56 protein-coding genes and 1 riboswitch (2 of these 57 cut by a window edge) are annotated in these 56,080 nt (G+C 59.4%); of the genes, 19 read left to right on the top strand and 37 right to left on the bottom strand.

Annotated elements, in window-relative coordinates; translation table 11 throughout:
• The 4 genes from LDN12_RS01960 to LDN12_RS01945 form a co-directional block, all read left to right on the top strand.
• A protein-coding gene (locus tag LDN12_RS01960; protein WP_223921016.1) for an AAA family ATPase crosses the window boundary here: on the top strand, window positions 1–738 show its 3' portion. It extends 357 nt beyond the left edge of the window; the window shows 738 of its 1,095 coding nt (coding positions 358–1,095); the start codon falls outside the window, past its left edge; it ends in the stop codon at window positions 736–738.
• Between the two features lie 98 nt (window positions 739–836).
• Window positions 837–1,157, top strand: coding sequence for a flagellar FlbD family protein (locus LDN12_RS01955; protein WP_223921015.1), 321 nt, complete (start codon window positions 837–839; stop codon window positions 1,155–1,157).
• A gap of 3 nt (window positions 1,158–1,160) precedes the next feature.
• On the top strand, window positions 1,161–1,907 hold the full coding sequence (locus LDN12_RS01950; protein ID WP_223921014.1) for a flagellar motor protein: 747 nt from the start codon (window positions 1,161–1,163) through the stop codon (window positions 1,905–1,907).
• A gap of 6 nt (window positions 1,908–1,913) precedes the next feature.
• Window positions 1,914–2,699, top strand: coding sequence for an OmpA family protein (locus LDN12_RS01945; protein WP_223921013.1), 786 nt, complete (start codon window positions 1,914–1,916; stop codon window positions 2,697–2,699).
• A 438-nt stretch (window positions 2,700–3,137) separates the two neighbouring features.
• Here LDN12_RS01945 and ttcA read toward each other — a convergent pair whose 3' ends face one another.
• Both ttcA and LDN12_RS01935 read right to left on the bottom strand, forming a co-directional pair.
• Window positions 3,138–3,968, bottom strand: coding sequence for a tRNA 2-thiocytidine(32) synthetase TtcA (gene ttcA, locus LDN12_RS01940; RefSeq protein WP_223921012.1), 831 nt, complete (start codon window positions 3,966–3,968; stop codon window positions 3,138–3,140).
• Between the two features lie 4 nt (window positions 3,969–3,972).
• Window positions 3,973–5,088 carry a homoserine O-acetyltransferase gene (locus LDN12_RS01935; RefSeq protein ID WP_223921011.1) on the bottom strand — a complete coding sequence of 372 codons (1,116 nt, stop codon included), beginning with the start codon at window positions 5,086–5,088 and terminating at the stop codon, window positions 3,973–3,975.
• A 57-nt stretch (window positions 5,089–5,145) separates the two neighbouring features.
• Window positions 5,146–5,244: riboswitch (SAM riboswitch) on the bottom strand.
• A 251-nt stretch (window positions 5,245–5,495) separates the two neighbouring features.
• Between LDN12_RS01935 and LDN12_RS01930 the strand changes: the two genes are divergently transcribed.
• Window positions 5,496–6,488 carry a hypothetical protein gene (locus tag LDN12_RS01930; RefSeq protein WP_223921010.1) on the top strand — a complete coding sequence of 331 codons (993 nt, stop codon included), beginning with the start codon at window positions 5,496–5,498 and terminating at the stop codon, window positions 6,486–6,488.
• Window positions 6,489–6,588: 100 nt separating this feature from the next.
• Here the strand turns inward: LDN12_RS01930 and LDN12_RS01925 are convergent, their stop codons facing one another.
• The 8 genes from LDN12_RS01925 to tpx form a co-directional block, all read right to left on the bottom strand.
• Window positions 6,589–6,918, bottom strand: coding sequence for a DUF3147 family protein (locus LDN12_RS01925; RefSeq protein ID WP_223921009.1), 330 nt, complete (start codon window positions 6,916–6,918; stop codon window positions 6,589–6,591).
• A 160-nt stretch (window positions 6,919–7,078) separates the two neighbouring features.
• Window positions 7,079–7,795: a precorrin-2 C(20)-methyltransferase gene (cobI, locus tag LDN12_RS01920; protein WP_223921008.1), complete on the bottom strand. Its 717-nt coding sequence runs from the start codon at window positions 7,793–7,795 to the stop codon at window positions 7,079–7,081.
• Entirely contained in the window at window positions 7,795–9,012 is a 1,218-nt protein-coding gene (gene cbiE / locus LDN12_RS01915) for a precorrin-6y C5,15-methyltransferase (decarboxylating) subunit CbiE (protein WP_223921007.1), read from the bottom strand. The genes cobI and cbiE overlap by 1 nt, the downstream gene beginning before the upstream one ends.
• 90 nt (window positions 9,013–9,102) lie before the next feature.
• Window positions 9,103–9,600: a DUF3124 domain-containing protein gene (locus LDN12_RS01910; RefSeq protein WP_223921006.1), complete on the bottom strand. Its 498-nt coding sequence runs from the start codon at window positions 9,598–9,600 to the stop codon at window positions 9,103–9,105.
• Window positions 9,601–9,851: 251 nt separating this feature from the next.
• Window positions 9,852–10,379 (bottom strand): peptide deformylase, encoded by a 528-nt coding sequence (def, locus tag LDN12_RS01905; protein WP_223921005.1) that lies wholly within the window; start codon window positions 10,377–10,379, stop codon window positions 9,852–9,854.
• 33 nt (window positions 10,380–10,412) lie between these two features.
• Window positions 10,413–10,931: a shikimate kinase gene (locus LDN12_RS01900; RefSeq protein ID WP_223921004.1), complete on the bottom strand. Its 519-nt coding sequence runs from the start codon at window positions 10,929–10,931 to the stop codon at window positions 10,413–10,415.
• Window positions 10,918–11,238 (bottom strand): MTH1187 family thiamine-binding protein, encoded by a 321-nt coding sequence (locus LDN12_RS01895; RefSeq protein ID WP_223921003.1) that lies wholly within the window; start codon window positions 11,236–11,238, stop codon window positions 10,918–10,920. Before LDN12_RS01895 ends, LDN12_RS01900 begins: the two co-directional genes overlap by 14 nt.
• 89 nt (window positions 11,239–11,327) lie before the next feature.
• Window positions 11,328–11,951, bottom strand: coding sequence for a thiol peroxidase (gene tpx / locus LDN12_RS01890; RefSeq protein WP_223921002.1), 624 nt, complete (start codon window positions 11,949–11,951; stop codon window positions 11,328–11,330).
• Between the two features lie 141 nt (window positions 11,952–12,092).
• Here tpx and LDN12_RS01885 point away from each other — a divergent pair, with 141 nt between their 5' ends.
• Window positions 12,093–14,369 (top strand): ATP-binding protein, encoded by a 2,277-nt coding sequence (locus LDN12_RS01885; RefSeq protein ID WP_223921001.1) that lies wholly within the window; start codon window positions 12,093–12,095, stop codon window positions 14,367–14,369.
• 48 nt (window positions 14,370–14,417) lie between these two features.
• Here LDN12_RS01885 and LDN12_RS01880 read toward each other — a convergent pair whose 3' ends face one another.
• Window positions 14,418–15,362 carry a rhomboid family intramembrane serine protease gene (locus tag LDN12_RS01880; RefSeq protein ID WP_374045024.1) on the bottom strand — a complete coding sequence of 315 codons (945 nt, stop codon included), beginning with the start codon at window positions 15,360–15,362 and terminating at the stop codon, window positions 14,418–14,420.
• A gap of 202 nt (window positions 15,363–15,564) precedes the next feature.
• On the opposite strand from LDN12_RS01880, the gene LDN12_RS01875 reads away from it, so the two are divergent.
• Both LDN12_RS01875 and katG read left to right on the top strand, forming a co-directional pair.
• Window positions 15,565–15,999 (top strand): Fur family transcriptional regulator, encoded by a 435-nt coding sequence (locus LDN12_RS01875; protein ID WP_223921000.1) that lies wholly within the window; start codon window positions 15,565–15,567, stop codon window positions 15,997–15,999.
• A 182-nt stretch (window positions 16,000–16,181) separates the two neighbouring features.
• Complete coding sequence (katG, locus tag LDN12_RS01870) at window positions 16,182–18,389, top strand: catalase/peroxidase HPI (RefSeq protein ID WP_223920999.1); 2,208 nt, start codon at window positions 16,182–16,184, stop codon at window positions 18,387–18,389.
• Between the two features lie 121 nt (window positions 18,390–18,510).
• On the opposite strand, the gene nifK is transcribed toward katG, so the two are convergent.
• From nifK to LDN12_RS01840, 6 genes are all read right to left on the bottom strand, one after another.
• The gene (nifK, locus tag LDN12_RS01865; RefSeq protein ID WP_223920998.1) at window positions 18,511–19,980 is read right to left on the bottom strand and encodes a nitrogenase molybdenum-iron protein subunit beta; all 1,470 of its coding nucleotides are present in this window, start codon (window positions 19,978–19,980) and stop codon (window positions 18,511–18,513) included.
• An 83-nt stretch (window positions 19,981–20,063) separates the two neighbouring features.
• The gene (gene nifD, locus LDN12_RS01860; RefSeq protein ID WP_223920997.1) at window positions 20,064–21,509 is read right to left on the bottom strand and encodes a nitrogenase molybdenum-iron protein alpha chain; all 1,446 of its coding nucleotides are present in this window, start codon (window positions 21,507–21,509) and stop codon (window positions 20,064–20,066) included.
• Window positions 21,510–21,567: 58 nt separating this feature from the next.
• The gene (gene nifH, locus LDN12_RS01855) at window positions 21,568–22,434 is read right to left on the bottom strand and encodes a nitrogenase iron protein (protein ID WP_223920996.1); all 867 of its coding nucleotides are present in this window, start codon (window positions 22,432–22,434) and stop codon (window positions 21,568–21,570) included.
• A gap of 356 nt (window positions 22,435–22,790) precedes the next feature.
• Entirely contained in the window at window positions 22,791–23,921 is a 1,131-nt protein-coding gene (gene nifV / locus LDN12_RS01850; protein ID WP_223920995.1) for a homocitrate synthase, read from the bottom strand.
• A 29-nt stretch (window positions 23,922–23,950) separates the two neighbouring features.
• Complete coding sequence (locus LDN12_RS01845) at window positions 23,951–24,760, bottom strand: GNAT family N-acetyltransferase (RefSeq protein ID WP_223920994.1); 810 nt, start codon at window positions 24,758–24,760, stop codon at window positions 23,951–23,953.
• Between the two features lie 24 nt (window positions 24,761–24,784).
• Window positions 24,785–25,651, bottom strand: a complete 867-nt coding sequence (locus LDN12_RS01840; protein WP_223920993.1) for a radical SAM protein — start codon at window positions 25,649–25,651, stop codon at window positions 24,785–24,787.
• A 339-nt stretch (window positions 25,652–25,990) separates the two neighbouring features.
• On the opposite strand from LDN12_RS01840, the gene draG reads away from it, so the two are divergent.
• A complete protein-coding gene (gene draG / locus LDN12_RS01835; protein ID WP_223920992.1) occupies window positions 25,991–26,896 on the top strand; it encodes an ADP-ribosyl-[dinitrogen reductase] hydrolase in 906 nt (301 codons plus the stop codon).
• Window positions 26,897–26,943: 47 nt separating this feature from the next.
• Here draG and LDN12_RS01830 read toward each other — a convergent pair whose 3' ends face one another.
• The 4 genes from LDN12_RS01830 to LDN12_RS01815 form a co-directional block, all read right to left on the bottom strand.
• Window positions 26,944–27,507, bottom strand: coding sequence for an ANTAR domain-containing response regulator (locus LDN12_RS01830; protein WP_223920991.1), 564 nt, complete (start codon window positions 27,505–27,507; stop codon window positions 26,944–26,946).
• A gap of 137 nt (window positions 27,508–27,644) precedes the next feature.
• Entirely contained in the window at window positions 27,645–29,618 is a 1,974-nt protein-coding gene (locus LDN12_RS01825; protein ID WP_223920990.1) for a (Fe-S)-binding protein, read from the bottom strand.
• A gap of 183 nt (window positions 29,619–29,801) precedes the next feature.
• Entirely contained in the window at window positions 29,802–31,133 is a 1,332-nt protein-coding gene (locus tag LDN12_RS01820; protein WP_223920989.1) for an electron transfer flavoprotein subunit alpha, read from the bottom strand.
• Between the two features lie 38 nt (window positions 31,134–31,171).
• Window positions 31,172–31,987, bottom strand: a complete 816-nt coding sequence (locus LDN12_RS01815; protein WP_223920988.1) for an electron transfer flavoprotein subunit beta/FixA family protein — start codon at window positions 31,985–31,987, stop codon at window positions 31,172–31,174.
• Between the two features lie 423 nt (window positions 31,988–32,410).
• Between LDN12_RS01815 and LDN12_RS01810 the strand changes: the two genes are divergently transcribed.
• Window positions 32,411–34,645 carry an ATP-dependent helicase gene (locus LDN12_RS01810; RefSeq protein ID WP_223920987.1) on the top strand — a complete coding sequence of 745 codons (2,235 nt, stop codon included), beginning with the start codon at window positions 32,411–32,413 and terminating at the stop codon, window positions 34,643–34,645.
• Window positions 34,646–34,655: 10 nt separating this feature from the next.
• Here the strand turns inward: LDN12_RS01810 and LDN12_RS01805 are convergent, their stop codons facing one another.
• On the bottom strand, window positions 34,656–35,123 hold the full coding sequence (locus LDN12_RS01805) for a nuclear transport factor 2 family protein (protein ID WP_223920986.1): 468 nt from the start codon (window positions 35,121–35,123) through the stop codon (window positions 34,656–34,658).
• 278 nt (window positions 35,124–35,401) lie between these two features.
• Here LDN12_RS01805 and LDN12_RS01800 point away from each other — a divergent pair, with 278 nt between their 5' ends.
• Genes LDN12_RS01800 through LDN12_RS01785 form a run of 4 tightly spaced genes read left to right on the top strand, consistent with a single transcriptional unit; the run spans window position 35,402 to window position 39,403 of the window.
• Complete coding sequence (locus tag LDN12_RS01800; protein WP_223920985.1) at window positions 35,402–35,866, top strand: (2Fe-2S)-binding protein; 465 nt, start codon at window positions 35,402–35,404, stop codon at window positions 35,864–35,866.
• Window positions 35,863–38,034, top strand: coding sequence for a xanthine dehydrogenase family protein molybdopterin-binding subunit (locus tag LDN12_RS01795; protein ID WP_223920984.1), 2,172 nt, complete (start codon window positions 35,863–35,865; stop codon window positions 38,032–38,034). Before LDN12_RS01800 ends, LDN12_RS01795 begins: the two co-directional genes overlap by 4 nt.
• Window positions 38,031–38,798: an XdhC family protein gene (locus LDN12_RS01790; protein ID WP_223920983.1), complete on the top strand. Its 768-nt coding sequence runs from the start codon at window positions 38,031–38,033 to the stop codon at window positions 38,796–38,798. Before LDN12_RS01795 ends, LDN12_RS01790 begins: the two co-directional genes overlap by 4 nt.
• Window positions 38,795–39,403: an NTP transferase domain-containing protein gene (locus LDN12_RS01785; protein ID WP_223920982.1), complete on the top strand. Its 609-nt coding sequence runs from the start codon at window positions 38,795–38,797 to the stop codon at window positions 39,401–39,403. The genes LDN12_RS01790 and LDN12_RS01785 overlap by 4 nt, the downstream gene beginning before the upstream one ends.
• Window positions 39,404–39,504: 101 nt before the next feature.
• Here the strand turns inward: LDN12_RS01785 and bfr are convergent, their stop codons facing one another.
• Window positions 39,505–39,972 (bottom strand): bacterioferritin, encoded by a 468-nt coding sequence (gene bfr, locus LDN12_RS01780; RefSeq protein ID WP_223920981.1) that lies wholly within the window; start codon window positions 39,970–39,972, stop codon window positions 39,505–39,507.
• 180 nt (window positions 39,973–40,152) lie between these two features.
• On the opposite strand from bfr, the gene LDN12_RS01775 reads away from it, so the two are divergent.
• Both LDN12_RS01775 and LDN12_RS01770 read left to right on the top strand, forming a co-directional pair.
• On the top strand, window positions 40,153–41,781 hold the full coding sequence (locus LDN12_RS01775; RefSeq protein WP_223920980.1) for an ABC-F family ATP-binding cassette domain-containing protein: 1,629 nt from the start codon (window positions 40,153–40,155) through the stop codon (window positions 41,779–41,781).
• Between the two features lie 131 nt (window positions 41,782–41,912).
• A complete protein-coding gene (locus LDN12_RS01770; RefSeq protein WP_149307493.1) occupies window positions 41,913–42,113 on the top strand; it encodes a cold-shock protein in 201 nt (66 codons plus the stop codon).
• Window positions 42,114–42,203: 90 nt separating this feature from the next.
• On the opposite strand, the gene LDN12_RS01765 is transcribed toward LDN12_RS01770, so the two are convergent.
• Window positions 42,204–42,563: a helix-turn-helix domain-containing protein gene (locus LDN12_RS01765; protein ID WP_223920979.1), complete on the bottom strand. Its 360-nt coding sequence runs from the start codon at window positions 42,561–42,563 to the stop codon at window positions 42,204–42,206.
• Between the two features lie 47 nt (window positions 42,564–42,610).
• On the bottom strand, window positions 42,611–42,739 hold the full coding sequence (locus tag LDN12_RS01760; protein WP_308464301.1) for a hypothetical protein: 129 nt from the start codon (window positions 42,737–42,739) through the stop codon (window positions 42,611–42,613).
• 341 nt (window positions 42,740–43,080) lie between these two features.
• Between LDN12_RS01760 and LDN12_RS01755 the strand changes: the two genes are divergently transcribed.
• The 3 genes from LDN12_RS01755 (at window position 43,081) to LDN12_RS01745 (ending at window position 45,120) form a co-directional block, all read left to right on the top strand.
• Complete coding sequence (locus tag LDN12_RS01755) at window positions 43,081–43,875, top strand: IclR family transcriptional regulator (protein ID WP_223920977.1); 795 nt, start codon at window positions 43,081–43,083, stop codon at window positions 43,873–43,875.
• 246 nt (window positions 43,876–44,121) lie between these two features.
• Entirely contained in the window at window positions 44,122–44,595 is a 474-nt protein-coding gene (gene greB / locus LDN12_RS01750) for a transcription elongation factor GreB (RefSeq protein WP_223920976.1), read from the top strand.
• A gap of 96 nt (window positions 44,596–44,691) precedes the next feature.
• On the top strand, window positions 44,692–45,120 hold the full coding sequence (locus LDN12_RS01745; protein ID WP_223920975.1) for a hypothetical protein: 429 nt from the start codon (window positions 44,692–44,694) through the stop codon (window positions 45,118–45,120).
• 27 nt (window positions 45,121–45,147) lie between these two features.
• Here the strand turns inward: LDN12_RS01745 and LDN12_RS01740 are convergent, their stop codons facing one another.
• The 12 genes from LDN12_RS01740 to pruA all read right to left on the bottom strand — a co-directional run.
• Entirely contained in the window at window positions 45,148–46,434 is a 1,287-nt protein-coding gene (locus LDN12_RS01740; RefSeq protein ID WP_223920974.1) for an HDOD domain-containing protein, read from the bottom strand.
• Between the two features lie 36 nt (window positions 46,435–46,470).
• The gene (locus LDN12_RS01735) at window positions 46,471–46,641 is read right to left on the bottom strand and encodes a hypothetical protein (RefSeq protein ID WP_223920973.1); all 171 of its coding nucleotides are present in this window, start codon (window positions 46,639–46,641) and stop codon (window positions 46,471–46,473) included.
• Between the two features lie 2 nt (window positions 46,642–46,643).
• Window positions 46,644–47,708: an NADH:flavin oxidoreductase/NADH oxidase gene (locus LDN12_RS01730; RefSeq protein WP_223920972.1), complete on the bottom strand. Its 1,065-nt coding sequence runs from the start codon at window positions 47,706–47,708 to the stop codon at window positions 46,644–46,646.
• Between the two features lie 116 nt (window positions 47,709–47,824).
• Window positions 47,825–48,262 carry a hypothetical protein gene (locus LDN12_RS01725; RefSeq protein ID WP_223920971.1) on the bottom strand — a complete coding sequence of 146 codons (438 nt, stop codon included), beginning with the start codon at window positions 48,260–48,262 and terminating at the stop codon, window positions 47,825–47,827.
• A gap of 13 nt (window positions 48,263–48,275) precedes the next feature.
• A complete protein-coding gene (locus LDN12_RS01720) occupies window positions 48,276–48,599 on the bottom strand; it encodes a peptide chain release factor-like protein (RefSeq protein WP_223920970.1) in 324 nt (107 codons plus the stop codon).
• A 36-nt stretch (window positions 48,600–48,635) separates the two neighbouring features.
• Window positions 48,636–49,055, bottom strand: a complete 420-nt coding sequence (locus LDN12_RS01715) for a DUF4124 domain-containing protein (RefSeq protein WP_223920969.1) — start codon at window positions 49,053–49,055, stop codon at window positions 48,636–48,638.
• A 105-nt stretch (window positions 49,056–49,160) separates the two neighbouring features.
• Window positions 49,161–49,631, bottom strand: coding sequence for a hypothetical protein (locus tag LDN12_RS01710; protein WP_223920968.1), 471 nt, complete (start codon window positions 49,629–49,631; stop codon window positions 49,161–49,163).
• A gap of 88 nt (window positions 49,632–49,719) precedes the next feature.
• The gene (locus LDN12_RS01705; protein ID WP_223920967.1) at window positions 49,720–50,925 is read right to left on the bottom strand and encodes a class I SAM-dependent rRNA methyltransferase; all 1,206 of its coding nucleotides are present in this window, start codon (window positions 50,923–50,925) and stop codon (window positions 49,720–49,722) included.
• Window positions 50,926–51,143: 218 nt separating this feature from the next.
• Entirely contained in the window at window positions 51,144–51,467 is a 324-nt protein-coding gene (locus LDN12_RS01700) for an AzlD domain-containing protein (protein WP_223920966.1), read from the bottom strand.
• Window positions 51,464–52,165 carry an AzlC family ABC transporter permease gene (locus LDN12_RS01695; protein WP_223920965.1) on the bottom strand — a complete coding sequence of 234 codons (702 nt, stop codon included), beginning with the start codon at window positions 52,163–52,165 and terminating at the stop codon, window positions 51,464–51,466. The genes LDN12_RS01700 and LDN12_RS01695 overlap by 4 nt, the downstream gene beginning before the upstream one ends.
• A 295-nt stretch (window positions 52,166–52,460) precedes the next feature.
• Window positions 52,461–53,345: a DMT family transporter gene (locus LDN12_RS01690; protein ID WP_223920964.1), complete on the bottom strand. Its 885-nt coding sequence runs from the start codon at window positions 53,343–53,345 to the stop codon at window positions 52,461–52,463.
• Between the two features lie 200 nt (window positions 53,346–53,545).
• Window positions 53,546–56,080 carry the 3' portion of an L-glutamate gamma-semialdehyde dehydrogenase gene (gene pruA, locus LDN12_RS01685; protein ID WP_223920963.1) on the bottom strand. The gene runs 480 nt beyond the window's last position, so 2,535 of the gene's 3,015 nt are visible here — the last part of the coding sequence; the start codon falls outside the window, past its right edge — the gene reads right to left on this strand; it ends in the stop codon at window positions 53,546–53,548.

Genomic DNA, 56,080 nt, shown 5'->3' with positions numbered 1-56,080 from the left:
GGCCACGGCGGCGTCGGCTCGGTGGTCGGCGCAAACAACGCCCAGGTTGCCACCATAGCGGGCGCACCGGTGCTCATGGTTACCAACGGCGGCATCGGCAATGTGATTGACGCCGTAGAACTGAACCTTGCGCTGTATGAGCGGGAAAAGGCCGACGTCCGCGTCATCATGGTCAACAAGCTGGTGCCGGAAAAACGCGAACGCTCCCTTGCCTACCTCAAGAAGGCCTTTAGCGGAACCGACCTCCTGGTGACAAGCGCCTTTGACTATAATCCGATCCTGGCCCATCCGACCCTGCAACATGTGGCTGTAATGCTCGGACAGTCGCTCAAAGGGAACCCCGACGACAGAAGCCGTATTTGCCATACCATCCAGTTGGGGGCGGCATCTTCACAGCGGGTCATCGATCACCTTGAAGACTCCACGCTGCTCATTGTGACCAGTTCGCGGGATGAGTTGATCGTCACCGCTTCTTCATTGCATCACATACCGGATTTCAGAAAACGTTTGGCCGGCCTGGTCATCAGCGGCCATGCCCCCATGTCGCTCATCACCCGGCAAATCCTTGACGACAGCAAGATCCCCTATATCCGCATCGAGGAGACCTCTTCGGAGGTTTTCCACCGTCTCAGGGAACACGTCTCAAAGATCGGACCGGAGGACCGGGAAAAAATCGAACTGATCAACTCAATCTCAGAACGCTATATCGACTTCCCGGCCATCGATGCCTTTTTGTAGCGGGCAATAATGTGCTCACCCTAACTTTAGGCAAAAAGTTCTTGACCTGACAGCGTTTTTGATATTTATAGACAAACATTCATATCTCCGGTGGTATTATGATTTTCCTGACCCGTATGGACAGACAGGCGATGTATTTGAACCCTGATCACATCGTCAGTATAGAGGAAACACCCGATACGGTCATTACGCTCTTCAACGGCCATCATTTTATCGTAAAGGAATCCGCCGCCGATATCATCAGCAGGGTTGTGGCCTTCCGCGCCAGGATCATACGGCGCTCTGGAAATGCCATAGGACGCAAGTACCTCACAAAGGCCAAAAAAAGCCTTTTTCGCAGTGCAACCCTGAACAGAAACCTTACCATCGACAATCGTGAAGAGCACGAACGCAGTCCATTTCACAGCCAGGAATTCTAGGATATGGATATCGCAACACTCATAGGCTTGTTAATGGGATTCGGGGCCATTTTCGGCGGTGCTGCGCTGGAAGGCCTGCACATGAAGGCGCTGATCCAGCCGACAGCCGCCCTGATCGTTCTGGGCGGCACCTTTGGCGCCGCGTTCGTGAGCTTCCCGCTTCCCGCCATTATCAAGGCCTTCAAGGATGTCAAAAACGCTTTCCTGCCGCCGAAGATCGATCACGATGCGGTGGTCAAGGACATCATCAACTATGCCACCAAGGCGCGACGCAACGGGCTCATCTCTCTGGAGCAGGAGGCCCAGTCCGCCAGAGACCCCTTTATCAAGAAAGGGATATCGCTGGTGGTCGACGGCATTGACCCGCAAAAACTGCGGGAAACCCTGGAAGCCGACATCATGGCCTACGAGGACAACACCAAACACAGCGTCGAGTTTTTCGAGGCGGCCGGCGGTTACGCCCCGACCATCGGTATCATCGGCGCCGTTCTCGGCCTGATCCACGTCATGAGCAACCTCTCGGATACTTCCAAGCTGGGGGCCGGCATCGCCGTGGCCTTCGTCGCCACCATTTACGGCCTGATGACCGCCAATATCATCTGTCTTCCCATAGCCAGCAAGCTGAAGATCCGCATGAAGGAAGAGGTGTTGCGGCGGGTCATGATCCTGGAGGGGTTGATCGCCATTCAGAACGGCGAGAACCCGCACTTCATCGAACAGAAACTGAAAGCCTTCGTAGGCGCCCATTAACCAGCCATGGCACTGAAAAAAGAACCGGAAAAACATGCCAATCACGAACGCTGGCTGGTATCCTACGCCGACTTCATCACCCTTCTGTTTGCCGTCTTCACGACCCTGTATGCCATGTCCCAGACCGACAAGAAGAAGGTCGAGGAGGTCATGCAGTCGCTTCAACAGTCCTTCGGCATGGTGACCGCCGGCGCGCCTTCGCCGAAGATCAACGTTATCCAGTCCAAGCCGATCAGCATCATACCGACCATCAAGCCGGAGATGTCCGTTGCCCCATCCGGGAGGGCCCGCAGCGGGCAGGCACGCACCCGTGCCGACGACAAGGATTTCCGCCAGATAAAGTCTTCCATTGAGGCCTACCTTGTGAAACAAGGCGCCCAAAACAAGGTCAATCTCACCATTACCCGGAGGGGACTGATCGTCAGCCTCAAGGAGGCCGGTTTCTTCGATTCCGGGCAGGCCCAGATCAAGCAGAGCGCCCACGAACTGCTCAACACCATTGCCGAGGTCATGACCCAGTATAACAATCCCCTGCGGATCGAAGGGCATACGGACAATGTTCCCATCAGCACCGCCCAGTACCCCTCCAACTGGGAACTGTCGACCGCCCGGGCCACCAATGTCCTCAAGTACCTCCTCAAATACTACGATGCGGAGCCCGAAAAGATATCCGCCACCGGGTACGGAGAGTTCCGCCCCGTCACGGACAACTCGACCCCCGAAAACCGCGCCAAGAACCGCCGCGTGGATATTGTCCTGCTCTCCGGAGAGGGCGAGCGGGGCGAGCCTTAGGCGGTTGTTGAAAAACAGCCATCTCGCCGCCGTCCTCGAAAGCCCTTTCGTGCGGCGTAGCGCTGCTACGCCTCCTCAGGGCCTTTAGCAGAACCGTTCCGGTTCTGTCCCTGCGGGATGAACTCCGCTCCGCTTCGTCACCGATAATCGCTGGGCGATTATACTGCGGGTGCTACGATCTGACTATTTTTGAACAACCTGAGTCCCGTCATTCACGCCGGCCGGCAACTCCTTATCCACCCACGTCACAACCACACCCTAAAGCACCCCACCGAAAATCGATCATCGTCTTCATGATGCGACACTTTCTGTCATAAGGCAATGCTATCGTTTCCTCAAATGAAACGGAGGTGTCTTATGGAACCGATGGTATTGCTGGGATTGATTGCGGTCGCGTATGGCGGGTATGTGGCGTGGCTTGACCTGCGGCAGGATGTTTCAGCCCTGCTCCCCGTCCGGCCCGCCAGGAAGGAGAGGCACGCAAAGGTCGGGGAGCGCCGCCTGCAGGCGCCGATCAAGAAGGTGGCGGGGGTGTACGTTTGAAATCGCCTTCAACAGGCTGTTCTTGACGTGGGGAATATCCTTTTCCAACTCCTTCAGAAGCTGTTTCATCCGCTTGCGCTGCAGGTCGGCCGTGCCGCAGACCGGGCAGCAGCAACAGACCACCGGCAGATCGGCTTCCCGGGAAAAGCGGATGATCTCCTCCTCGGCCAGGTACACAAGCGGCCTGATCACCACCGTCTCGCCGTTGTCCGCCAGCATGGAGGCCGCCATGGCCTTGAGCGAGCCGACAAAAAACTGGTTCAGCAGCAGGGTTTCGATGAAATCGTCCTGATGGTGCCCCAAGGCCAGTTTGTTGCACCCCAATTCCTGGGCTGCCGTATAGAGGGCGCCGCGCTTGAAGCGCGCACAGATCGAACAGAATGATGAACCGGCCCTGCGTTTTTCCTGAATGAGGGCATAGTGCTCGGTGGGCACCATGCGGTAGGTGAAGCCGTTCTCCCGCAGAAATCGCTCGATGACGTCCGTGCGGTAGCCGGGATACCCTGAATCGATGTTGACCGCCACGATCTCGAACGAAACGGGCGCGCGCCGGCGCAACTCCTCCAACAACAGCAGCAGGGTATAGGAATCTTTACCCCCCGACACCGCCACGGCAACACGATCCCCTTCCTCAATCAGGCCGAAGTCGGCAACAGCCCGGCCGATGCCATGCCGCAGCTTCCTGAGAAGCCCCTTATCTTTGAATTCGTCGAGCAAAAGCGTCATAAGCTCAACAGGCCCCGTCCCGCTCCACGCGCGCGAAGAAGTCCCGCACCAGGGGGGCGAAGGTCTCGTGTTCCAGCAGAAAAGCATCATGGCCGTAAGCGGACGTGATCAGGTGGTATTCGACCGGTTTACCCTGGCTGCGCAGGCAATCGACCATCTCTTCGGTCTGATAGGCCGGATAGAGCCAGTCCGAGGTGAAGGCGAAAAACTGCAGCGGCGCGGCCACCCCGGCAAAGGCCTCGGCCATTGATTCGTACCCCAGGGCAATGTCGTAGAGGTCCAGGGCCTTGGCCAGGTACAGGAAGGAATTGGCATCGAAGCGGTCCACAAAGTTGTAGCCGTTGTAATTCAGGTAGCGCTCCACCTCGAACTGGCCGAAAAAATCGAACTGGCCGTCCTTGGCCGAAAAGCGCCGACCGAACTTCGTGTTCATGGATTCGTCCGACAGGAACGTGATGTGGCCGATGCCGCGGGCCAAGGCCAGACCGTCCTTGGGGTTGTGCTTATACTCGCCTTTGCGCCACGTGGGGTCGTTGAAGATGGCCCAACGGGCCACGGCGTTGAGGGAAATGGCCTGCGGAGAGGGACGCGGCGTAGTCGCCAGCACGATGGCCGAAGCGATGTTCCCGGGATACTGCGTGGCCCACTCCAGGGCCTGCATCCCTCCCATGCTCCCACCCATGACGCACAACAGCTTCTCGATGCCAAGGGCATCGATCAAAAGCTTCTGGGCGCGCACCATGTCGCGCACGGTCACGACCGGAAAAGCAAGGTTATAACGTTTGCCGGTTTTGGGGTTGATTGACGTGGGGCCGGTGGAACCATGGCACGAGCCGATCACATTGGAACAGATCACGAAATAGCGGTCGGTATCCAGCAAACGTCCCGGTCCGACGATGGCGTCCCACCATCCCGGCCTGGCGTCCTCTTCGCGGTGTTTGCCCGCCAGGTGGGCGTCGCCGGTCCAGGCATGCTCCACCAGAATAGCGTTCGACCGGGATTCGCTGAGGACTCCGTAGGTTTCGTAGGCGAGCGTGATGGGGGCGAGGATGCGCCCGCTGTCCAACCTGATGCCGGATTGGAAGGCTATGGATTGTTCCGTGACAATGCCGACGGACATGAAAAAACCCCTTCACACGGTATGAGAAGGGGCTGAAACGCAACGGTTACAGCACACCCCTCATCTTTGCCTTTCGGCAGGAATTAGCACCTGACGCCTCATTGGCCGGTTGCTGTGGTTTCACAGGGCCTTTCCCTCCACCACTCTCGATAAGCAGGTCTATTGAATGAGAATAAGGGAAGAACGCGAGCATTGTCAACCAAATATGCTGCTTTTTGCGACCTTGCTCCCCAGCAGGCGGTGCCCGGGAAAATACCTGCACGGGCGTATTGCATTGGCGGAGCGAGGACCGGAAAGCGCATTCCTGCGGGCCGTTGCGGCACCAAATTATCTGGAAATGGGGTTGGGCATCTGGTATAAAACATACGGGAACCATGAAGGATCACGCACGCATGAGGAGGATAGGGATGAAACGACTGTTCTTGTTGCCGCTTTTGGCGCTGTTGTTCGGCTGCGCCCAGAACCATTTCAATGTTCCCACGGAGCATTTTGCCGCAAAGGTCAAGGTGCTCGGCGTTGCGCCTATCATCATCGATGTGAACTCCGACATCAGGTATCCCGAGAAAGACCAGCTCGTGAACCTGATTGCCGATATGAACCGCAAGTATGAACAGCAACTCGTCCGCAAACTCAAAGCGACCGGCGACTACTACACCGTGGCGCTTCTGGACGGCGATCCGCAGCGCATCTTCAGCGACCTCTTCTTCCGCAGCGAAAAGCGCGATGACGCCACGATACGGTACAATAAATATTTCTGGAAAACCGATGAGCTGCGGAATTATCTCAGGAAAAACAACCTGGACGCCGTCATGCTGTTGGTGGTCAGCGGCCTCACCCAGAACGAAAAGGTGTATTCCAATTCATTGCTGTCGTCCCAAACCAGTGACTATAACTACCTCATCCTCACCGCCCAGATCCTGGATGGCGACGGCACCATCCTCTGGGAATATCCCAACTTCCGCGGCCGCATTCTGTCATACTCGCCCCTGATCAACCTCCAGTACCCCGATTTCAGCGAGGCGGAGGCCAACTTATCCGGCAAGGCCGACCTGAAGTTCAAAACCCTCGACGGCATCAGGCGGACGTTGGATCAGAGGCAAAAAGATATTTTGCTGCGGGAGACACAGGAATCGCAGGTCTACGGAAAACAGTTCGACGATATCGTCTCGCTTCTGAAATATGACGCCGACGCGGAGAAAAAGGATGCCGTTCCGGCCGGCAAGCCGGCAACGAGCCCGGAGCAGCCGAAGCCGGTCGAACAACCCGTCCCGGCCCCCGCGATACAGCAACCGGCCGCTGCCCCTGCTGCCCCTGCTGCCCCTGCTGCCCCGACCGCGCCAGCCGCGCCCGTAGCCCCGGCCACCGACGAGATCGTCCCCGCCAAGGGGAGCACGCTCTAACGGTTTGTCCGGGAAATCACCTGGATTCCCCGGTAAAAACACTGCACCAAACAACAACGCCTTTCCGATTAGTGCAGGAAAGGCGTTGTTGTTTGGATTCTCAGCGCAAAAGCCACTGATGCAGGAGCGCCCCTCCCAGCCACAGGGCGCCCCCTGTTCCCAACGCCGCCGGCAGCCCCATCCCCTTCCGCAGGCAGAGGTATGCCGCCGCAAAGAAGACCATGGTGGGCACCAGGCCCCACAACACCCCTCTGGTATAGCCGGTGATAAGCGCCCCGTCTCCGGGCCGGTCCGTGGCCAGCCAGGCCAGGACGATCAGGCTGATGAGCGGCATGGTGGCGATCAGCCCCCCCAGCGACGGAATGCGTCTGCCCAGCAGGACGCAGGCGATAATGATCAGGTTGGCGACGGCGAGCTTCAGCAGGAACATCTTAGGAGGCTAGTAATAATAAGTTGAACAAAATTGCACTCGGATTTTGGTCGGATTTGGCGGTAGCGATTGGACAAAACCGCAGGCGTAGCAGGGCTACGCCGAGGATTTTGTGATTGAGCTGCGGCCAAAGATGGCCGGAAGATGAGATGCAAGACGTTCATGTTATTGTTGCTAGTCTCCTTACGATCATCAGTGACAGATAATCGGGGACATGGGCGGCGATCTCGGCAAAATCGGTCAGCACCTTCTGGCGGTCGCTCCCGACCCGTTCCACGAAGACCGTACCTTGTTCGCGGCCCGTCTGCCGAATCAGCTCCAGAATATCGGCGTAGACCGGCTTGACCTTGAGCAGCACCACCGTCTCAAATCTTACCAGAGCCTCGGCGATCTTCTCCACGCCGGCGGTGGCGGGGATGACCGCCATCTTTTCGTCGGCCTCCGCCAGCGGAATGCCGGCCTGGGCCGCAGCGGCGTTGACGCTGGAGATACCGGGGACGATCTCCAGGGGGATATGGGGGCAGATCTCCCGCAGGATGCGCTGCAGATAAATAAAGGTGGAATAGAACAGCGGGTCGCCGATGGTCACGAAGGCCACGTCCTTGCCGGCTTCAGCCCGGACGGCGATCAGGGCGGCCGCCTCCTGCCAGGCGGGTATCAGACGAGCCTTATCCGAAGTCATGGGAAACTGGTGAACAATGACCTCCTGGCGGGCTTCATCCAGGAACTCGCGGATGGTCGCCAAGGCCACGCTGGCTTCGGAGGGGTTGGACACCGGCGCCAGGATCACGTCCGCTTGCCGCAGGATACGCTCGGCCTTACGGGTCAGCAACTCGGGGTCGCCGGGACCCACCCCCACGGCGTAGATCGTTGCCACTATTCGTTCCCCTTGCGGGCAGTGATCACGTAGACCGGGTTCTGGGCCTCGAACATCTTGTACTCGGTCAGGTTACGGGTTTTGGCGATATTGACGCAGGCCGCTTCGATCGTAAAACCGTGATCCTCAAGGAATTCAACCGACTTGGTCAGGGTATCCAGGGTCACGGCGTTCAGTACCACCACCCCCTCCGGCTTGAGGCGGCCGTCCACCGTGGCGATGATCTCCTCCAGGTGCCCGCCGGACCCGCCGATGAAAACCCGGTCCGGGTCAGGCAGTGCGTCCAGCGCCTCCGGCGCCTCCCCTTCCACCAGCTTCACGTTGCGGGCCAGGAATTTTTTCAGGTTTTCCCGGATAAAAGTCAGGCATTGGGTATTCTGCTCCACGGCAAAGATGCGGCCATTGGGCATCAGGTTGGACGCCTCGATGGAGACGGAACCGCTTCCGGCCCCCACGTCCCACAGCACCAGGTCATCCTGCAACTGGAGCTTGGCCAGGGTGACGGCCCGCACCTCCTGCTTGGTAATCAACTTCTTCGAGGTCTGGAACTCCTCATCGTCGATGCCGATCAGGGGGTAGTGGGTCAGATTCGGCTCGTAGGTCCGGATCAGGATCAGGATATTGAGGTCGGAGGGCTTCAACTCCAGAAGACCGCGCACCGAGGTTTTGGTGAACTTCTCGCCCGCCAGCCCCAGATCCTCGCACAACCATGCTTCGTACCCCTCCGCACCCCGTTCGATCAGTTCTGCGGCAATGGTTGCCGGGGTGTTGACCTTGTCGGTCAGGACGCACGCCTTCTCGGCGGCCACGATCTTGTCCACTGCCGGATGCAGGCCACGGCCATGCACGGACACGAAGATGGCGTCATCCCACGGCTCCTTGATGCGGGCAAAGGCATACTGCATGCTGGTGACATTGGGAAAGATCTCGATCCGTTCCTTGGGCAGATTGCGCAGAAGGAAGCGGGATACGCCGAAGAAGGTGGGGTCGCCCGAGGCCAGCAGGGCCACGCGTTTTTCGGTCTTTTTGAGGAAATCCAGCAGTTCGGAAAGATCGCCCAGGGGCATCTTTTCGCCGGCATAGTTGGGAAAGCAGTCCAGGTGCCGCTGGTGGCCGATCATCACCCCGGACTTGCCGATGATCTCCAGCGCCTTGGCGCCAAACCCCTCCCACCCCGTGATGCCTGCCCCCACCAGATAGATCTTCTGTTCTGCCATTGCCTGCGTCCCCCTATGGGATTCAAACCTGCTTATGGGCAGGGACTATAGCATCCCGGCCGGCAAAAATCACCTGTTTACTGCCCGTCGTCACCGCGTGTTTTCCTTGATCACCCGCCCCGGGCTGACAAAGGAAATCCCCTGCCCCGATTTGGCGCCGATCATGACGCACTCCACAATTGGCTCGTTGATGACCTTGACGGCGTCCCAGCGGACGACGAAACTCGCCCCGAATCCGCCCGCCGTGTCCTGCTCGCCCAGGTATACGGACGTCGATCCCAGCGGTGGCAATGTCAACGGCTTGTCGAGGTGCGAGCGAAGCCGTTTGCCGTCGGTGCCGTAGTAGTCTATGGCGGTGACCCTCATCCGGTTGTGCAGATCCACATTCCGGATGCTCAGCATGGTCGCCAGGCTGAAAGGCAGCGCTTTCGGCCCGCTGAAAACATTGGAATAGGCCGGCACATATACGGTCTGCCCCCTGGAAAGCCGGTATTCAAGGGCATCAGGGGCGGCCGAGGCCGGGGCGTGGCCGCAGATGGCCAGGATAAGCATTATCGCCGCCAGTGCGATACGCGGGTGGTGCTTCATGTCATCCCTCCTGTTCTGTCTTGCATTAAATGGCCGGGGCTGCCCCCGTGAACACTCCACCCTGAATCCGTGGCGCCTTCACGGTGGAGCGAGCGACATGCCGGAGTCCAACACCGCCCAAACAGCATCATGCCAACTGTGCCGTCGGTCCTCCGCCTCGGTGGAGATACGGCCTGCAACGCCGGGGCTGAGGCATGCCAAGCGAGAGGAGCCGTGAAGGCGCCACGGATTCAGGCCCATGTCATGAATTTTCAGGCCGAGACGAGCCGCAGATACTCGCGTTCACTGATCAAGTCGCGGCTGCTTGCCACCCGGTCCAGAAAGACCATGCCGCTGATGTGATCGTATTCATGCTGGAAAACCCGGGCAATAAAACCGGACAATTCATCATCGCACACTTGGCCCGTGCGGGACAGATAGCGCACACCGATACGCAGGCTGCGCGGCACCATACCCCGGATGCCCGGCACGCTCAGACACCCTTCCCACCCCTTCTCGATCTCATCCGACTGCCAGAGGATCTCCGGGTTAAGCATGGGGGTCGGCTCCATTGCCGGGGCTTGGGGATACCGGGGATTAGGGCGTGAAGCCACTACGAACAGGCGCAACGGCTCATACACCTGGGGCGCGGCGATACCGACACCGTTGGCCTCGGCCATGGTCGCCAGCATGTCGTCGATCAGCGCCTGCAGGGCCCTATCGGCCGGATCGCCGACAAGCTCGGTCTCCTGGCGGAGAACCGGTTGTCCCAATTGGGCTATCTGACGAAGAATGGTCATGGAAACCCCCTCTCCTTCTCACTATCGCGGCAGTTACAGCCTGCCGAGAATCTCTGTGCAGACCATCTCGTGGGTACGTCCCCTGCAGTCAACCGTCACATCCGCATATGCCACATACAACCTGTGCCGCTCTTCAAAGAGTTCGGCAAAACTCTGGCCGGGGTGTTTGGCAACCCCTCTCCTCCCCAGGTCCAAGGCTCTCGACTCAAGGGTGGCCAGGTCAACATCCAGAAAAACCACAACCCCGTTTTCGGCCAGATGCGCCATGGCGGCCCGGCTATAGACGGCGCTCCCCCCCGTCGCGATGACGTGATCCCGGCACTCAAGGTCGAGCAGGATGCGTTCTTCGATCTCCCGCAGGGCCATATATCCCTGGGAGTCGATGATGCTCTGAAGCGAGCGGCGCTCGCAGCTTTGGATGAGGACGTCGGTGTCGATGAAGTCCAACGAGGCCAGCTTGGCGAGGATGACGCCAATCGTGCTCTTTCCGGCCCCCGGCATCCCGATCAGCACAATATTGGAGGCGGCGCAGGGTCGCTCAGGCGCCCTCAATCCGCACCTCTCCCAGCTTGCTCTTCACGCTTTTCACCTTGTCCTCCATGGTCTGGATACGGTCCGTACGTGTTCCCACCTTTATGGTCGTGGTGATCCGGGGTGCACCCATCCCATGCACGACCTCATGGCACTGCCTGACCGCCGCGAACACGGCATCCCACTCGCCTTCGATATCCGTCCCGTTCGCATGTAATACAACCTTCAGGCCTGCCTGGGACAGCACCTTTTCACACGCAGCCACATAGGGCGACAACGATACGCCGACACCAATCGGCACGATGCACAAATCCACGATCACCTTCATACGGACGTCTCCCTCCCCCTTGTGGCAACGAGTGCCGCCAAAAGCATGTCCAATCTTCTCCCTCGTACGGGCTCGACCCCGCCCCTCTTCTACGTGCCGCTGAGAGCCGCCGCTTTCGCAAAGGCGGCCTCCATGTCGGGAAGATGCGAAAGTTCGGGGACCACCTGGATATAGCGGACTATGCCCGCCTTGTCCACGACAACCACCGACCGGGCAAGCAGCATATTGTCGCCGATGAGCAGCCCCGTGGCACGGCCGAAGGCGCCTTCCTTATAGTCGGAAAGAAAGGTGAGCCCCCCAAGCTTTGCCTCTTCGGCAAAACGTTTCTGGGCAAAAGGGGTATCACGACTGACAACGATACGGACCACATCCCGGGGAAGTCGCGCACCCTTTTCGCCAAGATAGTGTGTCTGGAGCTCGCAGACCTTGGTATCGATGGAAGGGACCACGCTCAAGATGAGAACCTTCCCTTCCATTTGCGATATATCGACTTTTTCCATCGTAAAAGCATCGATCAGGGCGGTTGCCGGCAGAGGGCGTCCCACTTGCAAGGGGGTGCCGACAAGTTGGTGCGTCTCTCCCCTGAGGCTGACCGTCGCGCCGGGCGCCGATGACCCAAGGTCTATGGGGACAGGCGCCCCCCCATGAAGGGCGCAGCCTCCTCCCAGAAGAAGAGCGGCCGCGATCAGGGTTCGTATCGTGCCATTTTTCATTATCCACCTCCTGCTGCAAACCTTCGCAGCATTCCTGGCTCTGAAAACCGCCGGCCTGCCGACAAAACAGACCGCAGCGTTTGTTTATTGCTTATTATAGCATTTGTTTTCAGATTACTATATTCTTGCAGAGCGCTTTTTATGCAAGCAGCCGCTTACAGCATCAGGACAGTGACGGAGTCGAATCTGTTTTCCATGTCGATACGAAAACATATCATAATCCTGATCATCCTCATGACGATCGTTCCCACGGGGATTATCGTCTATTCGAGCGTCCAGCAACGGGCTCATGATATCGAGGGGGCAACCGCGATTGCCGCCGGGATTGCCGACCAGATCGCCAATAACCAGAACATCCTTGTAGCAGGCGTAGAGCAGTTATTGATCACCCTGAGCCATGTGCCGTCGGTCCAGCAGCATGACGGGGCCGGAACGAGCAAGCTGCTCGCGGAGATCATCAAATTAAACCCCCAGTACGGCAATATCGGCCTCCAGGACAAATCCGGCCTGTTGTGGGCATCGGCCATCCCGATAAAGAGCCCGACGTCTTACGCTGATCGGCGGCACGTCAGAAACGCCATCGCATCGGGCAACTTCTCCTCCGGCGAATACGTGGTCGGCAAACTTCTCAAGACACCTACCATCAGCTTCAGCTACCCCATCAGGGATGACTCCGGGCACATCAGCGGCGCGGCATCGGTTGCCATTGTCCTCCAAAAATACAAAGACCTGCTCAAAAGCAACATTACCTTTCCCAACTCTTCAATCCTTCTGGTCGATCACCGGGGCATCATCCTCTATTCGGCGAACAGCCCCCGTCTTGTCGGCAAAAAGGACCGGGCCGATCTGTTCGAACGCATGCGTAACGGCCCCAATGAGGGGACGTTCGAAGCCACCGGCAACACCGCCATCGACCGCATATTTTCCTACCGCAAGCTGCGCTTGGAAGGCGAGCAAACACCTTACCTGTACATACGGGTCGGCATGAAAAAGGATGCGGTCCTGGGCCGGACGAGTACCAGACTCCGGTTTAATGTGGGGCTGCTGTTCTCGCTGATGGTCCTGATGATCAGTGTGGCCTGGTATATCAATAAAAAACGGGTCATAGAAAAGATCGAGTTGTTGCAGGCGGCATCCCGGCGCCTTGCCCAAGGCGACCTGTCGGTCAGGGTTGCCCGGAGTGTGGGAGGGGGGGAACTGGGAGAACTGGGGCTTGCCTTTGACGATATGGCGCAACGGCTGGCCAACGATGTCAGCGACCGCCTGCTGTCGGAGCAGGCATTGAAGGAGAGCGAGGCGCGCTTCCGGTCGATAATCGAATTTTCCCCCAACATGATCATGGTCCATGTTAACGGGAGGTACGTCTATCTTAACCCGACCGCTGTCGCCAAATTCGGCGCCCAGGACCCGAAGGAGTTGATCGGCAAACCGATCTCCGAAACGATTCATGCCGATTTCCGCGGGATTGTGCAGGAACGGGTCAGCATCATCACGGACAGGAACACGGCCTCCCTCAAGAAGGAGGAAAAACTGCTCCGGCTGGATGGGAGCATCTTCGATGTCGAGATTACGGGCATGCCCTTTTGCTACAACGGCGAAAAGGCCGTATTGGCCATTGCCGTCGACATCACCGAGCGCAAGCGGATGGAACATGAGCTGCAGCGGGCCAAGGAGGCAGCCGATGCAGCCAACAGGGCAAAGAGCGAATTCCTGGCCAACATGAGTCACGAAATCCGTACCCCCATGAACGGCATCATGGGCATGGCCAGCATCCTCGGACTGACTGAACTCAGCGGCGAGCAAAAGGAGTGCCTGGAGGCGATTATGGACTCCTCCGAACTCCTCTTGTCGTTGATCAACGATGTGCTCGACCTTTCCAAGATAGAGGCCGGCAAGATCGAGCTGGAATCGGCATCATTCAGCCTGAGGGACATTATCAGCAGCGCGATGCGTGCCCAGGCGGCCCACATCCATGCCAAAAAACTCACCATGCAAACCGCAATATCCCCTCAACTTCCCGATGCGTTGGTGGGAGACCAACTGCGCCTGAAACAAATCCTGATCAACCTGATAAACAATGCCGTCAAATTCACGGAGCACGGTTCGGTGACCGTTTCCGCCCACCAGTTCGAGCGCCATGGCGCTATCGTCTTTCTTTGGCTCAGCGTGGCGGATACCGGCATCGGCATCAAGCCGGAGGCCATGGAGCGGATATTTGCCCCCTTCAGTCAAGCAGATACGTCCACAACACGTAAATATGGCGGAACCGGCTTGGGACTCTCAATCTGTCGGCAGCTATCGGAACTCATGGGAGGCAGGATCTGGGCCGAAAGCAAGGAAGGGATGGGCAGCACATTCCACGTCGTAATCCCCTTTATGGTGGCCGATGCCCCGACCAATGGCCATGTGCCGCCATGACGGAAGGGAGAGGGCCTGGGCCCCTCTCCGCCCGATTGAAGACGCAGGTCATCCCCCGAACTCCAGCGCCGCCCACCAGGCTGCAATGACTACTGCGGCGCTGAGCATCGCCAATAGGGCGTTGAGCAGGCGGCCGGGACGGCCGTTCTTCCCCAACAGATATTCCGCCACCAGACCAAGGCCGATTCCGAACAAAAAACCAAACAGATGTGCCCCCAGGTCGGTGTTTTTGCCCTCCGTCCCAAGCAGGGCCAGGAGGGCCAGGGCCGACGCGAAGGGGAGCAGCCAGCGCCGCTGCAAGTGCTGTCGGTAACGCACCAGGCTGAGCGCCGCAAGGATGCCGACAGCTCCGAACACAGCGGTGGAGGCCCCCACCGAACTATGATCGGGAGATTGGGCGTATGCATTGGCCAGGTTCCCCAGGGCTCCGGCCCCCAACAGTAGGCACCAGGCCGGCCCTGAGCCGAGTTCACGACAGAGAAAGATGACGAAGATGCCCCCGATGGCCAGGTTGCTGACCAGATGCAGGCTGTCGACATGCAGGGTGAGAGCCGTTACGATCCGCCACCATTGGCCGTCCAGTATTTTCCCGGCTTGTGCATTGCCGAGCCCGGTCCAATCCGGTTGGGAAAAGGCGGACAGCGTACCATCGAGTTGCGTCAGGTTGTGGAAGGTTGCCAGGAGAATCAGAATCGAGAGGGTAGACAGGGTATTTTCCACCAGAGGGTGGACCGGCGGGGCCGCGGGGGGCCAATCACGGTTTTCCTCCTCGAAGAGCCGTAACTCTTCTCGAGCCCTGTCGAGGTGGCTGACCGGCACCAACAGGAACCAGCGTCCCGCATCTTGTTCAAGACGGCACGGCACCGAACGGGCATCCAGGACCAGCGCCCAGAGCTGGGTCCGGCCCCTGGAAGGAGGCTCCGAAATCAGCCCTGCGGAGACCTCTGCCCACTCTTCGACATGCGGCCCGTGTATTTCGCTCACGTGCTCCATGCATGTACTATAACCACCACTACCGCACTTTACCAGAGTGCAGGCGAAGATTCTGCTGTCGACGGCACGTCGCCTGCGGAGATAATGTCGTTGCCGGGCAGGCCTGACACGTACTGCCATGCATTGCTTGACACACCTGCCGCAGATAGGTATTATTCTTATATAGTAACAATTCATTTCATCCAGGGTCGGGGCACGGATCATGGACGCTTTACAGGAACAACTGAAACAGTTCGGGGATGCCTGCCGGAAAGCGGGGCTCAAGTTAACCCACCAGCGCCTGGAGATTTTCAGCGAACTGGCCCGGTCGCCCGACCACCCTTCTGCGGAAGCGCTCCACCAGAGGCTGCGCAAAAAAATCCCCACTTTATCGCTGGATACGGTGTATCGGACACTGGCAACCTTCGTACACCATGGTATGATTAATAAAGTGGAAACCATCGAGAGCCAGGGGCGCTTTGAGGTGACGCTCGCGCGCCACCATCATCTGATCTGTAGCAGATGCAACGCTATCATGGACTTCCAGTGGCCGTTCATGGACGAGGCGGCTCTCCCGGAAATAGTAAAAACCTGGGGCAGGGTCGACAACCGGAGCGTAGTAGTATACGGGATCTGCAAAAATTGTCTGGATGGATAACGGCGGCAGAATGGTTTTTTTTGACATAACTATAGTAATAATTACTATCTAATAATTATACTTATAATTTACCCATGAGATAATATTTAAGGCGGCGCCTGTCAGACAAGCGGGTTCCCGGGAGGGCCAAACGGCACCATGCGTTATGGCTGGGCACTATTTACCATGAAAGGAGAGCAGAGATGAGTGAAGATAACAAATGTCCGGTAACAGGCAGAGTTGACAAACCCACTGCCGGCAACGGCCCGTCGAACCGGGATTGGTGGCCGAACCAGTTGAACCTCAAGATGCTGCACCAACACTCCGCTTTGAGCAATCCTATGGGCGCGGCGTTCAACTACGCCGAGGAATTCAAACGTCTCGACCTGGAGGCCGTGAAGAAAGACCTCCATGCGCTGATGACCGACTCGCAAGAGTGGTGGCCGGCCGACTGGGGGCACTACGGCGGCCTTTTCATCCGGATGGCCTGGCACAGTGCGGGCACCTACCGCATGGGCGACGGCCGCGGGGGAGCCGGGTCCGGCTCGCAGCGCTTTGCGCCCCTCAACAGCTGGCCTGACAACGTGAACCTCGACAAAGCGCGCCGCCTGCTGTGGCCGGTCAAGCAGAAATACGGCAGAAAAATTTCCTGGGGCGACCTCATGATCCTCGCCGGCAACTGCGCCCTGGAGTCCATGGGGTTCAAGACCTTTGGCTTCGGCGGCGGGCGCGAGGATGTCTGGGAGCCTGAAGAGGATATCTACTGGGGGGGGGAGAAGGAGTGGCTGGCTACCAGCGACAAACCCAACAGCCGCTACTCCGGCGATCGGGATCTCGAAAACCCCCTCGCCGCCGTGCAGATGGGGCTGATCTATGTGAACCCCGAAGGCCCGGACGGCAACCCGGACCCGGTGGCCTCCGGCCGTGACGTCCGGGAGACCTTCGCGCGCATGGCGATGAACGACGAGGAGACCGTAGCGCTCGTCGCCGGCGGGCATACCTTCGGCAAGTGCCACGGTGCCGGACCGGCAACCCACGTAGGTCCGGAACCCGAAGCCGCCCCCATCGAAGAGCAGGGGCTCGGCTGGAAGAGCAGCTTCGGCAGCGGCAAAGGCGGCGATACGATCGGCAGCGGCATCGAGGGGGCCTGGAAAGCAAACCCGACCACCTGGGACATGGGCTATCTGAACACGCTGTTCAAGTATGAATGGGAACTGGTCAAGAGCCCGGCCGGCGCGAATCAGTGGCTGGCCAAGGACGTGGCCGAGGAGGACATGGTGGTCGACGCGCACGACCCGTCGAAGAAACGCCGGCCGATGATGACCACGGCGGACCTCTCCCTGCGCTTCGATCCGATCTACGAGCCAATCGCACGGCATTACCAGCAGAATCCCGAAAAATTCGCGGACGCCTTCGCCAGGGCGTGGTTCAAGCTGACCCACCGCGACATGGGACCACGCGCGCGCTATCTCGGTCCTGAAGTCCCTTCGGAAGAGCTCATCTGGCAAGACCCCGTCCCCGCTGTCAATCACAAGTTGATCGATGCGCAGGACATCGTTTCTCTCAAAAGCAAGATCCTGGCTTCAGGACTGTCCGTCTCCCAACTGGTCTCGACCGCCTGGGCGTCGGCAGCCACCTTCCGCGGTTCCGACAAGCGTGGCGGGGCAAACGGCGCGCGCATCCGTCTCGCGCCGCAGAAGGATTGGGAGGTTAATCAGCCTGCCCAACTGGAGGCTGTGCTGCAAGTCCTCGAGGGGATTCGAAAGGAGTTTAATGGAGCGCAGCCGGACGGGAAGATGGTTTCGCTCGCCGACATGATCGTTCTGGGCGGATGCGCAGGTGTCGAGCAGGCGGCGAAGAATGCCGGACACGAGGTGACGGTCCCCTTTACGCCGGGACGCACGGATGCGTCACAGGAGCAAACCGACGCGGCGTCGTTCGCCGTACTCGAGCCGATTGCCGACGGCTTCCGAAACTATCTCAAAGCAAAATACAGCGTAACGGCGGAGGAGTTGCTGGTTGACAAGGCGCAATTACTGACGCTGACCGCCCCTGAGATGACGGTTCTCCTTGGCGGCATGCGCGCCTTGAATGCCAACTTCGGACAGTCCCCACATGGCGTCTTCACCAAGCGGCCGGGGACGCTTACCAATGACTTCTTCGTGAACCTGCTCGACATGGGCACGACGTGGAAGGCAACCCCCGACGCAAACGTGTTCGAGGGCCGCGATCGCACGAGCGGCGAACTCAAGTGGACCGGCACCCGCGTCGATCTCATCTTCGGTTCGAATTCCCAGCTCCGGGCCGTGGCCGAGGTCTACGGGTGCGAGGACTCCCAGGAGAAGTTCCTGCACGACTTTATTAGGGCATGGGACAAGGTTATGAACCTCGACCGTTTCGACCTTGCCTGATCGTAGCGCCGGTGCCTTCGAGGGTCTCCGGCAGGACGGTAAAAACGCCATGGAAACAAACGAAAAGAGGCGGCCCCATGGCCGCCTCTTTTCATTACCTGCATTTTATGAATCCTTCTGCCTACCGCATCATCTCGAAGTTGCGATCCTCACACGTTTCATCGGTAATATCGATGAACTTGTTGCAGATCTCTGTCATCATGTTAACGACGCCCTGGTAGCCGATAATCGGGTAACGGTGTTTGTTGACCCGGTCGAAGATCGGGAAACCGAAACGGAACAGCGGAATCTTCGCGTCACGGGCGGCGAACTTGCCATGGGTATCGCCGATCATGGCGTCCACCGGGTCGGTCATGATCAGGCTCCGCAGGTGCCACAGGTCCTTGTTCATGTAGATCTTGCACCCCTGGCCGTACATGGAGCCGTCCAGCAGGGCCTGCAGTTCCTTCTCCAGCTTCTTGTTACCCCTGCTGCACAGGATGTGGTGCGGGCGGGCGCCCACCTCCAGCAGGAAGGATACATAGCCCAGCAGGTAGTCCGGGTCGCCGTAGACGGCGAACTTCTTGCCGTGGATGTACTGATGGGAGTCGGTGACGGCGTCCACGGCGCGGCCGCGCTCGTTTTTCAGGGAGGCGGGCACCTCCTTGCCGAACAGTTCGGCCAGTTTCATGATAAAGGCATCGGTCTTCTCGATCCCCATGGGCATCGGCATGGTGGCATGCTTGCCGGAGTAGTTGTCCTTGATCCAGCCGAAGGTCTTGGGGGTGGCATAGGCGCCGATGGCGATGGTGGCCTTGCCGTTGATGGAGTCGGCGGCATCCTCCAGCTTGGTTCCGCCGGCGTAGAGATGGTAGTTGCCGTCGCAGGGGGAATCAAAGCTGTCGGAGATATCGGCCAGGATTGTATGGGGGATGCCGAAGGCCTCCAGGATGCGCTTATACTCGCGATAGTCACCGGTATTGAAGTCGCAGCCGGCGATCAGGTTGAGCTTGCCGGTGCAGCGCCCCTCGACCTGTTTACCCTCGGTCAGGTTTTGCAGGATCGAGACCAGCATGGAGTCATAGCCGTGGATATGAGTACCGTTGAAGCTGGGGGTGTTGGCATAGGGGATCGGGAGTTCCTTGGGCACCAATCCCTTTTGTTTGGCGTTCTTGATGAAGGCGGTCAGGTCGTCGCCGATAACCTCCGGCATGCAGGAGGTGAAAACCGCTATCATCTTCGGCTTGTAGATGGCATTGGCGTTTTCCAGCCCCTCGTGCAGGTTGTTCTGGCCACCGAACACCGCGCCGTCCTCGGTCATGGCATCCGATGCGGCCGGGGCGGGCTCGCGGAAGTGACGGTTGAGGGTGGAGCGGTAATAGGAGGCACACCCCTGGGAACCGTGTACGAAAGGCAGCGTCCCCTCGAAACCGTGGGCGGCAAGCTGGGCGCCGAGCGGCTGACAGGCGTGGGCCGGGTTGATCACCAGTGCCTGACGGGCAAAGTTCTTCTCTTTATACTCTTCCGTGTTGATCCATTCCTTGACCCGCTCCACCTCTTCCGGCGGCGTCTCGACAATCTTTTTGACTTCAAGTCCTAGTGCGTTTGACATGATTTATCTCTCCTTAAGCCGTCCGGGACCAATCCGTCCACGGTACGGTTATTTTTTCCCGTAGGGGGGACAACCCGACATAATCAGAAAGGCGCCTTCACCAGCTTCCACGTCGGGCTGTTAATCGCCATGTCAACATCGCGGGCAAACACCTCGAATCCCTTATAGCCGTGGTACGGACCGGAATAGTCCCAACTATGCATCTGGCGGAAGGGGATACCCATCTTCTGAAAGACGTATTTCTCCTTGATGCCGGAACCGACCAGGTCAGGCTTGAGGGCGTCGGCAAACTTCTCGAACTCGTACTCGGAGGGGTCGTCGTAGACCACGGTGGCGTCGGGCATCTCCGGGGCGGTGCGGTCGTAATCGTCCGTGTGGGCGAATTCGTAGCCCGAACCGACGCAGTCCATTCCCAGATCCTCATAGGCGCCGATGGTGTGGCGCGGACGAAGCCCGCCGACCAGCAGCATGACCTTCTTGCCATCCAGGCGCGGCTTGTACTCGTCGATAACCGCCTGCATGATCGGGTCGTATTTGGCGATCACTGCCTCCACCTTGGCTTTGATGGTATCGTCGAACAATGCGGCAAGCTGCCTGAGGCTGTTGCGAATCTTGGTCGGGCCGAAGAAATTGAGTTCGATCCAGGGAATGCCGTACTTCTCTTCCATAACCTTGCACATGTAGTTCATGGAGCGGTAGCAGTGGATGACGTTGAGCTTGACCGTGTGGGTGGCGGCGATCTTCTCCAGTTCGCCGTCGCCGGTCCAGACAGCCTTGACGTTGAAACCGCACTCTTCGAGAAGCGGCTTCGTTGACCAGGCGTCGCCACCAATGTTGTATTCGCCGATCAGGGCAATGTCATAGGGGCTTTCCGGTTCGGCGTACTCGCGGGTTCCAATGATGAAGTCGCGAATCGTATCGTTGGAGATGTGGTGTCCCAACGACTGGGAAACACCACGGAACCCCTCGCAGTTACAAGGGATGATGGGGATGTCCAGATCCTTGGCCGACTGCTTGGCGACCGAGTTGATGTCATCGCCGATCAGGCCGACCGGGCATTCGGAAAGGACCGAGATCCCCTTGGCCAGCGGGAACAAGTCATGAGCCTCTTCCAGCAAGGTTTTGAGCTTCTTGTCGCCGCCGTACACAATGTCCTTCTCCTGGAAATCGGAGGTAAACTGCATCGGAAAGCTGGTAACGCCGGTGATGCCGCTCATCATATTGCGGCGGGTACCCCAAGAATACCAGCCACAGCCGACCGGACCATGGGAGACGTGGACCATGTCGCGGATCGGTCCCCAGACCACCCCTTTGGCGCCTGCATAGGCGCAGCCGCGGGCGCTCATGACGCCGGGGACGGTCTTCTTGTTGGACTTGACGCAGGCCGAACCGGATGCCGGATCATTGGCGCCCAGATGCGGGGCGCGCTTCTTCTTGGCCTTTTCGGGGTAGACAGCCAAGGTTTCGGCGATCAAGGTCTCGGTCGATTCCTTGGTGATACCTTCAACTTTTCGTATCTTGTCTGACATAATAGGTCTCCTCTGATTATGAGAGGCAAATCCAGCCTCTGCTGTATGCCTTCTGGGACTAGGCTGCTGCCTCTGCCACGCCGACGATGCTCTCGTCCTCAACTTCCATGATGCCGAATTCCATCAGAAGTTCTTCAAGTTCTTCCATCTCCAGCGGGGTCGGAACGACCAGCATCTTATTCTCGGAGATCTTCTTGGCCAGGGTGCGGTATTCTTCAGCCTGCTTGTGCTCGGGCGAGTACTCGATGACCGTCATGCGGCGCAGTTCGGCGCGCTGTACCTGGTTGTCGCGGGGGACGAAGTGGATCATCTGGGTGCCGAGACGCTTTGCCAGGGCCTCGATCAGTTCGTCCTCGCGGTCGGTGTTGCGGGAGTTGCAGATCAGGCCGCCCAGGCGGACCTTACCGGAAGAAGCGTACTTGAGAATACCTTTGGCGATATTGTTGGCGGCGTACATGGCCATCATCTCGCCGGAGCAGACGATGTAGATCTCTTCGGCCTTGTTCTCACGAATCGGCATGGCGAACCCGCCGCAGACAACGTCACCCAGAACGTCGTAGAAAACGAAATCCAGGTCAGGGGTATAGGCGCCGTTCTCTTCCAGGAAGTTGATGGCGGTGATGACGCCGCGGCCGGCACAACCGACGCCCGGTTCGGGACCGCCGGACTCCACACATTTCACATCGCCGTAACCCACTTTCATGACATCGGCCAGTTCAAGGTCCTCGACCGTGCCGAGTTCGCGCACCAGGTCCATAACCGTATTCTGGGCTTTGGCATGCAGGATCAGGCGGGTGGAGTCGGCCTTGGGGTCGCAACCGACGATCATGACTTTTTTACCGATAGACGCCAGACCGGCTACCGTGTTTTGTGTGGTGGTTGATTTGCCGATGCCGCCCTTACCGTAGATTGCGATCTGTCTCATGTTACTGCTCCTTTCGCTCACCAATCCGTGAGCTTTCGTAGTTTTTTCGGGGCAATTTAATAAGGCGCCCCATTACTCTGAATGGCGGCGCCTTTGCCGAATTCGATTAGTGTTTTTTCAACGCCGAATGTTTTGAAACTCGTTATTGCATCCTGCATGCCAATTCACAACTATCTGTATTATAACATAATTTAAAATAGCGCCCTGAATAACACGATTGTCGCAACCAAAATTGCATATTTATTATGCACGCATGCTCATTGCCAGCACGTCCTACCCTCAACCATTATGCCCATAAAAAAGGCACCGCAGCCGGTGCCTTTGATTATGCTACACTCCTCACCAGAAGGGCCTGATCAAGCGGCCCTCTTCAGACCATAGAGTTTGATCAGCTGGCTGTTACTGAGCGGCCGCCGCGTCTGCTGGGCAATCTTTCTGACCTTGTCCATCAGGTGCATGGCCTCGGAACGGCTGATGGCAATACCCATATCCTTATACCGCTCCATAAGGCCGCTGGTACCGGAATGCTTGCCCACCACAATCTGCCGCACAAGACCTACCTCGGCCGGATCGAATCCTTCGTAATTTCTGGGGTCCTTGATCACGCCGTCGGCATGCAGGCCCGATTCGTGGGCAAAGACCCGCTCGCCAACCACCGCTTTCCAGGCCGGCAACGGCCGGTTGGAGGCCTTGGCCACAAACAACGACAGCTCCCGAAAACGGTGGGTATCGATGCCGGTGTCGATGCCGCTGGCATGCTTGAGCCCCATTACCACCTCTTCCAGGGCTGCGTTGCCGGCCCGCTCCCCCAGGCCGTTGACCGTCGTATTGACGAACTGGGCTCCGGCGCGGATGCCGGCAATGGCGTTGGCGGTTGCCATCCCCAGGTCGTTGTGGGTGTGCACCTCGAGAGGCAGCTCGGGCACGGCCGTACGGAGGGCGCGCACCATATCGTAGGTGCCGAAAGGATCGAGGATACCCAGGGTATCGCAAAAACGGAAACGGTCCCCCCCCATGGCCCACGTGATCTGCATCAGTTCGATGAGAAAGGGAATATCGGCCCGGCTGGCGTCCTCACCCCCGACCGAAACGTACAGCCCTTTCCCCTTGGCGAAACCAAGGGCGACCTTGAGTTGTTCCTTGACCCATTCACGGGTCTTCCTGATCTTGTTGCGGATCATGATATCCGAAACCGACAGGGAGACGTCCACGGCCGTTACTCCGCTCTCGATGCTGGCCTGGATGTCGGGCACCGTGGCCCGGTTCCAGGTGATCAGGCGGGCGTTCAGCCCCAGGTCCACCAACGCCTTGACATCGCTCTGTTCTTCCTTGCCCATGGCCGGGATGCCGCATTCCAGCTCCTGTACGCCGATGGAATCGAGCATGCGGGCAATGGCGATCTTGTCGCGCCTGTTGAACACTACGCCGGCCGTCTGCTCGCCGTCGCGTAGTGTCGTATCGTCAATGATGATTGATGGTTCGTTCATGGTCATCTCCTTATCTCCAAAACCCCGAATCACCCGCAACTGCCCATGGTTGCCAAACCAAAAACATATTCCGGCCTGTAGTCCGGTTTGGCACCGGCATACATGAGGACGTTGGTGCCGTGATCCATAAAGCCCCGTTCCTGCAGCAGTGCAACCGCTCCACGGTTGCAGGCCGGGGTATCGATATAAACCGTCATGCCGGCCGGCAGGCTGTTCAGCGCCTTGTCAAGCAGGCGCGCCGCACGGTCCGACGAAAGAGCGCTGAATGGTCCCACCTGTACCGCGTGGCCGCACGGTTGAATAACCGCAAAAGCCGAGTCTTCGGACACGACAGTGCCGCGCCTGGATGTAGCGGCAAGCAGGCCGTCGCGCCGGTCCCCCCAACCGAGCTGGTCGAGGGCCGCATCCAACTCCCCCGCCGCAGCGGGAACAGGCCCGGCCGGTTCGCTGACCTTGCCGGTCCAGCGGATGATGGTGTCGGTGCTGCTGAAGCCGTGTTTTTCATACAGGGCTTTGCCCATTTTCGAGGCAGTCAGCCAGAACGTCTCGACACCAACATTACGCAGGTTGTCAAACGCCCCGAGGAAAAGCGCTTCGCCGATGCCACAACTGCGGTGGCGCTGATCAACGATAAGATTGCCGATCCAGCCGCTCAGGTCGTGGCGCAGGGAGGTCACAAAACCTATGGCCGCACCGGCTTCGTCCCGCGCCGAGAGACAACCGGAGGGAAAAGAGGACAACAGGAAATCGAATTCCCACGGCTCCGCTACCCAGTTTTCCACGGCTGCCAGCCCGAGAAAGCGAGGCACATCCTCTTTACGAAACGGCTCGATGGTCATGCCTTATTCACTCCGCAGCCTTATTCATTTCGGTACCGCGCAGGCTGACTCGCCGACCGTCACATCCTGCCCGATCAGGCCAACGGCGTCGGCGCGACACTGTTTGCAATGGCTGAACTGCCCGATAACCGACTCGTTGGCCTTGCGCACCTCCGCGAGCCGCTCTTCGCTGGGTGGTTCGATGTGCGACAGTTCGGCCTGGGGGATAATCGGCATGATGTTCATCACAAAGGCCCCCAATTTCTTGACCCGCTCGGCGATCAGCGGCAACTGGTCGTCGTTCACCCCGGGCACCAGCACGGAATTCACCTTGATGGTGAGGCCAAGTTCGGCGGCGCGCTTCAACCCCTCGAACTGGTTGGCGATCAGGATCCGGGCGCCTTCCACACCGGTATAATGGTTACCGTGGTAGATGACGTGTCGATAGATTTTGGCTCCGACCTCGGGATCGACGGCGTTGATGGTGACGGTCAGGCTGTGCAGGCCCAATTCGTACAGGCGGTCGATAGACTCGGGCAACAGCAGGCCGTTGGTGCTCATGCACAACATGAGTTCCGGGAATTCCTTCTTGACCAGCTCAAAGGTTTCAAAGGTCTCCTCGTTGGCCAGCGGATCACCGGGGCCGGCAATACCGATCACCTTGATAATTGGCCCCACCACCGGACTGGCCATCACCTCCCGCACCTTGATAATGGCTTCCTCGGGGGTCAGCAGACGGCTGGTCACACCGGGACGGGATTCGTTGGCGCAATCATGTTTGCGGGTGCAATAACCGCACTTGATGTTGCATCGAGGGGCAACCGCCAGATGCATGCGGCCGTTTTTATGATGATTGCCGCCGAAGCAGGGATGCCCCTGGATCTTATTTTTCATGTCACATGCACTCGCCATGGTTGTTCTCCTTTCAATCAAAAGAGCCTGTTGCTCACTCCACAGGCTCCGTTGCCGTTAGCTGAGTTGGTGTCATTGAGATTTTAATCTACCTATGGGTAAGGGGTAAGGCATAGAGCGTGCCAGAGAACAATATTATTTACGATTACCCTGCAAAGGCACGAATAATGGCGTATCGCGAGAGATTCCCCGGAAGCCCGGCGTTCACGTGACGCGACCTGAACACGACAAATTGCCTTTTTTTTGATCATGTATATTTTTTTCTGTTCTGGTTTCGCTTTTGCAGGTCTAATGTGGAATACGCGGGAATCGTGCAAATCCATTATGAATGGTTGCTCCATGTTCAACCAGTATAACCCAGCAGAGATCCGCAACAGGGCTGCGGCCGCCTTCATCGGGATGGCCATTGGCGACGCTCTGGGTGCCACGGTGGAGTTCATGACCGCGCCGGAGATTGCCGCAAAATACGGCACTTTCAAGGACATCATCGGCGGTGGCTGGCTTCGCCTGAAGCCGGGGCAGGTAACCGACGACACCGAGATGGCGCTCTGCATCGCCCGGGCGATCATCGAAAGCCAAGGCTGGTCCGTAGAGGCGATCTCCCGCAATTTTGCCGCCTGGCTCAAATCTCGACCGGTGGATTGCGGCGACACCTGCCGCAAGGGCATCCGTGCCTTCATGCTGCATGGCACTACGGAGGTGCCTCCAAACGAGTGGGATGCGGGCAACGGTGCAGCAATGCGGATCATTCCGGTGGCGCTCTTCTCTCTACCCGACGGAGAACTGCTGAAAAAATATGCGGTCGAGCAGGCCCATATAACCCACAACAACCCCTTGTCAGACGCGGCCTGCATCTGCCTGGGAGAGATGCTGCACCTGGCGATCTGCGGCGCATCACGGAACCGCCTGCGCCGTCAAGCCGACGGCTTGGTAGCCCGTTTTCCCACCTTCAACTTCGAGCCCTACCGGGGACTTGCCACCGGCTATGTGGTTGATACGCTCCAGACCGTCTTTCACTGGTTTTTCAGGGGGAAAAGTTTCGAGGAATGCGTCGTGGGGACCGTCAACCAGGGCGCTGACGCGGACACTACCGGCGCCATCTGCGGCATGCTGGCAGGTGCCTACTTTGGGATGGAAGGCATCCCACCGCGCTGGCTGAAAAAGATGGATAAAAAAGTGATCACAGAGATTAACGTACTAACCGAGCGGCTGATCAGTGCCAGCCCGGCGGGGAGATTGGGGTAAGGCGACGGGGCAACCACACAGGGTTGCCCACGGCCGGCTTCAATCGGTTATACCCCCTTCAGGATGCCATCCGCCACCTGGCGCAGGCTTTTGCGCTTGTCCATGGCCATCTTCTGCATGGCGCGATAGGCATCGGCCTCGCTCATACGCTGTTTTTCCATCAGCGTTCCCTTGGCCTTTTCTATCACCTTGCGATTCTCAATGGTTTCTTTCAGGTCTTCAATCTTCTCTTTGAGGTCTTCCACGTGTTCCGTATGGGCCAAAGCGATCTCGATCGCCGGGACAAGATCCTGCTCGCGCAACGGCTTGGTTAAAAAAGCGGCAATTCCGCTCTCTGCTGCCCGTTTCGCGGTCTGGGCATCGAAACAGTTGGTCAGGAGTATGATGGGGATCTTGAGTTTTTTCTTGATCTCTTTTGCGGCGGTTATCCCGTCCATTTCCGGCATGACCACATCCAGGACCGCCATATCGGGAAAGCTCGCCATGGCCATCTCCACGGCACTTTTACCATCCCCGCATTCCAGGACGTCTTCGAATCCAAGATCCATGAGCATGGCTTTCAGACCCATTCTGATAAGCGGCTCGTCGTCACATATTAAAACTGTCTTCATGTATCATCCTCCCGGTGGCCATCGGATACCAAATGGAGTTGCATCTAACATGCCAGTATATGCCTGAAAGGCCCCGTCAGCACTGCCGGGGCCCTCGGGTTTGCACAGTTTGTTATAGCCTTTTATCCAGTCGAAACCTACCTGAGCACGGCCTCGGCCAGAACCTCTGCCACATCGCGCACCTTGACGCTGTCGGCTTTCACATCCTTGAGCCCGTCCTCGAACATGGTCAGGCAATAGGGGCAGGAAACGCAAATGGTGTCCGGTTTCTCCTCCAACGCCTCCTTGACCCGGTTGAGGTTGATCCGCTCGCCGGTATGCTCTTCCATCCACATCCTGCCGCCGCCGGCCCCGCAACAGAAAGCGTTGTTGCGGTTGCGCTCCATCTCGGCCGGGGCCGCCCCGGTGGCCAGCTTGATCACCTCGCGCGGCGCATCGTACACGTCGTTGTGCCTTCCCAGGTAACAGGAATCGTGAAATACGGTGGCCCCCAACTCCGCGGATGCCCCCTCCTGCTTGAGATAGCCGTCCTGCACCAGATTCCGCAGGAATTCGCTGTGGTGGATCACTTCAAGTTCGAGCCCGTACTGTTTGTAGTCGTTTTTCAGTGTCGAGAAACAGTGTGGACACTGGGTGATGACCTTTTTGACGCCCCGCTCGGTAAAGATCCGCACGTTCTCTTTGGCCATGCGGTCAAAGACGTACTCGTTGCCCAGGCGGCGCAGGCTGTCGCCGCAGCACTTCTCGTCCTTGCCCAGGATCCCCCAGGAGACACCGGCCTTGTCCAACAGTTGGGCCAGGGCCACGCTGACGTGCTTGCTACGCGAATCGAACGAGCCGGCACAGCCGACGTAGAGCAGGTACTCGGTGGTATTCTTGTCGAAAGGCTTGACCTCCATCTGGGCGCACCACTTGGTGCGCTCCGACGGGGCGATACCCCATGGGTTGCTGCGACCCTCCATGTTCTCGAACAGGTTGAGCAACTCCTCGGGAAAGTGGGCCTCGGTCTCCACAAGGTGGCGACGCATCTTGACGATCTTGGGCATCTGTTCGATGAAGACCGGGCAGGCTTCCATGCAGGCGCCGCAGGTGGTGCAGCCCCAGATGGACTCCTCTCCGACACTCCCCTCGCCCCCATCCCCGATCAGAGGTTTGGCCGGGGCTGCTCCCTGTTTGAGCAGTGCACCGTTCTCCAGCAGGTTGACCTTGATATCGTGGACAACAGCCCTCGGATTGAGCGGCTTGCCGGTAATGTTTGCCGGGCAGACCTTCTGGCAGCGGCCGCACTCGGTACAGGCCATGGAATCCAGCAGGTCTTTCCAGGTGAAGCGGTCCGCCTGGGCGACGCCAAAGGTGTTACCGCCGACGAACTCCTCTCTCGGTTGCGTATTGGGCTTTTCCAACCGCCGGAAAAAACAGTTGGGGATGGCGGTCAGAATGTGCATGTGCTTGCTGTGGGGGAGATAGGCCATGAATATCAGAAGTGCGGCGGCATGCGCCCACCAACTGACGTTAAACACCAGGGCGCCTGCGGAGGACGCAATCAGGCCGGCCACAACGCTCGAAACCGGCATGTAGGTGTGGGCAATGGCGAGATAATTTTCCGGCAGGCGGGATATCCTGGCGGCATTCATGCCGAAGTTTGCCATCATCAGGGTGGCGATCAGCCCCAGGATGAAGAACGCATCGATAGTGCGGGCCTCGGGATAGGGAGGCGCAACAATCCGCCTGACCATGGCAATGACTACCGCTACGAGGGCAAGGAGCGACACGACATCAATCACCAGCAGCAGCGGAAAATAGACGCCGTCGGGCAGGTGTGACAGGCTTATGGAAGGGAATACGCCGTGCAACAGGAATTCGGTATTGGAAACCAAAAGGATGATGAACGACCAGAAGATGACGAAATGATTGAGGCCGAATGGCTTGGCCAAGACCCGCTTCTGCCCGAAGGCATACTGTAGCATTTCGCCGATACGTTGACCTATGTTGTCGAACCGGTTCTCCGCCTGGCCTATGGCCACCAGGCTGAACCTGCGCCAGCAACCCCAGGCAAAGATACCGAGGGAGACGATCAGGAGGGGGGTGAATATGGTCGGGTTGGGTGTCATGTCAAGACCTCAAGAAGGTTGTTGAAAAACAGCCATCTCGCCGCCGTCCTCGAAGGCCCCCTTGTGCGGCGTAGCGCTGCTACGCCTCCGCAGGGCCTGTCTAGCGGGTGCGACGATCTGACTATTTTTGAACAACTTGTTTTTTTCTCTGTGATTCTATGGCTCTGTGGCAAATGTGAAAAGTCAATGCGTTCGCTGCTGCTTCAACTCCCTGATCCGTTTCGTGATGGCCGGGACCACCTGGAACAGGTCGCCGACGATGCCGTAGGTGGCGACCTCGAAGATCGGCGCCTGACGGTCGCGGTTGATGGCGATGACCATGTCCGAATCCTGCATGCCGACCAGATGCTGGATGGCGCCGGAGATGCCGCAGGCGATGTAGATCTTGGGGCGGACGGTCTTGCCGGTCTGGCCGACCTGGCGGTCAACCGGCATCCAGCCGGCATCCACGGCGCTGCGGGAGGCGCCCACCACGCCGCCCAACTCCTCGGCTAATTCTTTTAGAATGGCGAAGTTTTCAGGCGCCATCATGCCGCGGCCGCCGGAGACGATGAACTCGGCTCCCGTGATATCCACGTGGCTTTTGTTCTTCGTATCATGGATGATCTCGATGACCTTGGTGAGAATATTCTCCTCGGGAACCACGAAGTCCTCGCGAATGATGGTGCCCGTGGCGCCCTCCCGGCACTCCGGCATCGGCATCACGTTGGGACGGACCGTGGCCATCTGGGGACGGAACTTATCGCACATGATGGTTGCCATGATGTTGCCGCCAAAGGCCGGGCGCGTCTGCATGAGGTTACGCTTGTCGTCGATACCGAGGCCGGTGCAGTCGGCGGTCAGCCCCGTGGCGACGCGGGTCGCGACGGCTCCGGCCAGGTCGCGCCCCATACCGGTGGCGCCCATGAGGATGACCTCCGGTTTGTGTTTGGCGATCAGGTGGCAACAGGCCTCCAGATAGGCCTCGGTCCGGTAGTTGCGGTACACCGGGGCATCCACCAGGTAGGCTTTGGAAGCACCGTGGGCAAAAGCCTCGGCACAGAGATGCTCCACCTTTTCGCCGATCACCAGGGCGCACAACTCCACCCCCAGAGAGGCGGCCAACTGGGCTCCGACGCCGAGCAGTTCCCACGACACCTTGGCCGGTTCTCCCTCGGTCTGTTCGACGAAGACCCATACGCCACGGTAGGCGGCCAGCTTTTTGGCCAGGGCCGCGGCCTCTTCGTCCACTTCCTCTTCGACAGGGGTGGCGGCAGCAGCCAGTTGTTCCAGTATCTTCAACTCTTCAGGGGTGAAGAACATCTCCAGGGCACTGGCGGGACAGATCTTGATGCACTTGACGCAGCCGATGCATTTTTCCGGAATGACCACCGGCTCACCGGCATCGTTCATCTCGATGGCATTGACCGGGCAGACGCTCTGGCAACGGGCGCCGCAGGCAATGCACTTGCCCTCCAGCAGGCGCGCCTTGCCGCGTGGTTTCTTCACTTTGGGTTGTGGTTGCGGTTCAGTCATGTCGGAAAACCTTTTTCTTCATTTTATAAAGGTAACTATTAGAGCGGCAGCATATCCTTCGCCAGCAGCTTATCGATCAGCAGCGCAGCCGTGCCTTCGGGATCGCCATAGCCGTCGCCGATGATCTCCCCTTTGGCCCGCTCCGGGGAGAAGATCTTGCTGACCCAGGTGGGCGACCCCTTGAGGCCGATGGCCTGTTCGTCCAGCTTGAGTACCTGATTGTTCCAGACCTCTACCTGGGCGTCGGCTGCGGCCAGGCGCATGGGTACGCGGGGATAGCGCGGCCGGTTCAGTTCCCGCACGACGGTCAGCATGGCGGGCAATGGCGCCTCGACGATCTCGTGGCGCCCTTCCAGCTTGCGGCTGACGCGGATACGTTTGCCGCCGACATCCAGATTGTCGATGCGGTCCACCAGGGTGAGCTGGTGATAGGCCAGTCGGGTGGCAATGCCGGGGCCGACCTGAGCGGTATCGCCATCGATGGTCTGCTTGCCGCATAACACCAGGCCAACCTCGTCCGCCTCGGTGTGCAACTTGCGGATTGCCGCCGAAAGGACGTTGCTGGTGGCCAGCGTGTCGGCTCCGCCGAAAACCCGGTCGGAAAGCAGGATAGCCATATCGACCCCCAGGGCCAAGGCCTTTCTGAGGGTCGCTTCGGCATTGGGAGGCCCCATGGAGATGGCGGCGACCTTGCAGCCAAAGCGGTCTTTCAGGCGCAACGCCTCTTCCAGCGCATGGGTATCATAGGGATTGACGATAAAGGGGATGCCCTCGCGTACCAAGGTGTTGGTGACCGGGTCGATCTGCACCTGGGTGGTGTCGGGGACCTGCTTGATACAGGCGACTACGAGCATGGATGAAGTTCTCCTGGTATGAGCTACGATAACGAAAAGCCCGGCACGGTCCCATGCCGGGCTCCGGTGCCCTACATAAAATCCTGTTTTCAGCAACAGGAGTATTCATGGCAAGAGCAGAAAGTATGCCTATTTGACCATAGTCAAAGTATACGCACTTTTTAAAGTGACCGGTCAGGGGAAAGACTGCTGCTGTCTCGCTGGAGTTGGACTTGTTGCTTCCCGAAAAAACAAACCGACAAAATTTTAGTTAAACTAAAAAACACATCCTGACGTGCGCTGATTATTGCGGCGCCCTGCCTCAAATAAAGGCACTTTGTGCACCCCTATTGTATCAACATTCTCCCGCCGGTCAATAGTTGACTATTTTTAGGGCACGGCTTTCCGCTTGACGCGCATCCCTCCAGCGACTAAAAAAGAACCATGAATCTCCTTACCCACCTCAACCCGCCCCAGAAAGAGGCCGTGCTGCACGGCGAGGGACCGCTCCTGATCCTGGCCGGAGCCGGATCGGGCAAAACCCGTGTCATCACCCATCGCATCGCCCACTTGATCCGTGAGCGGGGTGTACCCCCCTGGAATATCCTGGCCGTAACCTTTACCAACAAGGCCGCCAATGAGATGGCCGAGCGGGTCAGGAAGCTGCTCGGCGGCGGGGAAGTACCCCAGATTTCCACCTTTCACGCAGCCTGTGGCCGCATCCTCCGCAGAGAGATCCACCATCTGGGTTACGAATCGTCGTTTGCCATCTACGACGACAAGGACTCCGAGCGCCTCCTGAAGGACGTGCTGGCCGAACTCAACCTGGACGACAAACGCTTTCCCCCCAAGACCATCGGCGCCAAGATCGACGACTTCAAGAACCGCGGCCTGTTCCCCGAGGATCTGGACGCCGTGGCAACCGGCGACATTTTCAACGAGCGGCTGGTGCGCATCTATGCCGCCTATCAGGAACGACTAAAGAAATGCAACGCCCTGGACTTCGGCGACATGCTGATCCAGACCGTGCGCCTGCTGTCCCAATTCCCCGAAGTGCGACGCCACTACCAGGAGCGTTTCCAATGGATCCTGGTGGACGAGTACCAGGACACCAACCCGGTGCAGTACGGCCTGATCAAGCTCCTGGCGGGGGAGCGGCGTAACCTGTGCGTGGTGGGGGACGACGACCAGTCCATCTATTCCTGGCGCGGGGCCGACATCCGCAACATCCTGGAATTCGAAAAAGACTTCCCCGGCGTGCGCGTGGTCCGCCTGGAGCAGAATTACCGCTCCACAGCCACCATCCTCAAGGCGGCCGGAGAGGTGGTCAGGCACAATTTCGGCCGAAAAGGCAAGACCCTCTGGACCGAAAACCCGGCCGGAGAAAACATCCGCTACCTGCGGGTGGAATCGGACCGGGAGGAGGCGCGCACCGTATGCCGCGAGATCTCCCGCCTGCGGGCAGGTGGAATCCCTCTGGAGGAGATGGCGGTCTTCTACCGCACCAACGCCCAATCGCGTCAGGTTGAAGAAGCTCTGGTGTCCGAGGCGCTCCCCTATCACATCGTGGGCGGCGTCAGGTTTTACGCCCGTATGGAGGTCAAGGATGTCCTGGCCTACTTGCGAGTGCTGGACAACCCGGCCGACGAGATCTCCCTGAAGCGGATCATCAACGTCCCGGCCCGGGGCATCGGCAGTGCCAGCATCGACAAAATTTCCCTCCAGGCCAGCCGGGGGGGAACCAGCATGTACACAGCCCTGCAAGATGCCGCGGAAAGCGGGTTGTTAGGGGCCGGGCCGCGGGCTAAGGTCGCAGCCTTTGCCGCCATGATGGAGCGCTTCCGGGAAACCGGCGCATCCCTGGGCTTGCCGGGGCTGACCCGCATGGTGATGGAGGAGAGCGGCTACCTGACCCGGCTCAAGGAGAGCCGGGACGAGGATGATGCGGAGCGGTTGGAGAACCTGGAACAACTCTTGGCGGCCATGGAGGAGTTCTGCGAGAGGGATCCCGACGCCGGTCTGTCCGAATTTCTGGAGCAGGTTTCCCTGGTCTCGGACCTGGAGCAGGGGGAGCAGGGCAAACCCTCGGTGACGCTGATGACGCTCCACGCCGCCAAAGGCCTGGAGTTCAAAGCGGTCTTCATGATCGGCATGGAGGAGCGCCTTTTCCCCCATGTCCGCGCTTTGGACGACCTGGACGGCATGGAGGAGGAGCGGCGCCTGTGCTACGTGGGCATGACCCGTGCGCGGGAGCGGCTCTACCTCCTGAACGCCCGCCGGCGCTACCTGTTCGGCCAGGACCAGTCCAACCCGCCGTCCCGTTTTCTCAAAGATATCCCGGGAGAGTTGCTGGATGAGGAAGGAAACGGGACAGGGAGCGGCTACCGGACCGAGCGGACGTTCGGACGGACACCGGCCATCCGGCAGGAATACGCCGAAAGCCACAACCTGGCCGCAGCCGCTCAATTCAGCGACACTAACGAGATAGAGGTCGTTCCGGAGCCGGAGGAGGAATACGGTGAGGTCTTTGTGGGCATGAAGGTGCGGCACGCCAAGTTCGGGGTCGGCACCATCAGGAAGATCGAGGGAAGCGGCGAAGCCCAGAAGGCCATCGTCTGGTTCAACTCTGCGGGCCCCAAGAAGCTGTTGCTCCGGTTCGCCGGACTGGAGCGGGCCTAGGCCCGCTCAATCAACCCTTTCCCAGCACAGCTTTCTGATAGCTCGCCAGTAGGTCCGGGTCCTCGATTGAACCGTGGTGGTGGACCTGGCGCCAGCGGCCGTCCATGAGCCTGAAGATCCTGCTCGTCCTGATGGCCAGGTCGAGAACCGTCCCTTCCATGCTGAACATACCCCGCTCCCTTCCCACGACATAGAACAGTTCTCCCGCCCCGTGGAGAGTGTAATCGTAGAACTCGAACCGATATTCGGACCGGCTGCCGAAAAGCCGTTCATACACGTCCCTGATCTCTTCCCAACCGCGCTTGATGCCCCCCAGGGGGTTGTCCATGACAGCCTCATCGCTCGGTACCCAATTTTGCGCCATTTTTTCCATATCCCTGCTGTTGAGGGCTTCATAAAATTCCGACAGGGCTCGCATCTGCGGCATCAGGTTATCCTTCTCTTCCCGGCCGGTAACCGGCGTGTGTTCGATCTTCATCGCTGTACCCCCTTTCTCTCGTAACTACCTGCTTTAAAATGTTGACATGTCTCCGGGCCATGTCAACACCCTGTGCGTGATAAGCTCAAAACCACGCCAGATGGCACTGACCCTCGGATTTGCGATGTAAATTCAATTATATATCGCTATCAATTATGCAATTTTAATGCATACATCGGTTGCCGACGGACGATTTCCGGCTACAATTTTTAGACGCGCGAGAACATCCCCCGACCATCTCGTACCCATTGGAACATACCGAATCAAAGGAGGAAACCGTGATCACCTTCTCTCTGAATGGCAAGAAACAGGCCGTGGAACTCAGCCCCGACACCCCGCTCCTCTGGGTGCTGCGGGACCACCTGCATCTCACCGGCACAAAATTCGGCTGCGGCGAGGGATTGTGCGGCGCCTGCACGGTCCATATCGACGGCCGGCCGGAACGTTCCTGTATCACACCGCTCAGCGATGTGCAGGGCAAGAAGGTCACCACCATCGAGGGTATTGCCGAAAACCATCCCGTAAAAAAGGCCTGGCTGGCCGACGAGGTTTCCCAGTGCGGTTACTGCCAGCCGGGGCAGATCATGAGCGCCGTGGCCCTCATGGAGCAGAAGCCCCACCCCACGGATGCCGACATCGACGCTGCCATGAGCGGCAACCTCTGCCGCTGCGGCACCTATGGCCGCATCCGTCGGGCGATCCATACCGCCGCCAAGGCGGGAAAGGGAGGGAAACGGTCATGAGCGAGATCATCAAGGTGAGCCGACGGGAATTCATCAAGACCGGCCTGCTGGTGGGAGGCGGATTGGTGCTGGCCTGCCACATCCCCCTGGGTGGCCGTGACGCCGCTGCCGCGGCGACGACCTTTGCCCCCAACGCCTTCCTGCGCATCGGCACCGACGGCAGCGTGACCGTCATCGTCAATAAATCCGAGATGGGTCAGGGGGTCTACACCTCCCTCCCCATGCTGATCGCCGAGGAACTCGAGTGCGACTGGAAACGGGTACGGGTCCAAGCGGCGCCGGTGGCGCCGGAATACAACCACACCCAGTTCGGCGCGATCATGGTGACCGGCGGCAGCACCAGCGTGCGGTCCGAATGGGAGCGACTCTCCAAGGCCGGTGCGGCGGCCCGCGAGATGCTGGTGGCGGCAGCCGCCAAAAGTTGGAAAGTGGAACCCTCCGCCTGCCGTGCCGAGAACGGCGTGGTCGTCGGCCCCGGCGGCAAGCGCGCGGGCTACGGCAGCCTGGCGACCAGGGCCGCCAAACTGCCGGTGCCCCAGGAACCGAAACTGAAGAATCCCAAACAGAGAAAACTGCTCGGCAAACCGATCCACCGCCTGGACAGCCCGGCCAAAATCAACGGGACGGCGATCTTCGGTATTGACGTGCACGTCCCCGGCATGCTGACTGCGGTCATCGCCCGGCCGCCGGTGTTCGGCGGAACAGTGAAGAGTTTCGACGCGAAAAAGGCCCTTACGGTGCCGGGGGTGAAGCAGGTCGTGGCCGTGCCCGCCGGCGTGGCGGTGGTTGCCGAGGGTTTCTGGCCTGCCCAGAAGGGACGCGAGGCGCTGGAGATTACCTGGGACGAGGGACAATGGGCGCAGATATCCACTCCCGCCATGCGCGAGGAGTATGCCCGGCTCTCCGCCATGCCCGGCCTGGCGGCGCGCCACGACGGCGATGCCCCTACCGAACTGGCCAAGGCGGCCCATCCCCTGCAGGCCGAATACGAAGTCCCCTACCTGGCCCATGCCACCATGGAACCGCTCAACTGCTTCGTGGACTTGAAAAAGGACCATTGCCTGATCCGCACCGGCTCCCAGTTCCAGACCGTGGACCGCAACGCCGCCGCTCGTGAGGCCGGGCTCAAGCCGGAACAGGTCGCTCTGGAGACCACCTTCCTGGGCGGGGGCTTCGGCCGGAGGGCCTGTCCCGCGTCGGATTTCGTCGTCGAGGCGGTGCAGGTGGCCAAGGCGGTCGGGAAGCCGGTCAAGGTGATCCGCTCCCGCGACGACGACATGCGGGCCGGATTCTACCGTCCCATGTGGTATGACCGCATTGCCGCCTGCCTTGACGACAAGGGGTACCCCCTGGCCTGGCGCCACACCATCGTGGGGCAGTCGATCATCGCCGGCACCGCTTTCGAGTCGGCCATGGTGAAGGGCGGCATCGACCACACCTCGGTGGAGGGGGCGGCCGATACCCCGTACGCCATACCGAACCTGCTGGTGGACCTGCACACGACCAAGAACGGGGTACCGGTGCTCTGGTGGCGCTCGGTGGGGCATTCCCACAACGCCTTCGTGGTGGAGAGTTTCCTGGATGAACTGGCCCACAGCGCCGGCAAGGACCCCTACCAGTACCGCCGCGCCCTGCTGGCAAACCACCCCCGCCATCTGGCCGTGCTGCAGACGGCGGCCGAAAAGGCGGGCTGGGGGACAAAACTGCCGGTCGGTACCGGCCGGGGCATTGCCCTGCACGAGTCCTTCGGCAGCTTCGTCGCCCAGGTAGCCGAGGTCTCCCTGGATGCCGCGGGCCAAGTGCAGGTCCACCGTGTCGTCTGCGCCATCGACTGCGGCCGGATCGTCAACCCTGACACCATCGCGGCTCAGATGGAGTCGGGCATCGTCTTCGGTCTCTCCGCGGCGCTCTACGGGGCCATCACCCTCAAAAACGGCCGGGTGGAACAGGGAAATTTCGACACCTACCCGCTGGTACGCATGCAGGGTTCGCCCCTGGTGGAGGTACACATCATCCCCAGCGACGAACCGCCCGGCGGCGTGGGCGAACCGGGCGTGCCCCCCATCGCGCCGGCCGTGGCCAATGCACTGTTCGCCGCCACGGGCGCACGGATACGGTCGCTACCCCTGACGCCGGAAAAGGTCATGGCCGCCCGGAGCAAGGCATGACCGATCTTGAACTCTACGAGGAGATGGCGCGGCTCGCCCGGCTGGGCGAACCGTTTGCCCTCGCCACCGTCATCGCGCACAGCGGTTCGTCCCCCCGCAAATCCGGCGCCAAGATGCTGGTGCGGGGCGACGGCACGGTATTAGGGAGTGTGGGGGGCGGCAGGGTGGAGTTGGAAAGCGTCGAGGCAGCCCTGGCCGCTCTCGGCGACGGCGGGCACAGGACGCTCCCCTTTGTGCTGACCGAGGACCAGGGCTTCGCCTGCGGCGGCAGCATGACGGTCTTTATCGAGCCTCAGGGTCGCCGGACGCTTCTGGTCATGTTCGGGACCGGCCATGTGGGCCGGGCGGTCACGGCACTTGCCCATACCTGCGGCTTCCGCGTGGTCGCGGTGGATGAACGGCCCGACTGTAGCACCCACGCCCTGCTCCCCGGCGCCGACACCATCATCTGCGCGCCGGTGAAGGATTCCTTCAGGCAACTGGCGCTCGATCGGGACAGTTTTGCGGTGATCGCCACACCGGGGCACCTGCACGATTTCGACGCCGTACGCGGGTGTCTGGCCACCGAAACCGGTTTTATCGGCCTGTTGGGGAGCCGGCGCAAGCGGGAGACCCTGCTGGCGATCCTGGAAAAGGAAGGATTTGGCGAGGAGCAACGAGGGCGGATCGTCACCCCGGTCGGCCTGGACATCGGCGCCCAGACCCCGGAGGAAATAGCGGTCAGCATCGTGGGGCAACTGATCCAACTGCGGAAGAAACCGTGACGGGCCGGGTCGGGGCGATCCTGCTGGCAGCCGGCCTGTCCCGGCGCATGGGAACCTGCAAGCAATTGCTGCAACTGGGCGGAAAGACGGTCATTGCCCATTGTCTGGAAAGCCTGCTGGCGGGGGGAGTGGAAGAGGTAATCGCGGTTATCGGCCCACAAGGGGACGCCGTTGCTGCCGAGGCCCTCCGCCACCCGGTCCGCATCGTACGGACCACAGACCCTCAGGGCGACATGGCATGTTCTGCCAGGACCGGCCGCGGGGCGCTGCCGCCGAACGTGGGCGGCGTCCTCATTGCACCCTGCGACCACCCCCTGGTGACGCCCGAAACCGTGGCCAGGCTGATCGAGGCGCACCACCGCGACCCGGCGGCCATCATCATTCCCACCCACGCCGGACGACGCGGCCACCCCACCTGCTTCCCCCGTTCGATCCTCGACGAACTCGACGATACCGGCACCCTACGCGACCTTGTCCGCCGCGACCCGAACCGGCTCCGCCATCTGGAGACCACGGACCACGGGGTCGTGCTGGATATGGACACCCCGGAGGATTACCGGCGCCTCGTCGAGATATGGGGAGAACTCGAGGGTGTTCAAAAATAGCCAGATCGTCGCACCCGATAGACAAGCCCCCTGAGGCGCAACAGCGCTACGCCGTACAAGGTGGCGTTCGAGGACGGTGGCGATGTTTTTCAACAACCTGGTTAGTGCAATTGCTCCACCAGGTAGTTCTGGGGGCTCACCTGCTTGATCTGGTCAAGCTGCGCCTCCAGCCAGTCGATGTGGTCCTCTTCCTCCTTGAGGATCGCCTCCAGCAATTCGCGCGTCCCGTTGTCGCCCACCTCCACCGCCAGCCTGATGCTTTCATTGTACCCCTTGATGGCACCCGCTTCGGCACTCCAGTCATTTTCGTGCATCTTGGGCACCTCGGCACCGATGTGCATCTTGTTCAGCTCGCTGACAATAGGCCGCCCATCCAGGAAAAGGATGCGGGCAATCAGCTTTTCAGCGTGCTTCATCTCGTCGATGGCCCGTTTTTCAATGGCATGATGCAGCCGTTCGTAACCCCAGTTATCGCACATCTCCGAATGGACCATGTACTGGTTGATGGCGGTCAACTCCTCTGCCAGACGCAGGTTGAGATGCTCGATGATCTTTTCGTTTCCCTTCATGACGGCTACTCCTTTACCCGGTGATTTCGTTTCGGTCCCGCTCGGAACACTCGTTTATTGAAACACATTTTCCGCGTCGGTCAAGTATCCGCCGGCGCCAACACAAAAACTGGTTGCCTGGCGCCGCTGCTCGTGCTATTTGGTGCAGTCCATTCCAGCACGAGGAGCAACATCGAGACGATGATCCATCTCTCTAATATCACCAAGCAGCACGGCTCGCAGGTCCTGTTCCGCGATGCCAGCTTCCAGATACTGCCCGGCACGCGCAACGGCCTTGTGGGACCGAACGGAGCCGGCAAGACCACCATCTTCCGCATCATCACCGGCGAAGAGGAGGTGGATGGCGGCGAGATAACCTGCGCCAAGCGTACCACCATCGGCTATTTTTCCCAGGATGCGGGAGAGATGGCGGGCCGCTCGGCCCTGGAGGAGGTCATGGCCGGTTCGGCGGAGACCATGCGTCTGGCGACTGAATTGAAAGAAATGGAGGCGGCCATGTGCCTGCCCCAGTCCGACGATGAAATGGCCGCCCTGCTGGAGCGCTACGGCGTGGCCCAGGAGGAGTTCGAGCACCGGGACGGCTACGACCTGGACACCCGGGCACAGACCGTACTGACCGGCCTCGGCATCGGCCCGGACCGTTTCCACCACCCGGTGGAGTCCTTCAGCGGCGGCTGGAAGATGCGCATCAACCTGGCAAAAATCCTGACTATCAAACCTGATGTCCTGCTATTGGACGAGCCGACCAACCACCTGGACGTGGAGTCGATCATCTGGCTTGAAGAGTGGCTGGCCAACGACTTCGACGGCGCCCTGCTGATGACCAGCCATGACCGGGATTTCATGAACCGCATCGTCACCCGCATCGTCGAGGTGGCCAACAGGACCGTTACCACCTACGGCGGTAATTACGATTTCTACGAACGGGAGCGCGACATCCGCCGGGAGCAGCTTCTGGCCAGTCACCGCCGCCAGCAGGAGATGCTGGCCAAGGAGGAGGAGTTCATTGCCCGCTTTGCCGCCCGTGCCTCCCACGCGGCCCAGGTGCAGTCGCGGGTCAAGAAGATCGACAAGATCGAGCGCATCGAACTGCCGCCCGAAGAGCGGGTGGTGCGTTTCGAATTCAGCGAGCCGCCCCGGAGCGGCGACGACGTGGTGGTCATGGATGGATTGGCCAAGAGCTGGAAGTTGCCCGATGGCAAGGAACATCCGGTTTTCAGCGGGGTGTCCGGCATCATCCGCCGCCAGAACAAGATTGCCGTAGTGGGAGTCAACGGCGCCGGAAAATCCACCTTCCTCAAGGTTTTGTCCGGGCAGACAGGACAGACCTCCGGCACCGTGAGCCTTGGCGCCAACGTGGAACTGGGCTATTTCAGCCAGCACGCCATGGACATCCTCGACCCGAAAAAAACCGTCTTCGAGACGGTTCAGGACGCCATGCCCCTGGCAAATATCGGCGTGATCCGCAACCTGCTGGGCGCTTTCCTCTTCCAGGGCGACACGGTGGATAAACGCATCGAGAACCTGTCCGGCGGCGAGAAAAGCCGTGTGGTACTGGCAACTCTTCTGGCGCGACCGGTAAATTTTCTGGTACTGGACGAGCCGACCAACCACCTGGACATCAGATCGCGGGAGGTCCTTCTGGACGCCTTGCAGGGTTTCAATGGAACCGTCGTTCTGGTCAGCCACGACCGCCACTTCCTGCGCCTGCTGGTAGACCGGGTATTCGAGATCGACCACGGCGAGATGCGCGTTTACGAGGGAAATTACGAGTATTATCTCACTAAGGCCCACGGCGTGGCGTCATAGCGGGAATAAAAAAATTTTGCTTCGGATAATTAATAAGTTTGACATTATGGATAAAATACTGATACGGTGGCGTAACGTCTACGGTTCGCCCAGGACACATTAAACGAGCAGTATCAGGAGAAGGTAACGACATGGTAAACGGAACAGTGAAATGGTTTAACGACAGCAAGGGGTTTGGTTTTCTTGAGCAGGAAGGTGGCGAGGACGTTTTCGTTCATTTTTCCGCGATTGTTGGCGATGGCTTCAAATCCCTCGCTGAAGGCGACAGGGTTACGTTCGAAATAACCCGTGGTCCGAAAGGGCTGCAGGCCGCAAACGTTACCAGGGTTTAATCACTTATATCCTATAGCGTGATTGATAAAGCCCCGGAAATCTCCGGGGCTTTATTTTTGTCCGCAACCCATTGTTAACGATTCTTAACTCTAAGCACCTGCCGAAACACGGCGCATCTCGGCTCTCGCAGTTCGCGAACCGGTCGTACGGGGCGGCTTGGTACTCCGCGGCGATGCTTCCACAGCCTGCATGCCCGCCTGGGCAAGGTACTGCCGCACCATCTCCCCTGTTTTACGGCCCGGACGATAGACCCTGGCCTGTTCGTCCCACCGCAGCACCGCCCGACTTTCCAGCGTCACCAACAACAGCAATGCTTCCTTGCGGCTAACGCCCATTCTGCCCGCCAACTCACCTATCCTGAGCTTCTCGCCGCCGGCTGCCAGCAGTTCCAGGAGTTCCAGTGTCTTTTCCGCAGCCTGCGTGGTCGGCAGGTAATTTCCCGTGTGCATGATTCTCTCTCCGCTTCTGTCGTTTGATGAGCTGCGCCGCCCACCCGTCAAGGCCGTTCGGTCTGCATCTTGAGATGGAGCAGTTGCATGGCCTCACGCATCAATTGCGACACATTCCTTCTCGTCTGCTGCGCAAAGACCTCAAGCACTTCCCGCTCTTCATCGCTGATTCTCATACTTACCACGTGGTAGCGTGGGTGCTCTTTCATTGAACCCATCGTTTCACCCCATGAATTATTTCGCAGAGCGAAATACAATTTCTCTTTACAAAATAGTTGTATCGAAATACGGCCATCTTGTAAACACTTTTTTTCAAGACACCGTTTCCATCTACAATTCATGAAAATGAGCCTTCAATTAAAGAACCGATTGCTGTTGCTGCCGGAATATCGACCTTAAATCCTACGGCAAATTCCGTTATGCAAAATACTATTTTATAATAAATAGAATTTGACATCTTATACTGTTTGTGCAAATCTGTGACAATTTCGCAGAACGAAACAGTCGGGAAGACATAATGGCAAAAACAATCGACAGTGGGACGGAAAACGACCGCCAATCGGTGCGCGCCCTTGAGCGCGGACTGGAGGTATTGCGCTGCTTCAAGCCGGGGGACCGTTTTCTTGGCAACCAGGAGATCGCCGTGCGCACCGGTCTCCCCAAGCCAACCATCTCGCGCCTGACCCACACGCTGACCCGGCTCGGCTATCTCGCCTATTCGGAAAAATTCGGCAAGTACCATCTTGATTCCGCCGTCCTGGCCCTCGGCTATTCGTTTCTGGTCAACATGGATGTACGCCGGATCGCCCGTCCCCTGATGCAGGAACTTGCCGAATACGCCCAGGCCTCGGTGGCCCTTGGCGTTCAGGACCGCCTGAACATGTTGTACGTCGAGGCCTACCGCAGCAGCGCCACCGTTACCCTGACCCTGGATGTCGGTTCCCAGATCCCTATCGCCACGACTTCCATGGGCAGGGCGCTGCTCTGCGCCCTGCCGGAGGCGGATCGTAACCAACTCCTCGACCAGGTGCGGCTGCGCAATGAGGCGGAGTGGCCCAGGATCAGGGCCGGCATCGACCAAGCAATGAAAGATTATGCCGAACGGGGTTTTTGTCTTTCCCTCGGCGACTGGAAGCGGGACGTCCACGCTGTGGCCGCCCCCCTGATCCCGTCGGACGGTTCCCGCATCCTGATCTTCAGTTGCGCAGGAGCTGCCTTCCAACTGCGACGCCACATGCTGGAAGACGATATCGGCCCCCGACTGCTCAACCTGATCACCAACGTCAAAGACGTCCTTGACCGGCACTCCTGACGCCGCCCGCCAGGTGGTTGCTGAAAAACAGCCATCTCGCCGCTGTCCTCGAAAACCCTTTCGTGCGGCGTAGCGCTGTTTATGCCCTATGGGTACTACGCCTCCTCGGGGACTTCTGCGGGAGCAGCGATCTGACTATTTTTGCACAACCTGAGTCTTTCAACAGCCTGCTAATGCACCAATCGGCCCGGCTGCCGACAGTGCCCAGGTGCGTATCACGCGCACAACACATTGTATGGATGGATTATGACGAACCTGATTACCCTGGAAGGGTTGAAAAAGCTGGAAGCCGAATTTCACTACCTGTGGCGGGTGGAACGCCCCAAGGTCGTCCAGGGGGTGTCCGACGCGGCGGCTGAAGGGGACCGCTCCGAGAATGCGGAATATATCTACGGGAAAAAACGCTTACGGGAGATCGACCGCAAGCTGAAACACCTGAGTGGACGGCTCAAACTGCTCAAACCCGCCACCCCGCCGGCCGACCCCAGAATGGTTTCCTTTGGGTGCTGGGTAACCTATGAGGACGAAGACGGCAACAAGCGCTGCTATCAACTGGTCGGCCCGGATGAATTCGACGTGAGTATTGGACGAATCAGTATCGATTCGCCGGTCGGGCAGGCGCTGCTGCACAAGAAGCTCGATGACGAGGTCGTCATCCGGCGACCCAACGGCGACCTGACGGTCTACATCACCGACATCAGTGCCACGCGCCCGCCCTAAAGACCCGCCCGCCGGACATCCCCCCCTAATCCCAAAAGAGGCACAGAGCGGATCGCGTGCTATAATGCAAACAGTCCCCCTTCGAAAGGAGATGCGATGCATGCACGATTAGCAATCGTCCTCGCTCTGGTAACACTGCACGCCGTAGCGGCCGGGTGCAATGGAAATGCCGCCACAGGCACCACGACCTCGCAGCCGGTCGCCATGGCAGGTCAACCCAACGTGGAGTTCCCGAGCCCTCCGCTCTTCATTACGCCGCCGCGCCTCGGCTTCCATGTGGGGGTGGGCGTTCCCTATGACATCGTCTTTGCCTATGACAACTTCTATCTCTACTACGGTACCTCCTGGTACCGAGCCCCCAGTTACGCGGGTCCCTGGACCATCGTGCAATACGACAGTCTGCCGCCGATCATCCGCGCGCAGAGGATCGAAAACATCCGCAAGTACCGAGATCAGGAATACCGCCTTTACCGGCGAAGCCCAAACCATTACCGCGGCCGCCAGTTCCGCCCCGGAAAAAGGTAAAGGAAGACGAGGGCAGGGTTTAGAATGTCACGACAGAGAGATGATCGCTCCGGCCTCCTGGTCGAGGCTGTCTATCTCCATCATAAGTTCGTCCATGTTGACCTGGCTCATTTCGATGCTGTTGAAGGCAAGGGCCGCCACATCTTCCGGGGTACAGGCGGGCGTGGCCATCATATTCGCGAGATGGACGATTTCGATCAAGCCATGGAACCGCGTGGCCATCTCCGGTGTATGGTGGAAACGTACGACTTCCTGGATCTCGTCGCTGAAGTGCCACTTGCAGGCGAGCAGGTACCCCACTTCGGCGTGGTGCTGTTCGACCAAGCCTGCCTGCAATTCCGGCGACAGCACGTAATCGTCGACCAGATCCAGCATAATGGTCTTGCCAATATCGTGCATCAGCCCGCAGATGAAGGCATGTTCGCCATCGCTACGCATATCGCGCGCCAGTTGCCGTGCTATCATGCCGCACAAAAGACAATGCTGGAGGACCTTTCTGATCTCGTCCCCATTCCGGGGGCTGAATCCGCTCAACGCGTGCACCGTTACAATGCTCATCAGCGACTTCAGCCCGATGAGGACGACAGCCTCCTTGAGTGTGCCGATCCTGCCGGCATGGCGGTAGTAGGGGGAGTTGCATACCCTGAGTATTCTGGAAACCAGAATCTGGTCGGTCAGGCATTCGACGACATCATCGATGGAAAACGCAGGTTGACTGATTTTTCCCATGATCTGCTGCATGATGTCGGGAATGGGCGGCAGGTCCGGGCTGTCCAGCTTGATGCGGTTTTTGATCTCGTCGAGAACCCGGGCAGCATCCACCTTGCCGGAGAGTTGACTCTCATCGTATTTTCGCAAAGACTCCAGCATTACCTGGGAAGAATTGAGCAGCACCGGGCTATTCAGTACTATGCCGGGAAGTTCGTCAACAAAGTCGAACGCGCCGGTCCCCCACTGCAGGGCATCGATAAGCGCCTCCTCGGCAGCCTCCCTGAGAACCCTTTCCAGGAGTTCCGTCTCGATTTTCTTTACCGTATGGAGATAGCCGATCAAGGGTATATTCAATGATTGCGCTTCGGCAAGGCCCTCCGACAATTCTTTTTGTTCCATGCGCGTTTCACGCTGCAAAAAATCGATAAAACGCTCGCCCTCGCATTCCGACCAGACAAAGATGATCTTGCCTTCCTGCAGGTAAAACCTCTTCTCCCGCTCAAACTTCGACAGGATCAGCGTGCCGGAGCGGCGGCTGTTCTCGGCCCACTGGAGGACGTCCAGGACAGGCATCAGGCTCAGATTTCCGCTAATCTTTCTCATGCGCCCACCTAATACACAGGTACTCCCCCGCCTTGGTCACCGTTCATGGCGAAACTTGATCAACAGATAAAAACAGGCGATACCGCCTGCCGCCATGAGCACGTCGCGCAGCCAGGGGATCGGCCGTTCGAGCATCCCATAGACGAGGGGGTCGAGTACTGCCGTGGTCAACAATCCGACTGCCGACCAGGAGAGCAGTTTCTTCACGCCTATCCCTTGGCCCGCAGATACTGATCCGGCCAGGCGACCTCAACCCCCAGCTCGCGGGCGGCATGAAGCGGCCAGTAGGGGTCGCGCAGCATCTCCCGCGCCAGAAAGACGGCATCGGCCTGGCCAGTGACCAGGATCTGCTCCGCCTGGGCCGGGTCGGTAATAACACCGACCGCACCGGTGGGGACGCCGGCCCCGGCACGTATGGCAGCGGCAAAGGGGACCTGGAAGCCGGGGGCAAACGGCACCCGCTCACCCGAAGCAACAAAACCGGACGAGCAATCGATCAGGTCAACCCCTATATCCTTGAGCAGGCAACAGAGCTGCGTGGACTGGTCGAGACTCCAGCCGCCTTCAGCCCAATCGACGCAGGAAAGCCGCACGAACAGCGGTAAATCCAGGGGCCATTCCTCACGCACGGCCCGTGCTACCCTCAGCGGGAAACGGAACCGGTTCTCAAGGCTGCCTCCGTAGTCGTCCTTCCTCAGGTTTGACAGGGGAGACAGAAACTCGTGCAGCAGGTAGCCGTGGGCCATGTGGATCTCCACCACCTGAAAGCCGGCCGCCAAGGCTCGCCGGGCACCGGCGCGGAATTGGTTTTCGACCATATCCAGGTCGGCAGGCGAGAGTTCGTGGGGTACGGGGTGGCCGGGGGCAAAAGGCTCCGGGCTGGGGGCCAGCGGTTGCCACCCTCGCACATCCGGTCCCAGCGGCCCGCCACTAAGCCAGGGAAGATCACAGGATGCCTTGCGGCCGGCATGGGCCAGCTGGATGCCGGGCACGGCCCCATTCTTACGGATAAAGCGGGTGATCGGCTTGAATGCCGCCACGTGGTCATCGTTCCAGATGCCGCTGTCGTCGGGGCTGATACGCCCTTCAGGGCTTACGGCGGTGGCTTCAACCATCACCAGACCGGCGCCCCCCACGGCCCGGCTGCCCAGGTGGACCATATGCCAATCGGTGGCCATGCCGTCCCGGCTGGAATACTGACACATGGGAGAGACAAAGATACGGTTGCGAAACGTGACCGAGCGCATGGCGAGCGGTGTGAAAAGTTTACTCATGATGACTGCCTCCTTGGAGCGCGGGCGAAAAAGCGTACCGTGTCATTCAGCTATTCATTTTATCAGGAATGCCCAAGGCTTCATCTCCAGCCCCCATGATTAAAGGAAAACACGGGCTACGGCAGGGGGACCAGCCACACCCAGGGTACCATACCATAGTTCCAGGCCAGGCAGAGCCGCCGATAGCCGGAAAACAGCAAGGCTTCTTCCCGGCAGCAGAGAATGACAGGCGCCTGTAGTGCGAGGCGGCCGGTACGTTGCAGCGCTTCCTCCATGGCATTGTAACTCTTCCTGTAGCCACGTTTGGCCTTGGCCAGATACCGGGCATAGTCGTCATAACTGTGGTAGGCGCCGTTGACCGTAATCCCCCTGATCCGGTCGGAACGAGGGTACGGCTCCAGACTGCCGCCATCGAAAGCCGAAGACAACCGCTCCCATTCGATACCGTGGCGTTGGTAAAACCCCTGCTTGTCAGGGTGACTGAAGAATTCCCATTTTTCCTCATTCAGGGCGGGTTTGAGCCACTGGATGGTATGGCCGGATACGGAAAACATTGGTCCCCGTTCCTCAATCGAGCGTCGTGCGCAGCCGCTTGCGCTGGGACACGATACGCTTCTCGCTCAAGCGCTCTTCCCGCGCTTTCCTGGGCACACGGGTGGCGATGCGCTTCTTGACCTTGCGCTCACGTTTTTCCAGCGCAGAACGCAGGCGCTCCAGCGCTACCTCCCGGTTCTGGGCCTGGGAACGACTCTCCGAGGCTTGGGCCACGATGCCGGTCGGCAGGTGGCGGATGCGCACCGCCGAGTCGGTCACGTTCCGGTGCTGGCCGCCCGGTCCCGATCCGCGGTAGAATTCGATCTTTATGTCAGACTCGTGTATCTCTACCGCCATGGTATCACCATCGTAACAAACTCTACTGCGCACCCCTCACTGGGATTGCTGGCTTCCGGACTGCCGGGCTTTTTCCTCTTCGGCCTTGCGCCGTTCAATGTTGTCCCGGATCTTCTGACTCCTGGTCCGACCTTGCGGCAGTTCGTCGCCCTCCACCTTGGGCGGCGCGACCTTCAGCGGGGGCGGCACGTAGTCGGGTGTCGTTACCACCGGCGGCTGGGACGCTTCCTCCTGGCGGGCGCGTTCTTCCTGCTGCCGTACCTCTTCCCTGATACGGGGGTCGCTGGTGGTGATATCCGGTTCCTTGACGGCCTTATGGCGGTATCTGGCAGGCACCGTTTCCAGACTGTCGGTGAAATTGACCACCCCGTTGTCGTCGGTCCAGCGGTATGTCAGGGCGCTGGCCCCGGTCACTGTGCAGCAGAGGGCCACCGCGGCGATAGCCAATGATCTCATGACGAACCTCCTGCCCCAATACACCATCTCGTTTACCGAGCTATTGTAGCACCCTTTCACGCCGGACACCAATCATGACCAGGTTGGCGTCTGCCGGAAACTTCGTTAAAAACGTAGTTTGCTGCGATCGAAGACAAAGGTCGCCTCCCTGCACTTCATCTCCCGGGCAAAATCATGAAACAGGTTCCAGTAAATCTCCTCGAGGGTCAGATTGGCCCAGAAATCCTTGCTCTCCATGCATTTGACCGTGTAGTAGCCGAACATGTAATGGGCCAGTTCCGGGCGGATCAGGCCCGAATTCATCTGGAGCGCCACCTCCTCCAGCAGGCCGATGAAATCCCGTTTGTCCTGGGCATCGACCTCGGCCAGGCGCGGATCATCGGAGAACAACAGGGAACAGATCCTCTTGAACCTCGGGTTTTCCTTCAGGCGGCGGCGCAGCAGGGTAAAGTGTTCCTCCCGTTTCTGCCGCCCCTGGCGCCGGTATTCCAAAAGGCCGTTGAGAAAGGCGAAGATGGTTACCAGCCCGCCGACGATAATGGCAAAATCTTTGAGGAATCCGTAGTTCATATTCATGTTCGTGACGCACCTTTGCGATTTTTTTCTGAACCGGTAATGCCGAACTGTTGATCGAGCGAAATGTCGGGGGCGATCACCAGTCCGTTTACGAGCCCTTGACACATATGGCGTACTTGAGGTAGCGCCCTTCGGGAAACGTGACCGGGTAGGGAAAATCCTCCGGTTGTCCGCCCAGGGTGATGACCCTCAGTTCATGCCCCGCCTGGAGTGCGCCGCGACGCAGTTCCTTGAGGTAATCAGCCGTATCCACCTTCTGGTGGTTGGAGGAGGCTATCAGCAAGCCGTTGCCGCTCAGAAGCGGCAGCGAGGCGGCTACCAGATCGGAGGTTCCGCCCCGGGTTGTGAAGCGGCTCTTGGCCGTGGTGGAGAAGGAGGGCGGGTCCATCAGCACCACGTCGTAACGGCACCCGCGGTTGCCCAGATCGGCTAGCACCTGCTGACAGTCGCCCACAATAAACTCATGCCGCTTGGGATTAAGCCGGTTGAGGCCGAAATTTGCCTTGGCCCACTCGGTATAGCCGGGCGAGGCGTCCACACTGGCAACCTGGACGGCCCCCGCCGCCGCGGCAGCCACCGAGAAGGCGCCGGTGTAAGAGAACAGGTTGAGCACCCGCTTGCCCGCCACGCGGGACATCAGGTCCCGGCGGTTTTTGCGCTGATCGAGGAACAACCCGGTATTCAAACCCTGCTCCAGGCTCACCAGGAAGCTGAGTCCGTTTTCCCGCACCTCCAGGCGCTGAGGAGCGGCTGTGCCGGCAAGCAACCTGCCGTAGCTCTTGGTGTCGCTGACCGCCTCCAGTTCGCGGGTTTTTTGGGGACGGGTCTTCTCGTAAATACCTTGGGGCGTGAGCAGGTCGTTCAGGGCCTGGATCGCGAGTTTGAGGTACGGACGCCACCCGGTGCAGTAGACCTGCACCATCAGGTAGTCGCCGTAACGGTCTACGGTCAGACCGGGTAGCCCGTCTCCCTCGGCATTGACCAACCGGTAGGCGTCGGTGTCCCCAAGATCGGCGTGGTTGCGGCGCAGTTCGAGGGCCGCCTGAAGTCGCTTCGTCAGCCAGGCGCGGTCCAGGTGCATCCGCTCCCGGGACAGCACTCGAGCGACGATACGATCCTGCGGGTCGAGCAGGGCCGTCGCCAGGAAACGGCCCTGACCGTCAGCCAACTCGATAGTCTGGCCGGCCTGACCGGTCGGCCAGCGCTTGGTATAATTGTCGGCAATGATCCAGGGATGCCCCAACTCCAGCATCCGCACCGATTCCGGCCCTATTTTCCATTCGGACGCATGCATTGTGCCGGTCTCCGATCTATTTTAGCTATCCCCTCTTTTACCCACAAACCGCCCTGTTGGCAACCACAAAGCCCAAATTCGGGCAGAGGTAAATATACCGGTTTCAAAATCAGGGATAAAGTCAAGGCGGAGAAAATTGAAGCAACGAGGGCATACAGGGGTGCGTTGAGAAACCGAAGACAAGCCGACACTTATAACGCCTGGATTTGTAGCCGATATTACATCAGGTAATGCAATCCCCAATAGCAGAGCATACCCACCACCACCGTCCCGGCCAGGGAACGGGTCCTGAGGGCGAACACCAGCGTTGGCAGGGCGGCCAGCAGTTCGATCTTGCCTGGAACGAACAGGCGGGGGGTGGTTTGAGCAAACAGCGTCGGGGCGATCAAGGCGCTCAGGATGGCGGGCGGGACCAACTCCAGCCACTCCACGAACCAGGCGGGCAGTTGCCTGCGGGAGAAGGTTACCAGGGGCAGCATGCGCGGCAGGTAGGTCGCAGCGCCCATGCCGATGATCAGCAGGAGATAATCGGTGACGCTCATGGCCTTGCCCTCCAATGGCGCAGTGAGCGTTTCAGTATGAACCCGGCCGTGGCCGCCATAATGGAGGCAACGATCACGTAAGCGTTGCCCGGCAGCCAGAGAAAGGCAAGCACGGAGCAGAAGGCCGCCATCAGGGCGGTGGCAACGAAGACCGGGCCGCGCAACTGGAAGACCAGCAAGCAGATAAACATGCCGGTCAGGGCGTAGTCGATCCCCAGGGTGCCGGCAGGGATGAACTCTCCAACATAGACCCCGGCCACGGTGCTGACGAGCCAGGTGAAGTTGCCGGCCTGATTGAGGGCCAGGGCACTCCGCCGATCCCATCCCCCCTGACTGAACCGGACCATGTTGACGGCAAAGCTTTCATCGGTCACGCCGTAGGCGAACAAGGCCAGAAAGCGCCGGGAAACGCCGGGAAAATGCACCGCCAGGGCAGAACTCATGAGCAGGTGACGCAGATTGACCATGAAGGTCGTGGTCACAATGGCCGGGATGGACGCGCCACTGCCGAGCATGGCAACGGCGATGAACTGGGAGCCGCCGGCAAAGACCGCGATCGACATGAGCGCCACCTGCCAGGGGAGCAGTCCCCCTTTCTGGGCGAGCACCCCCAGGGAGAGACCGATAGGGAAGTAGCCGAGGCAGATCGGCCACGCCGCCTTTAGCCCCTCTTTCGCGTAATCAATCGTTTTTGCCATTACGTTAACCTGAATCCGGGATGACTGGCTGGCAAAACGACCCACCGGCAAGGCTGGGATCGAGGCATACGGAACGGGAGGGGCCATGAAGATGCCACGGGTTCGGCAATAACCGGGAACCGTGATGCTTGAACGGTGGAGCGAGCGACATGCCGGAGTCCATCGCCGCCCGTGAGACACCATACCGGCTCTGCCGCGTGTAGTCCGCCGCGGTGGAGATACGACCGGCAATGCCGAGACTGAGGCATGCTGAGCGAGCGGAGCCGTTCAGGCATCACGGACCCCGATTCAGGGTTCATATTCTGGATGGCCCAGCCAGTTTGACGTTCAGGAATACCGATCCGATGACAACCGCCATGCCCATGGCCTGCATGCCCGACACCTGCTCCTTCAGTACCAGGGCGATACAGACCAGGGAGAGTATCGGCACCAGCAGGGCACAGTTGGATGAACGGCTGGTGGGGATCATACGCAGGGCCCGGTTCCAGAGGATCAGGGCCAGGGCGGTGGTCACCACTCCCAGGTAGGCCAACAGCAGCATTTCTCCCCCATCGGGCGTCCAGCGCATGGGATAGAAAGGCAACAAGCACAAGAGGAACAGCAGGCCGAACAGGTTGAAGAGAAACATGCCGGCCGTCACCGGGAAGCGGGCATGCTTGATCAGTACGCAAAACAGGGCAAAAGAGAAGGAGGTCCCCATGGCCAGCGCCACCCCGGCCGAGAGCCGCACGTCGCCCAGCCCTCCCCCGGCGGCCACCAGCACGCAGACTCCCGCGAAGCCCAGCGCCACACAGAGCACCGCCCACCAGTTGGACCGTTCCCGGAACATAAGCCACGACAGGAACAACATGACCAGGGGGTAGGTATAATGCAGGATTACGGCCTGGCTGGCCGGGATATACTCATAGGTTTTCAGGCAGAGCAGTTGCTGCACCCCCAGGCCAATCACACCGGCCAAGGCGAAAAACATCGGCCGACGGCGAAACTCGGCCGCCATGAGCCCGAGTTTGCGCTCCCATGCCAGCCATGCCAGCAAGGACAGGGTAGCCCATATGCCCATCCAGACCACGACCGAAAAACTGCCCAGATGCGTTACCGCCACCTTGAAGCCGGTGCCGAGGGTGGCAAACAGCCCCACCGACAGCAGGGCATAGATAGTTCCTTTGGTTGATTCCGTCATGCCGCGTATTTTTCCAGAGTTTTACTGTTTTGAAAAGGCTTTATTGCTGCTAAAACGACCAAAGCCCGCGATGTGCGGGCTTTGGTGCGCTTAAGCCTTTGGAATGCGTCAATTTTTTGCAAGGTCAAGGAAGGCGAAGGGCGACGCCGCACAAGGAGGCGTGAAGCCTGCCGCCGAGATTGCGAAAAAGTGGCGCATTCCTATTCGACCCAGTCGTCGTCAGCCTCTATCGGCGCAAACCCCCGACGCATGGTATTTTCCGTCACAACCCGCGGGTCCATGAAGTGAAGCAGATAGTCGGGGCCGCCCGCCTTGGTACCGACGCCCGACATGCGCGACCCGCCGAATGGCTGGCGCTCCACCTGGGCCCCGGTATTGTTGCGGTTGATGTACAGGTTGCCGACCCGGAAATCGCGGCGCGCCCGTGCCAGGTGTTCGGGGCTGCGGCTGAAGATGCCGCCGGTCAGGGCAAAGCGGGTCGAATTGGCCCACTCAATAGCCTGATCGAAATCCTTGGCGCGCATGATCGCCAGCACCGGACCAAAGACCTCCTCCTGCGCCAGGCGGTGCTGCGGGGTGATGCCGTCGACAATGGTCAGCGGCACCCAGTATCCTTCGCCTTGGGGGACCGGGCTTTCGTAGAGCAGCTTCCCTTCCTGCTTACCCAGTGCGGCATACTCAAGGATACTCTTCTGGGCGGCGGCGTCGGCCACGGCCCCCATGCTGTTGGCCGGGTCCTCGGAGGGGCCGACACGATAGGCCTGGGCCGCCTTGACCAAGCGGTCCGTGAATTTGTCGTAGACAGCGTCAAGGACGATGACCCGTGAGCAGGCCGAACACTTCTGCCCCTGGAAGGCAAAAGCCGAGTAGAGAACGTGAGGCACGGCCTCGTCCAGGTCGGCATCGTCGTCGATGATGATGGCGTTCTTGCCCCCCATCTCGGAGATGATCTTCTTGACGTTTGGTTGGCCGGGATAGACCTTGGCGGCCCGCTCGACGATCCGCAGTCCTACCTCCATGGAACCGGTGAAGGCGATCAGGCTGATATCCGGGTGATCCACCAGGAAATCCCCCATCACACTCCCCCGGCCGGGAACATAGTTGAACACGCCGGCCGGAAGTCCGGCCTCTTTAAAGATCTCTACCAAGTGATGGCCGATGATGCCGGTGATGTTGGAGGGCTTATAGATCACCGGATTGCCGGCCACAATGGCGGCTGAGGCCATACCCATGCTGATGGCCAGAGGAAAGTTCCACGGGGCGATAACCGCCGCCAGACCTTTGGGCTCATAGAAATAATGATTCAGTTCGCCAGGGGCGTTGCCGACCCGCTGGGGAGCCCCCAGACGGATCATCTCCCGGGCATAGTACTCCAGGAAATCTATCGCCTCGCCCACGTCGGCATAGGCCTGATCCCACTGTTTGCCGATCTCCAGCACCTGCCACGCCGACAGTTCGAAGGCACGCCTGCGGGCGATCTCCGCTGCCTTGAGCAGATAGTGAGCCCGATCGCGGGGCGACGTGTCGCGCCAGGCCGGGAAAACGGCCTTGGCGGCGGCGATGGCCTTGGTTACCTCGGGGATGCCGGCCTGACAGATCTGTCCCAATACCTCCGACGGTTTGGCGGGGTTGACGGTCGGGATCCGGTCGCCGGTGGTCACTTCCTGGCCGCCGATAAAGAGCGGATAGGTTTTCCCAAAACCGTTGCGCACCTGGGCAATGGCAGTCGGGAAGGCAGCCCGATGGTCGGCGCGGGTGAAGTCCACCATCGAGTCGTTGACAAAACGGGGCAGACCACCGGGCCCGGCCACCGCTTTCTTCGGCTTTGCGGCCCGTTCGCTCCGTTCGCGTTCCGCGGTCTTTTCCGGGTCCTCCAGCAGGCGCTCGATCTGGGCATCTTCGGCAAAGCTCTGGCGCAGGAATGATTCATTTGCGGTATTCTCCAACAGGCGCCGTACCAGGTATCCCATGCCCGGCACCATATCGCCATAGGGGCAGTAGAGACGGATGCGCCCCGCCACCTTGAGGATCCCCTTGCGGACCGGTTCTGCCATGCCGTACAACACCTGGAATTCATAACGTGACTCGGGCACCTGCAGTTCGTTGGCCATCTCCATTACGGCCGAGATGGTGCGAATGTTGTGGGAGGCGCAGGCGAAATGGCAGACCTGGTGGTTTTCCAGGATCATACGCGCCTGGCGCTCATACGCTGCGTCGCTTTCAGCCTTGATGGTCCAGACCGGGATCGGCCACCCCATCTGTTTGGCCTTGACCGTCTCGTAATCCCAGTAGGCCCCTTTCACCAGACGAATCGATATCTGCGTATTCTGAGCCTTGGCCCAGGACAGCATATCGGCCAGATCCTTGTCGGTGTCCTTCAGGTAGGCCTGAAACACGATGCCTATGTGGGGATAATCCTTATATTCCATCTTCAGGCGGCGAAAGACTTCCAGAGTAATGTCCTTGAAGCGGTAGGATTCCATGTCGATACAGAGGAAGCCGCCCATTTCTACCACCTTGGCGCAGATTCGGCGCATCTGGCGCAGGATGGCTTCGACCGAGCCTTCGAAATCCTGGGGGTTGGCCAGACAGAACAGGGCGGTCGGCTTGACCGCGACATTGACCTTGGGTGCGTGGCCCCAGTCCAGATTCGGCTCGCCTGCCTTGCCGGCAAGTCCTTTCCATCCCTTCTGTTCATCTTTGAGGGCGTCCAGAAGTTCCAGGTAGGTCGTCAC

Source organism: Geobacter sp. AOG2 (assembly GCF_019972295.1).
GTDB lineage: Bacteria > Desulfobacterota > Desulfuromonadia > Geobacterales > Pseudopelobacteraceae > Oryzomonas.
The sequence above is the reverse complement of the archived record's forward strand: the minus strand, read 5'-3'. Positions and strand labels throughout refer to the sequence as shown.

What these genes read in the sequence shown, in the direction of transcription:
- LDN12_RS01725 (WP_223920971.1), bottom strand. Translation starts at nt 48,262, where the DNA reads ATGTTTTCCGTATCCGGCCATACCATCCAGTGGCTCAAACCCGCCCTG.
- LDN12_RS01895 (WP_223921003.1), bottom strand. Translation starts at nt 11,238, where the DNA reads ATGAAGGTGATCGTGGATTTGTGCATCGTGCCGATTGGTGTCGGCGTA.
- LDN12_RS01840 (WP_223920993.1), bottom strand. Translation starts at nt 25,651, where the DNA reads ATGGCGAGTGCATGTGACATGAAAAATAAGATCCAGGGGCATCCCTGC.
- LDN12_RS01825 (WP_223920990.1), bottom strand. Translation starts at nt 29,618, where the DNA reads ATGACACCCAACCCGACCATATTCACCCCCCTCCTGATCGTCTCCCTC.
- LDN12_RS01765 (WP_223920979.1), bottom strand. Translation starts at nt 42,563, where the DNA reads ATGCACACGGGAAATTACCTGCCGACCACGCAGGCTGCGGAAAAGACA.
- katG (WP_223920999.1), top strand. Translation starts at nt 16,182, where the DNA reads ATGAGTGAAGATAACAAATGTCCGGTAACAGGCAGAGTTGACAAACCC.
- LDN12_RS01805 (WP_223920986.1), bottom strand. Translation starts at nt 35,123, where the DNA reads ATGAAGATCGAACACACGCCGGTTACCGGCCGGGAAGAGAAGGATAAC.
- LDN12_RS01795 (WP_223920984.1), top strand. Translation starts at nt 35,863, where the DNA reads ATGAGCGAGATCATCAAGGTGAGCCGACGGGAATTCATCAAGACCGGC.
- LDN12_RS01715 (WP_223920969.1), bottom strand. Translation starts at nt 49,055, where the DNA reads ATGAGATCATTGGCTATCGCCGCGGTGGCCCTCTGCTGCACAGTGACC.
- LDN12_RS01760 (WP_308464301.1), bottom strand. Translation starts at nt 42,739, where the DNA reads ATGAGAATCAGCGATGAAGAGCGGGAAGTGCTTGAGGTCTTTGCGCAG.
- nifD (WP_223920997.1), bottom strand. Translation starts at nt 21,509, where the DNA reads ATGTCAGACAAGATACGAAAAGTTGAAGGTATCACCAAGGAATCGACC.
- tpx (WP_223921002.1), bottom strand. Translation starts at nt 11,951, where the DNA reads ATGAAAAATGGCACGATACGAACCCTGATCGCGGCCGCTCTTCTTCTG.
- nifV (WP_223920995.1), bottom strand. Translation starts at nt 23,921, where the DNA reads ATGAACGAACCATCAATCATCATTGACGATACGACACTACGCGACGGC.
- LDN12_RS01790 (WP_223920983.1), top strand. Translation starts at nt 38,031, where the DNA reads ATGACCGATCTTGAACTCTACGAGGAGATGGCGCGGCTCGCCCGGCTG.
- LDN12_RS01730 (WP_223920972.1), bottom strand. Translation starts at nt 47,708, where the DNA reads ATGAGTAAACTTTTCACACCGCTCGCCATGCGCTCGGTCACGTTTCGC.
- LDN12_RS01935 (WP_223921011.1), bottom strand. Translation starts at nt 5,088, where the DNA reads ATGTCCGTCGGCATTGTCACGGAACAATCCATAGCCTTCCAATCCGGC.
- LDN12_RS01775 (WP_223920980.1), top strand. Translation starts at nt 40,153, where the DNA reads ATGATCCATCTCTCTAATATCACCAAGCAGCACGGCTCGCAGGTCCTG.
- LDN12_RS01745 (WP_223920975.1), top strand. Translation starts at nt 44,692, where the DNA reads ATGCATGCACGATTAGCAATCGTCCTCGCTCTGGTAACACTGCACGCC.
- LDN12_RS01950 (WP_223921014.1), top strand. Translation starts at nt 1,161, where the DNA reads ATGGATATCGCAACACTCATAGGCTTGTTAATGGGATTCGGGGCCATT.
- LDN12_RS01815 (WP_223920988.1), bottom strand. Translation starts at nt 31,987, where the DNA reads ATGCTCGTAGTCGCCTGTATCAAGCAGGTCCCCGACACCACCCAGGTG.
- LDN12_RS01820 (WP_223920989.1), bottom strand. Translation starts at nt 31,133, where the DNA reads ATGACTGAACCGCAACCACAACCCAAAGTGAAGAAACCACGCGGCAAG.
- LDN12_RS01710 (WP_223920968.1), bottom strand. Translation starts at nt 49,631, where the DNA reads ATGAATATGAACTACGGATTCCTCAAAGATTTTGCCATTATCGTCGGC.
- nifH (WP_223920996.1), bottom strand. Translation starts at nt 22,434, where the DNA reads ATGAGACAGATCGCAATCTACGGTAAGGGCGGCATCGGCAAATCAACC.
- LDN12_RS01810 (WP_223920987.1), top strand. Translation starts at nt 32,411, where the DNA reads ATGAATCTCCTTACCCACCTCAACCCGCCCCAGAAAGAGGCCGTGCTG.
- ttcA (WP_223921012.1), bottom strand. Translation starts at nt 3,968, where the DNA reads ATGACGCTTTTGCTCGACGAATTCAAAGATAAGGGGCTTCTCAGGAAG.
- LDN12_RS01880 (WP_374045024.1), bottom strand. Translation starts at nt 15,362, where the DNA reads ATGGAGCACGTGAGCGAAATACACGGGCCGCATGTCGAAGAGTGGGCA.
- LDN12_RS01700 (WP_223920966.1), bottom strand. Translation starts at nt 51,467, where the DNA reads ATGAGCGTCACCGATTATCTCCTGCTGATCATCGGCATGGGCGCTGCG.
- LDN12_RS01875 (WP_223921000.1), top strand. Translation starts at nt 15,565, where the DNA reads ATGGACGCTTTACAGGAACAACTGAAACAGTTCGGGGATGCCTGCCGG.
- LDN12_RS01755 (WP_223920977.1), top strand. Translation starts at nt 43,081, where the DNA reads ATGGCAAAAACAATCGACAGTGGGACGGAAAACGACCGCCAATCGGTG.
- LDN12_RS01910 (WP_223921006.1), bottom strand. Translation starts at nt 9,600, where the DNA reads ATGAAGCACCACCCGCGTATCGCACTGGCGGCGATAATGCTTATCCTG.
- LDN12_RS01770 (WP_149307493.1), top strand. Translation starts at nt 41,913, where the DNA reads ATGGTAAACGGAACAGTGAAATGGTTTAACGACAGCAAGGGGTTTGGT.
- LDN12_RS01695 (WP_223920965.1), bottom strand. Translation starts at nt 52,165, where the DNA reads ATGGCAAAAACGATTGATTACGCGAAAGAGGGGCTAAAGGCGGCGTGG.
- LDN12_RS01830 (WP_223920991.1), bottom strand. Translation starts at nt 27,507, where the DNA reads ATGAAGACAGTTTTAATATGTGACGACGAGCCGCTTATCAGAATGGGT.
- LDN12_RS01740 (WP_223920974.1), bottom strand. Translation starts at nt 46,434, where the DNA reads ATGAGAAAGATTAGCGGAAATCTGAGCCTGATGCCTGTCCTGGACGTC.
- LDN12_RS01885 (WP_223921001.1), top strand. Translation starts at nt 12,093, where the DNA reads ATGCAAGCAGCCGCTTACAGCATCAGGACAGTGACGGAGTCGAATCTG.
- LDN12_RS01705 (WP_223920967.1), bottom strand. Translation starts at nt 50,925, where the DNA reads ATGCATGCGTCCGAATGGAAAATAGGGCCGGAATCGGTGCGGATGCTG.
- LDN12_RS01690 (WP_223920964.1), bottom strand. Translation starts at nt 53,345, where the DNA reads ATGACGGAATCAACCAAAGGAACTATCTATGCCCTGCTGTCGGTGGGG.
- draG (WP_223920992.1), top strand. Translation starts at nt 25,991, where the DNA reads ATGTTCAACCAGTATAACCCAGCAGAGATCCGCAACAGGGCTGCGGCC.
- nifK (WP_223920998.1), bottom strand. Translation starts at nt 19,980, where the DNA reads ATGTCAAACGCACTAGGACTTGAAGTCAAAAAGATTGTCGAGACGCCG.
- bfr (WP_223920981.1), bottom strand. Translation starts at nt 39,972, where the DNA reads ATGAAGGGAAACGAAAAGATCATCGAGCATCTCAACCTGCGTCTGGCA.
- LDN12_RS01955 (WP_223921015.1), top strand. Translation starts at nt 837, where the DNA reads ATGATTTTCCTGACCCGTATGGACAGACAGGCGATGTATTTGAACCCT.
- LDN12_RS01930 (WP_223921010.1), top strand. Translation starts at nt 5,496, where the DNA reads ATGAAACGACTGTTCTTGTTGCCGCTTTTGGCGCTGTTGTTCGGCTGC.
- cbiE (WP_223921007.1), bottom strand. Translation starts at nt 9,012, where the DNA reads ATGGCAGAACAGAAGATCTATCTGGTGGGGGCAGGCATCACGGGGTGG.
- LDN12_RS01720 (WP_223920970.1), bottom strand. Translation starts at nt 48,599, where the DNA reads ATGGCGGTAGAGATACACGAGTCTGACATAAAGATCGAATTCTACCGC.
- LDN12_RS01925 (WP_223921009.1), bottom strand. Translation starts at nt 6,918, where the DNA reads ATGTTCCTGCTGAAGCTCGCCGTCGCCAACCTGATCATTATCGCCTGC.
- LDN12_RS01945 (WP_223921013.1), top strand. Translation starts at nt 1,914, where the DNA reads ATGGCACTGAAAAAAGAACCGGAAAAACATGCCAATCACGAACGCTGG.
- def (WP_223921005.1), bottom strand. Translation starts at nt 10,379, where the DNA reads ATGACCATTCTTCGTCAGATAGCCCAATTGGGACAACCGGTTCTCCGC.
- greB (WP_223920976.1), top strand. Translation starts at nt 44,122, where the DNA reads ATGACGAACCTGATTACCCTGGAAGGGTTGAAAAAGCTGGAAGCCGAA.
- LDN12_RS01845 (WP_223920994.1), bottom strand. Translation starts at nt 24,760, where the DNA reads ATGACCATCGAGCCGTTTCGTAAAGAGGATGTGCCTCGCTTTCTCGGG.